Origin of the sequence: Duganella vulcania (assembly GCF_009857655.1) — a bacterium.
GTDB classification, from domain to species: Bacteria; Pseudomonadota; Gammaproteobacteria; order Burkholderiales; family Burkholderiaceae_D; genus Rugamonas; species Rugamonas vulcania.
This window is the reverse complement of record NZ_WWCX01000037.1, coordinates 1-56,667: the sequence shown is the minus strand read 5'-3', so window position 1 is coordinate 56,667 and position 56,667 is coordinate 1. Positions and strand designations below refer to the sequence as shown.

The 56,667-nt window shown below is 65.1% G+C and carries 52 protein-coding genes, 1 tRNA gene and 1 pseudogene (1 of these 54 only partly in view); 26 read left to right on the top strand and 28 right to left on the bottom strand.

What is annotated here, in order from left to right:
- The 3 genes from GTP90_RS19535 to GTP90_RS19525 form a co-directional block, all read left to right on the top strand.
- Positions 1 to 2,064, top strand: the final stretch of a protein-coding gene (locus tag GTP90_RS19535; RefSeq protein WP_217432003.1) for a YDG domain-containing protein. It extends 4,341 nt beyond the left edge of the window; only the last 2,064 of its 6,405 coding nucleotides appear in the window; the start codon falls outside the window, past its left edge; its stop codon occupies positions 2,062 to 2,064.
- Positions 2,065 to 2,090: 26 nt separating this feature from the next.
- Positions 2,091 to 3,806, top strand: a complete 1,716-nt coding sequence (locus GTP90_RS19530; RefSeq protein ID WP_161085127.1) for a ShlB/FhaC/HecB family hemolysin secretion/activation protein — start codon at positions 2,091 to 2,093, stop codon at positions 3,804 to 3,806.
- 78 nt (positions 3,807 to 3,884) lie between these two features.
- On the top strand, positions 3,885 to 4,388 hold the full coding sequence (locus tag GTP90_RS19525) for a GNAT family N-acetyltransferase (protein WP_371875088.1): 504 nt from the start codon (positions 3,885 to 3,887) through the stop codon (positions 4,386 to 4,388).
- On the opposite strand, the gene pabB is transcribed toward GTP90_RS19525, so the two are convergent.
- The 3 genes from pabB to GTP90_RS19510 are packed head-to-tail and all read right to left on the bottom strand — an operon-like array spanning position 4,385 to position 7,595.
- On the bottom strand, positions 4,385 to 6,238 hold the full coding sequence (gene pabB / locus GTP90_RS19520) for an aminodeoxychorismate synthase component I (RefSeq protein ID WP_161085126.1): 1,854 nt from the start codon (positions 6,236 to 6,238) through the stop codon (positions 4,385 to 4,387). The two genes, GTP90_RS19525 and pabB, sit on opposite strands and share 4 nt — an antisense overlap.
- Positions 6,228 to 6,821 carry a nucleoid occlusion factor SlmA gene (slmA, locus tag GTP90_RS19515; RefSeq protein WP_161085125.1) on the bottom strand — a complete coding sequence of 198 codons (594 nt, stop codon included), beginning with the start codon at positions 6,819 to 6,821 and terminating at the stop codon, positions 6,228 to 6,230. The genes pabB and slmA overlap by 11 nt, the downstream gene beginning before the upstream one ends.
- Positions 6,822 to 6,866: 45 nt before the next feature.
- Positions 6,867 to 7,595 (bottom strand): HAD-IA family hydrolase, encoded by a 729-nt coding sequence (locus GTP90_RS19510; RefSeq protein WP_371875087.1) that lies wholly within the window; start codon positions 7,593 to 7,595, stop codon positions 6,867 to 6,869.
- Positions 7,596 to 7,619: 24 nt separating this feature from the next.
- Between GTP90_RS19510 and GTP90_RS19505 the strand changes: the two genes are divergently transcribed.
- Entirely contained in the window at positions 7,620 to 8,549 is a 930-nt protein-coding gene (locus GTP90_RS19505) for a TraB/GumN family protein (protein WP_161085124.1), read from the top strand.
- A 22-nt stretch (positions 8,550 to 8,571) separates the two neighbouring features.
- Here the strand turns inward: GTP90_RS19505 and GTP90_RS19500 are convergent.
- Positions 8,572 to 8,646 (bottom strand) — tRNA-Thr (locus GTP90_RS19500).
- Positions 8,647 to 8,691: 45 nt separating this feature from the next.
- Positions 8,692 to 9,585: an acetylglutamate kinase gene (gene argB / locus GTP90_RS19495; protein ID WP_117012405.1), complete on the bottom strand. Its 894-nt coding sequence runs from the start codon at positions 9,583 to 9,585 to the stop codon at positions 8,692 to 8,694.
- Positions 9,586 to 9,730: 145 nt separating this feature from the next.
- On the opposite strand from argB, the gene GTP90_RS19490 reads away from it, so the two are divergent.
- The 5 genes from GTP90_RS19490 to GTP90_RS19470 are packed head-to-tail and all read left to right on the top strand — an operon-like array spanning position 9,731 to position 15,019.
- Entirely contained in the window at positions 9,731 to 10,306 is a 576-nt protein-coding gene (locus GTP90_RS19490) for a sigma-70 family RNA polymerase sigma factor (protein WP_117012406.1), read from the top strand.
- Positions 10,307 to 10,342: 36 nt separating this feature from the next.
- Entirely contained in the window at positions 10,343 to 10,594 is a 252-nt protein-coding gene (locus GTP90_RS19485; protein ID WP_161085123.1) for a zf-HC2 domain-containing protein, read from the top strand.
- A gap of 7 nt (positions 10,595 to 10,601) precedes the next feature.
- On the top strand, positions 10,602 to 10,808 hold the full coding sequence (locus tag GTP90_RS19480; RefSeq protein ID WP_161085122.1) for a cysteine-rich CWC family protein: 207 nt from the start codon (positions 10,602 to 10,604) through the stop codon (positions 10,806 to 10,808).
- Between the two features lie 16 nt (positions 10,809 to 10,824).
- Positions 10,825 to 13,872 (top strand): hybrid sensor histidine kinase/response regulator, encoded by a 3,048-nt coding sequence (locus GTP90_RS19475; protein WP_175048157.1) that lies wholly within the window; start codon positions 10,825 to 10,827, stop codon positions 13,870 to 13,872.
- 13 nt (positions 13,873 to 13,885) lie between these two features.
- The gene (locus GTP90_RS19470; RefSeq protein ID WP_161085121.1) at positions 13,886 to 15,019 is read left to right on the top strand and encodes a response regulator; all 1,134 of its coding nucleotides are present in this window, start codon (positions 13,886 to 13,888) and stop codon (positions 15,017 to 15,019) included.
- A gap of 3 nt (positions 15,020 to 15,022) precedes the next feature.
- On the opposite strand, the gene GTP90_RS19465 is transcribed toward GTP90_RS19470, so the two are convergent.
- From GTP90_RS19465 to GTP90_RS19450, 4 genes are all read right to left on the bottom strand, one after another.
- Positions 15,023 to 15,310, bottom strand: a complete 288-nt coding sequence (locus tag GTP90_RS19465) for a YciI family protein (RefSeq protein ID WP_161085120.1) — start codon at positions 15,308 to 15,310, stop codon at positions 15,023 to 15,025.
- A gap of 22 nt (positions 15,311 to 15,332) precedes the next feature.
- Complete coding sequence (locus tag GTP90_RS19460; protein ID WP_161085119.1) at positions 15,333 to 15,899, bottom strand: TetR/AcrR family transcriptional regulator; 567 nt, start codon at positions 15,897 to 15,899, stop codon at positions 15,333 to 15,335.
- Between the two features lie 87 nt (positions 15,900 to 15,986).
- Positions 15,987 to 17,195 (bottom strand): extracellular catalytic domain type 1 short-chain-length polyhydroxyalkanoate depolymerase, encoded by a 1,209-nt coding sequence (locus tag GTP90_RS19455; RefSeq protein ID WP_161085130.1) that lies wholly within the window; start codon positions 17,193 to 17,195, stop codon positions 15,987 to 15,989.
- A gap of 33 nt (positions 17,196 to 17,228) precedes the next feature.
- Positions 17,229 to 17,642 carry a ribbon-helix-helix domain-containing protein gene (locus tag GTP90_RS19450; protein WP_161085118.1) on the bottom strand — a complete coding sequence of 138 codons (414 nt, stop codon included), beginning with the start codon at positions 17,640 to 17,642 and terminating at the stop codon, positions 17,229 to 17,231.
- Positions 17,643 to 17,728: 86 nt separating this feature from the next.
- Between GTP90_RS19450 and GTP90_RS19445 the strand changes: the two genes are divergently transcribed.
- From GTP90_RS19445 to GTP90_RS19435, 3 genes are all read left to right on the top strand, one after another.
- Positions 17,729 to 17,959, top strand: a complete 231-nt coding sequence (locus GTP90_RS19445; protein ID WP_161085117.1) for a DUF1289 domain-containing protein — start codon at positions 17,729 to 17,731, stop codon at positions 17,957 to 17,959.
- Positions 17,956 to 18,864 (top strand): MBL fold metallo-hydrolase, encoded by a 909-nt coding sequence (locus GTP90_RS19440; RefSeq protein WP_161085116.1) that lies wholly within the window; start codon positions 17,956 to 17,958, stop codon positions 18,862 to 18,864. The genes GTP90_RS19445 and GTP90_RS19440 overlap by 4 nt, the downstream gene beginning before the upstream one ends.
- 99 nt (positions 18,865 to 18,963) lie before the next feature.
- The gene (locus GTP90_RS19435) at positions 18,964 to 19,917 is read left to right on the top strand and encodes an NAD(P)H-dependent flavin oxidoreductase (RefSeq protein WP_161085115.1); all 954 of its coding nucleotides are present in this window, start codon (positions 18,964 to 18,966) and stop codon (positions 19,915 to 19,917) included.
- Here GTP90_RS19435 and GTP90_RS19430 read toward each other — a convergent pair whose 3' ends face one another.
- The 3 genes from GTP90_RS19430 to GTP90_RS19420 form a co-directional block, all read right to left on the bottom strand.
- A complete protein-coding gene (locus GTP90_RS19430) occupies positions 19,918 to 21,390 on the bottom strand; it encodes an amidohydrolase family protein (protein WP_161085114.1) in 1,473 nt (490 codons plus the stop codon).
- A gap of 78 nt (positions 21,391 to 21,468) precedes the next feature.
- Positions 21,469 to 22,593 (bottom strand): helix-turn-helix transcriptional regulator, encoded by a 1,125-nt coding sequence (locus tag GTP90_RS19425; protein WP_371875085.1) that lies wholly within the window; start codon positions 22,591 to 22,593, stop codon positions 21,469 to 21,471.
- A 161-nt stretch (positions 22,594 to 22,754) separates the two neighbouring features.
- Positions 22,755 to 23,180, bottom strand: a complete 426-nt coding sequence (locus GTP90_RS19420) for a hypothetical protein (protein WP_161085113.1) — start codon at positions 23,178 to 23,180, stop codon at positions 22,755 to 22,757.
- Positions 23,181 to 23,279: 99 nt separating this feature from the next.
- On the opposite strand from GTP90_RS19420, the gene GTP90_RS19415 reads away from it, so the two are divergent.
- Positions 23,280 to 24,467, top strand: coding sequence for a tetratricopeptide repeat protein (locus GTP90_RS19415; protein ID WP_161085112.1), 1,188 nt, complete (start codon positions 23,280 to 23,282; stop codon positions 24,465 to 24,467).
- A gap of 3 nt (positions 24,468 to 24,470) precedes the next feature.
- Here GTP90_RS19415 and GTP90_RS19410 read toward each other — a convergent pair whose 3' ends face one another.
- The 9 genes from GTP90_RS19410 to GTP90_RS19370 all read right to left on the bottom strand — a co-directional run bounded on the left by GTP90_RS19410 (position 24,471) and on the right by GTP90_RS19370 (position 33,703).
- Complete coding sequence (locus tag GTP90_RS19410) at positions 24,471 to 25,040, bottom strand: hypoxanthine-guanine phosphoribosyltransferase (protein ID WP_117012423.1); 570 nt, start codon at positions 25,038 to 25,040, stop codon at positions 24,471 to 24,473.
- 93 nt (positions 25,041 to 25,133) lie between these two features.
- Complete coding sequence (locus GTP90_RS19405; RefSeq protein WP_161085111.1) at positions 25,134 to 26,390, bottom strand: phenylacetate--CoA ligase family protein; 1,257 nt, start codon at positions 26,388 to 26,390, stop codon at positions 25,134 to 25,136.
- Between the two features lie 6 nt (positions 26,391 to 26,396).
- Positions 26,397 to 26,744, bottom strand: coding sequence for an MmcQ/YjbR family DNA-binding protein (locus tag GTP90_RS19400; RefSeq protein ID WP_161085110.1), 348 nt, complete (start codon positions 26,742 to 26,744; stop codon positions 26,397 to 26,399).
- A gap of 20 nt (positions 26,745 to 26,764) precedes the next feature.
- Positions 26,765 to 27,604, bottom strand: a complete 840-nt coding sequence (locus GTP90_RS19395) for an ABC transporter ATP-binding protein (RefSeq protein ID WP_117012426.1) — start codon at positions 27,602 to 27,604, stop codon at positions 26,765 to 26,767.
- A complete protein-coding gene (locus GTP90_RS19390; protein ID WP_161085109.1) occupies positions 27,601 to 28,899 on the bottom strand; it encodes an ABC transporter substrate-binding protein in 1,299 nt (432 codons plus the stop codon). Before GTP90_RS19390 ends, GTP90_RS19395 begins: the two co-directional genes overlap by 4 nt.
- Before the next feature lie 32 nt (positions 28,900 to 28,931).
- On the bottom strand, positions 28,932 to 29,990 hold the full coding sequence (locus GTP90_RS19385; RefSeq protein WP_161085108.1) for a branched-chain amino acid ABC transporter permease: 1,059 nt from the start codon (positions 29,988 to 29,990) through the stop codon (positions 28,932 to 28,934).
- 19 nt (positions 29,991 to 30,009) lie between these two features.
- The gene (locus tag GTP90_RS19380; protein ID WP_371875089.1) at positions 30,010 to 30,906 is read right to left on the bottom strand and encodes a branched-chain amino acid ABC transporter permease; all 897 of its coding nucleotides are present in this window, start codon (positions 30,904 to 30,906) and stop codon (positions 30,010 to 30,012) included.
- A 2-nt stretch (positions 30,907 to 30,908) separates the two neighbouring features.
- Positions 30,909 to 31,742: an ABC transporter ATP-binding protein gene (locus GTP90_RS19375; protein ID WP_161085106.1), complete on the bottom strand. Its 834-nt coding sequence runs from the start codon at positions 31,740 to 31,742 to the stop codon at positions 30,909 to 30,911.
- A gap of 14 nt (positions 31,743 to 31,756) precedes the next feature.
- On the bottom strand, positions 31,757 to 33,703 hold the full coding sequence (locus GTP90_RS19370) for an AMP-binding protein (RefSeq protein WP_175048158.1): 1,947 nt from the start codon (positions 33,701 to 33,703) through the stop codon (positions 31,757 to 31,759).
- 139 nt (positions 33,704 to 33,842) lie between these two features.
- Between GTP90_RS19370 and GTP90_RS19365 the strand changes: the two genes are divergently transcribed.
- From GTP90_RS19365 to GTP90_RS19335, 7 genes are all read left to right on the top strand, one after another.
- Positions 33,843 to 34,532 carry a Crp/Fnr family transcriptional regulator gene (locus tag GTP90_RS19365; protein ID WP_161085104.1) on the top strand — a complete coding sequence of 230 codons (690 nt, stop codon included), beginning with the start codon at positions 33,843 to 33,845 and terminating at the stop codon, positions 34,530 to 34,532.
- A gap of 671 nt (positions 34,533 to 35,203) precedes the next feature.
- Positions 35,204 to 37,018, top strand: a complete 1,815-nt coding sequence (locus tag GTP90_RS19360) for an aminopeptidase P family protein (RefSeq protein ID WP_161085103.1) — start codon at positions 35,204 to 35,206, stop codon at positions 37,016 to 37,018.
- Complete coding sequence (locus tag GTP90_RS19355) at positions 37,015 to 37,272, top strand: hypothetical protein (protein ID WP_117012434.1); 258 nt, start codon at positions 37,015 to 37,017, stop codon at positions 37,270 to 37,272. The genes GTP90_RS19360 and GTP90_RS19355 overlap by 4 nt, the downstream gene beginning before the upstream one ends.
- A 25-nt stretch (positions 37,273 to 37,297) precedes the next feature.
- The gene (locus GTP90_RS19350) at positions 37,298 to 38,044 is read left to right on the top strand and encodes an MgtC/SapB family protein (RefSeq protein ID WP_161085102.1); all 747 of its coding nucleotides are present in this window, start codon (positions 37,298 to 37,300) and stop codon (positions 38,042 to 38,044) included.
- Positions 38,045 to 38,046: 2 nt separating this feature from the next.
- The gene (locus GTP90_RS19345; protein ID WP_161085101.1) at positions 38,047 to 38,646 is read left to right on the top strand and encodes a DUF924 family protein; all 600 of its coding nucleotides are present in this window, start codon (positions 38,047 to 38,049) and stop codon (positions 38,644 to 38,646) included.
- On the top strand, positions 38,646 to 39,470 hold the full coding sequence (locus GTP90_RS19340) for a Rossmann-like and DUF2520 domain-containing protein (RefSeq protein WP_161085100.1): 825 nt from the start codon (positions 38,646 to 38,648) through the stop codon (positions 39,468 to 39,470). The genes GTP90_RS19345 and GTP90_RS19340 overlap by 1 nt, the downstream gene beginning before the upstream one ends.
- 331 nt (positions 39,471 to 39,801) lie before the next feature.
- Entirely contained in the window at positions 39,802 to 40,068 is a 267-nt protein-coding gene (locus GTP90_RS19335; RefSeq protein ID WP_254451944.1) for a hypothetical protein, read from the top strand.
- Here GTP90_RS19335 and GTP90_RS19330 read toward each other — a convergent pair.
- The gene (locus GTP90_RS19330) at positions 40,065 to 40,658 is read right to left on the bottom strand and encodes a putative pterin-binding protein (RefSeq protein ID WP_161085099.1); all 594 of its coding nucleotides are present in this window, start codon (positions 40,656 to 40,658) and stop codon (positions 40,065 to 40,067) included. The genes GTP90_RS19335 and GTP90_RS19330 overlap by 4 nt on opposite strands.
- Before the next feature lie 43 nt (positions 40,659 to 40,701).
- On the opposite strand from GTP90_RS19330, the gene GTP90_RS19325 reads away from it, so the two are divergent.
- Positions 40,702 to 41,307 (top strand): alpha-ketoglutarate-dependent dioxygenase AlkB family protein, encoded by a 606-nt coding sequence (locus tag GTP90_RS19325; RefSeq protein ID WP_161085098.1) that lies wholly within the window; start codon positions 40,702 to 40,704, stop codon positions 41,305 to 41,307.
- 181 nt (positions 41,308 to 41,488) lie between these two features.
- On the top strand, positions 41,489 to 42,076 hold the full coding sequence (locus tag GTP90_RS19320) for an outer membrane beta-barrel protein (protein WP_161085097.1): 588 nt from the start codon (positions 41,489 to 41,491) through the stop codon (positions 42,074 to 42,076).
- Between the two features lie 52 nt (positions 42,077 to 42,128).
- Here GTP90_RS19320 and ettA read toward each other — a convergent pair whose 3' ends face one another.
- Complete coding sequence (ettA, locus tag GTP90_RS19315) at positions 42,129 to 43,796, bottom strand: energy-dependent translational throttle protein EttA (protein WP_117012441.1); 1,668 nt, start codon at positions 43,794 to 43,796, stop codon at positions 42,129 to 42,131.
- An 82-nt stretch (positions 43,797 to 43,878) separates the two neighbouring features.
- Entirely contained in the window at positions 43,879 to 44,754 is an 876-nt protein-coding gene (gene rarD, locus GTP90_RS19310) for an EamA family transporter RarD (protein WP_161085096.1), read from the bottom strand.
- A 202-nt stretch (positions 44,755 to 44,956) separates the two neighbouring features.
- Between rarD and GTP90_RS19305 the strand changes: the two genes are divergently transcribed.
- Positions 44,957 to 46,837 carry a potassium transporter Kup gene (locus GTP90_RS19305; RefSeq protein ID WP_161085095.1) on the top strand — a complete coding sequence of 627 codons (1,881 nt, stop codon included), beginning with the start codon at positions 44,957 to 44,959 and terminating at the stop codon, positions 46,835 to 46,837.
- Positions 46,838 to 46,954: 117 nt separating this feature from the next.
- Positions 46,955 to 47,821, top strand: coding sequence for an FKBP-type peptidyl-prolyl cis-trans isomerase (locus GTP90_RS19300; RefSeq protein WP_161085094.1), 867 nt, complete (start codon positions 46,955 to 46,957; stop codon positions 47,819 to 47,821).
- A 74-nt stretch (positions 47,822 to 47,895) separates the two neighbouring features.
- Here the strand turns inward: GTP90_RS19300 and GTP90_RS19295 are convergent, their stop codons facing one another.
- From GTP90_RS19295 to GTP90_RS19280, 4 genes are read right to left on the bottom strand one after another with little or no spacing between them, the layout of a single operon-like run.
- Positions 47,896 to 50,325, bottom strand: a complete 2,430-nt coding sequence (locus GTP90_RS19295) for an ABC transporter permease (RefSeq protein ID WP_161085093.1) — start codon at positions 50,323 to 50,325, stop codon at positions 47,896 to 47,898.
- Positions 50,326 to 50,337: 12 nt separating this feature from the next.
- Positions 50,338 to 52,728 carry an ABC transporter permease gene (locus tag GTP90_RS19290; protein WP_161085092.1) on the bottom strand — a complete coding sequence of 797 codons (2,391 nt, stop codon included), beginning with the start codon at positions 52,726 to 52,728 and terminating at the stop codon, positions 50,338 to 50,340.
- Positions 52,729 to 52,745: 17 nt separating this feature from the next.
- Positions 52,746 to 53,426, bottom strand: a complete 681-nt coding sequence (locus GTP90_RS19285) for an ABC transporter ATP-binding protein (RefSeq protein WP_161085091.1) — start codon at positions 53,424 to 53,426, stop codon at positions 52,746 to 52,748.
- Positions 53,427 to 53,457: 31 nt separating this feature from the next.
- Complete coding sequence (locus GTP90_RS19280; RefSeq protein WP_254451943.1) at positions 53,458 to 54,762, bottom strand: efflux RND transporter periplasmic adaptor subunit; 1,305 nt, start codon at positions 54,760 to 54,762, stop codon at positions 53,458 to 53,460.
- A 191-nt stretch (positions 54,763 to 54,953) separates the two neighbouring features.
- On the opposite strand from GTP90_RS19280, the gene GTP90_RS19275 reads away from it, so the two are divergent.
- Complete coding sequence (locus tag GTP90_RS19275; RefSeq protein ID WP_161085090.1) at positions 54,954 to 56,330, top strand: sigma-54-dependent transcriptional regulator; 1,377 nt, start codon at positions 54,954 to 54,956, stop codon at positions 56,328 to 56,330.
- Positions 56,320 to 56,667, top strand: a pseudogene (locus tag GTP90_RS19270) (ATP-binding protein); the annotation flags it as partial. The gene GTP90_RS19275 and the pseudogene GTP90_RS19270, both read left to right, overlap by 11 nt.

The window sequence follows — 56,667 nt, the reverse complement described above, 5'->3', positions numbered from 1 at the left end:
CCGCGCACGCTGAACGCCGGCGCCGCGGGCGTCGACAAGGTCTATGACGGCACCACCGCGGCGGCCCTGGCCTGGAACGACGACCGCGTGCGCGGCGACGTCCTGGCCTACAACGCCAGCGCCAGTTTCGCCGACAAGAACGCCGGCGGCGCCAAGACGGTCAGTGTGACCGGCGTGACGCTGGGCGGCGCGGACAGCGGCAACTACGTGCTCGCGCTGGGCAATGCGCCGGTGCGCGCCGCGATCACGCCGCGCGTGCTGGCCGTGACGGCCAGCGCCGCCAGCAAGGTCTACGACGGCACCACCGCCGCCAGCGCCACGCTGAGCGACGACCGTATCGGCGGCGACGTGCTGACGGTGACCGGTGGCGCGGCGGCCTTCGCCGACAAGAACGCGGGCGCCGCCAAGGCCGTCAGCGTGAGCGGTGTGACGCTGTCCGGCGCCGACGCCGGCAACTACCGGCTGGCGTCGGCCACCGCCAACGGCAGCGGGACGATCACGCAGCGCGACCTGACCTTTACCGCCAGCGGTTACGACAAGGTGTACGACGGCGGCACCAACGCGACGCTCACGTTCACCGACAACCGCCTCGCCGGTGACAGCCTTGGTTTCGTGTCGTCGGCTGCGTTCAGCGACAAGAACGTCGGCACGGGCAAGACGATCACCGTGTCCGGCCTGTCGCTGAGCGGCGCGGATGCAGCCAACTACCGGCTGACCACCACCTCCGGCAGCGCCTCCGCGTCGATCACGCCGCGTGCGCTGGCCGTCAGCGCCAGCGCGGCCGACAAGGTGTACGACGGCACCACCGCCGCCAGTATTCAGTTCAAGGATGACCGCGTGGCGGGCGATGAGCTGTCGCTGGCCGGCAGCGCCAGTTTCGCCAGCAAGAACGCCGGCGTGCAGCAGGTGCGGCTGGACGGCGTGACGGTGGCGGGTGCCGATGCCGCCAACTACACGATATCCGTGGCTGGCGCGGGCAGCGCGACGATCGCGCAGCGCGCGTTGAGCGCCAGCGTGACGGCGTCCGACAAGGTCTACGACGGCGGCACCACGGCCAGCGTGGCCCTGAGCGTGAACGCGCTGGCCGGCGATGCGGTGCGCATCAGCGGCAGCGGCGCGTTCGCCGACAAGAATGCCGGCGCGGGCAAGAACATCGTCCTGAGCGGCGTCGCCTTGTCCGGCGCCGACGCCGGCAACTACAAACTGGACGCGGCCAGCCTCAAGGCCAGCGCCGCGATCACGCCGCGCGCGCTGGTCGCCACCGTGAGCGCGGCCGACAAGGTCTACGACGGCACGGTGGCCGCGCAGTTCTCGGTCGCCGACAACCGCATCGCCGGCGATGTGCTGGACGTGTTGGGCGGCAGCGCGGCCTTCGCCGACAAGAACGCCGGCGCCGGCAAGACGGTGACGGTCAGCGGCCTGTCGCTGGGCGGCGCCGATGCCCGCAACTACACGCTGGCCTCGTCCAGTGCCACGACCGCCGCCGCCATCGCGCGCAAGGACCTGACCATCACCGCCAACAGCCTGACGCGCACCGCCGGCTTCGCCAATCCGGCCCTGGGCTACACGGTCGGCGGGCTGGTGGCCGGCGACGCGGTCGGCGCGGTCACGGCCAGCACCAGCGCCACGGTGCAGTCGCCGGTCGGCGTTTATCCAATCACCCTGGCCGGCGCCGATCTGCCGAACTACAAGGTCAGTTACGTTGACGGCGTGCTGACGGTGACCAGTCCGCGCGTGCCGTTGACGGACACCATTGGCGCCATCGTGCGGCCGACGATAACGGTCATGCCGGTCGCTCCGGGCGTCAGTAGCTTCGCCGTGCCGACCGCGCCGGACTTGCCGCAGCAGCGCCTGGCGGACGTCCGCGCTGCCACCGGTCCGGCCGCCGGCAGCGGTGCTGGCGCCGCGCCGCGCATTGCCGCCGTGGCCAACCTGAACGTCAACGACGGCACCGGGGCGAATGCCACCTTCGCCGTGCCGTCCGGCCCCGCCATCGGCACGGCGATCCTGCCAGGCGGTACGCAGGTGGCGTCGCGCGACGGCGGCCTGCGGACCCCGGAATAACAATGCAAACGAAACCAAGGAACCACGTGCATCACAATCACACCGCGGGCGCATTGGCGCTGGCGATACTGCTCACCCCCGCGCTGGTGCTGGCGCAAACCACGCCGGCGCCGGACGCTGGCCGCCTGCTGGAAACCAACCGTCCGCCGGCACTGATCCTGACGCCCAGGACCGGCGGCCCCGTGCTCCCGGACAGCAAGGCCCGCAAGGGCGTTCAACTGAGCGGCGCGCAGCGCGTGATGGTGCGCCGCTTCGTGTTCGACGGCGCCGGCGCGGTCCCGGAAGCGACGCTGCAGGAGCTGCTCAAGCCCTATACGGGCCGGGAGCTGACCTTCGATGAACTAAGTGCCGCCGCCAACGCCGTCACCAGCTGCTACCGCGAGCGCGGCTACCTGCTGGCCACCGCCATGCTGCAGCCGCAGGAGCTGGGCCAGGGCGAGGTGCGCATCACCGTGCTGGAAGGTCGGGTCGGCGAGATCAAGCTGCTGCCCGATGCCACCGTGCGCCTGAAGCCGGAGCAGGCGCGCCGCTATTTCGACGTGCTGACGCCGGTGGGCCAGCCGCTGCGCGACAGCGCGCTGGAACGCGCGCTGCTGCTGACGGACGATTTCCCCGGCCTGACCGCGCGCGCCGAACTGGCGCCCGGTGCGCGCGTGGGCGAAACCGAACTCGATATCGCGCTGAGCGAAACGCCGCTTGTCAGTGGAACCGTCGGTGTGGACAACTCATCCAACCGCTACACCGGCCGCGTGCGCGCGCAGGGCGGTATCAACTTCAACGATATCGGCGGCGCGGGCGGCCAGGCCTCGCTGCTCGGTTCAACCACCGGCGCGGATTTCCAGTATTTGCGCGCCGGTTACGTGATGCCGGTGGGCGACCACGGCACCCGCGTCGGCGCCGCCTACTCGGCGCTGCGCTACCAGCTCGGCGCGGAGTTCGCGTCGCTGAACGGCTTCGGTGGCGCCAAGGTGGCGCAGCTGCTGGTGACGCATCCGCTGCTGCGCACTGGCGACACCAACATCCAGCTGCGCGCCGGCTACGACAACAAGCGCTACACCAATGACGCCAACGGCGTGCGCACCAGCGACAAGCGGGTCGACACGCTGGCGCTGGGGATAGGCTACACCAGCCAATACCGCTGGCTGGGCGGCTACACCAGCGCCTCGCTCGATGTCACGCCGGGCAAGGTCGACCTGTCGGCCAATCCGGCCTCGCTGGCGGCCGATGCCGCCGGCACCCAGGGCCATTTCGTGCGCGCCAACTACCAGGCCAGCCAATACCAGCGGCTGCGCGACGGCGTGATGGTATCGGCCAGCGTCAGCGGACAGCTGGCCACGGCCAACCTCGAATCGGGCGAGAAGATGTCGCTCGGTGGGCCGGGACGCGTGCGCGCCTATCCGGCCGGGGAGGCCAGCGGCGACGAGGGTTATGTGATGACGCTCGAGGGCCACTACGAGCTGCCTGCGCTGAAGTCCGACATCGCGGCCTTCTTCGACTACGGCCACATCACGCTGAACCACAAGGTGTACGAGGGCGCGCTGGCGGCCGGTGGGCCGGGCAACAGCTACAGCCTCAAAGGCGTGGGGCTGGGCTGGAGCTGGCGTCCGCTGGAGCGCACCGTGGTGCAGATCCAGGTGGCGGCCAAGGTGGGCAGCAATCCGGCCCGCAACAGCAAGGGCGCCGACGCCGACGGCAGCTCCTCGCGCATCCGCGCCTGGTTCAACGTCTCGACCTACTTCTGAGATCCGGCAAGCGGTGCGCCGCTTGTCACGCGGGCCAGATTTGGCTACCCTGAATCTCCCACTGAAAAGGAGACGGCCGTGCCCTATGTAGATGGTTTTGTGATTCCGGTTCGACCTGCGATGCTGGAACTCCGGCCCAGCCAGCCCGCCGACGAGGCCTTCCTGCGCGGCCTATACGCCTCCACCCGCGCCAACGAAATCAGCTTGTTCGGCTGGCACTCCAGCCAGGCCGAGATCTTCCTGCGCATGCAGTTCGACGCGCAGGACCGCCATTACCGCGCGGCCTATCCTGAGGGGCACTTCGATATTGTCGTACTGGATGGCGTGGCGATCGGGCGCTTCTACGTCGCGCGGCTGCCTGCCATGGCTCACGTGATCGACATCTCGCTGCTGCCGGAGTGGCGGGGGCAGGGCCATGGCACGCAACTGCTGCGCGGCCTGCAGCAGGACGCCGCGCGCGACGGCGCCGGCATCAGCATGCAGGTGGAGGGCAGCAATCCGGCGCAGCGCTTGTATGAGCGCCTCGGATTCCGCGTGACCGGGGACTCCGGGCTGTACAAGATGCTGGAGTGGCGTGCCTAGTTAGCCAGCACGGCGCGCATGGCGCCGCGTAGCGCGTTGCACACCACGATCTCGTCGGCCGCCGCCAGCATCGCGCGCGTGATGACGGCTTCGCTGGCCTGCCACTGCGGATCGTCCAGCATCACGCCGCGCATTACGCCCGGGAGCAGGCCGCAGCTCAAGGCGGGCGTCAGCCAGCGGCCGGCCACGTGTACGAAGACGTTGGTGCGGCCACCTTCGGTCAGTTCGCCGCGCTCGTTGAAGAACAGCGTATCGAACGCGCCTTGCGCCTCGGCGTCGCGCCAGGCGGCGTCGTAGCGGCTGCGGACACTGGTTTTGTGGCGCAGGAACAGGTCGCCCGATTCGGTGGTGTCCGGCGCCAGCAGCACGCGCACCGGCTCCGTCAACGCCGACAGCGGCGCATGCTGCACCGAGAACGCGCCCGCCGCGCTCAAGGCCAGGCGCAGGCGATAGTCGATGCCCGCGTCCAGCATGGCGCAGGCGGTGTCCAGGTAGGCGTTGGCCGCCGCCTCGTCCCAGGCGTAGCCGAAGCAGGCCGCGGATGCCGCCAGCCGCTTCAGGTGGCGTGCTCGATGGCGCACACCGTCCGCCCGCGTGGCGCGCATGGTTTCGAAAATCTCGAATTCGTTTTTCAGGCCGGTGAGGAAGCGCGCCTTGAGCTGGCACTCGGCGTATTCATCCTGCGCGTCGCTGTCGAAGACGATGCCGGCGCCCACGCCCATTTCGCCGTGGCGGATGCCGTTCGGGCTGTCCGCCGGCTGCAGCATCAGGGTGCGGATCGGCACCGACATGCAGAAGTCGCCCACCTTGCCGTCGCTGGATGGATCGAACCAGCCGATGGCGCCGGTGTAGATGCCGCGCGGGTCCGGCTCCAGCTCGCGGATGATTTCCATGGTGCGCCGCTTGGGCGCGCCGGTGATCGAGCCGCACGGGTACAGCGCGTTGAAGATGTCGGCCAGCGTGGCGTCGCCGCGCAGTTTGGCGGTGATGGTGGAGGTCATCTGCAGCACGCTGCTGTAGCGATGGACCTCGAACAGCGCCGGCACTTCGACGCTGCCGGTCTGCGCGACGCGGGCGATGTCGTTGCGCAGCAGGTCGACGATCATCAGGTTCTCGGCGCGGTTTTTCGGATCGGCGGCCAGCGTGGTGGCGCGCAGGATGTTCTCGGCGGCCTGCGACGGCGGCGCGGCGGGCGCCGTGCCTTTCATCGGCCGCGCGGTCAGCACGCCGTCCTCGTGGCGCACGAACAGTTCCGGCGACAGCGACAGGATGGCGCCGCCGTCCTCCATCCCCACCAGCGCGCCGTAGGGCACCGGCTGGCGTCCGCGCAGGCGGGCGTACAGCGCGTGGACGCTGCCAAACGCGTCAAAACGCAGCCTGTACGTGTAATTGACCTGGTAGGTGTCGCCGGCCTCGATGTAGTCGTGAATGCGCGCCAGCGCCCCGCTAAAGGCTTCCTGGCCGATGTTGGGACGGATGTTGGCGATGCCGGACGGGCGGTCGATCGGGAAGGAGCGCGCCGCCAGCCAGTCGCCCACCTCGGCCGGCGACAGCGGCGTGCATTGCGAGAACAGCAGGATCTGCGCCAGCGGCGGCTGTCCGGCTTCGGGGGCTGGCGCATGTCCGCCCAGTTGCAGCAATTCGGCGCCCAGTTCGTAGCTGCATACGGTGACGGCGTATTCGCCGCGCGCCAGCCCCGCCTGCATCTGCTCCAGCACTTGCGGCCACTGGCCGATGCCGTCGCAGCGCAGCGTGGCCGTGTGGCCTGTGTACAGGCGCGAACGCGCTCCCGGCGCTTGCGTGCCTTCCGGGCTGGCGTCGTCCAGCAGTGCGAATACTTCAGCGTTCATCTTCGACATACGGAAGCAGCAGGGCGATTTGCAAAGCCGCATCCTGCGCAGGGTTGTTCTTGAATCCACTCTTGGCGTAACGGTGCCAGCGGCCGATGACGAAACTCACCAGCATGCAGGCGCGCGCCTGCACGTCCGCCTCGTGCGCCTGGCCTTCGGTCACGGCCAGCCGCAAGGCCTGCTTGAGCGCCAGCTCCACGCGGTCGTGGAACTGGTTCATGCGCAGTTGCAGGCGCTCGTCCTCGTTCACCAGCGCGTCGCCGGTCAGCACCCGCGTCATGCCCGGATTCTGGCTGGCGAAGTTGAGCAGCATGCCGACGATGTCGCGCGCCTGCGCCAGGCCGTCGCCCTGGCGTTCGGCGATGCGGTTGATCAGGCCGAACACCGAGGACTCGATGAACTCGATCAGCCCTTCGAACATCTGCGCCTTGCTGGCGAAGTGCCGGTACAGCGCGGCCTCGGAGAACTCCAGCTTGCGCGCCAGCGCGGCGGTGGTGATCTTCTCGCCCTTGGGTTGTTCCAGCATCTCCGCCAGCGCCTGCAGGATCTGCATGCGGCGCTGGCCCGGCGGTGTGCTTGCCATGTGATCTCGCGGATAAGTGAATGGGTATGTCTTTTTGACCTGGCTTCAGCGCAGATGGTGCAACCGCGCCGGCAAATTCCTGACAGATTTTACTTTGACATCGACATAAGCGGGGCGAATTAACCTTTTTTGCGGATGCGCCAGGCCGACCGCGTCGCCCACCTTCAGGTATTGCGTGACCCAGGCGGTGCGCATGCCCAGCGCGTGGGCGCTGCGCAGGTTGGCCAGCGTGTCCTCGACCAGCACGCAGCGGCCGGGCGTGAGCCCGTGGCGCCGCATCAGTTTGCGCAGCAGCAGCTTGGATGGCTTGGGCCGCATCTGCCGGTGCACCGTCATCGACTCGACCGAGATGTGATGGTTGAAGTGGCGCTGCAATCCCAGGTGGCGCAGCACCTGCGTCGAGTAGCGGTGCGGCGCGTTGGTCAGCAGGATCTTGCGGCCGGGCAGGCGGCGCAGCAGCTGGCGCAGGCCACGCTCGGCGCGGATCATGTCGGTGAGCCGTTCGAAGCGGTGGGTCACGTCGAGAAAGTGTGAGGCCTGCACGCCATGGTGCTTCACCAGTCCCAGCATGGTGGCGCCGTAGCGCTGCCAGTACAGCGTGCGCGCGGCGTTGACGGCGTCCTCGCCGGCGGGGGTGACGCCGTCGCCCAGCACATTGGCGATGTAGACGTTCATGTTGGCCATGAGCGCCGGGAAGATCGCGTGCGAGGCGTTGTGCAGCGTGTTATCCAGATCGAATAGCCACACCGGGGATTTGCGGGTAATAATGTTCACTTCAATCAGCCATCCAAGGAAGCCATGCGGGAAGCCATACAGCGCCAGATTATAGTGATGTTCTGGACTTTGTTCTCATTGACCTGCCTTGTGCCGATGCAGGCATGGGCCGCCGACAAGCCGCAGGCGCCCAACCACGGCGCCTTGTTCAAGGTGCAGCAGGGCGGGCACACGCTGTACCTGTTCGGCACCATCCACGTCGGCGCGCCCGATTTCTATCCGCTGGAGCCGCGCATTGCGGCGGCGCTGAAGAAGGCGCCGGTGCTGGCGCTGGAGATCGACCCGCTGGGCGACCAGCAGAACCTGATGCGCGCCGTGCAGCGCCACGGCATGCTGTCCAAGGGCGGCCCGGCCGGACCGGAGCTGTCGGCCGACTGGCGCCAGCGGCTGGACCGCCTGCTCAAGCAGTACAACATCGAGCCGGAAACGGTGGCGGCGATGAAGCCCTGGCTGCTGGCCAGCCTGCTGACGGTGAGCGAGTTCTCGGCCCAGGGCTACGATGCGGCGCTGGCGGTGGACAGCCATTTGTCGAAGCAGGCGCACCAGCGCGGCCAGAAGGTGGTCGAGCTGGAGTCGGCCGAGAGCCAGATGGCGCTGTTCGACCAGATGAGCGCCGAGGAGCAGCTGGTCTTCCTGCAGGAGGCCATCGCCGGCATCGAGGACAAGGAGCAGGCCAACCAGGCGCGCGAAATCGCCGATGCATGGCGCAAGGCCGATGTGGTGGCGCTGGACGCGCTGGCGCTCAAGGCGGAGATGGACGACACCTACTCCGGCCGCTTCGTGCAGAAGGTGCTGCTGGACAGCCGCAATCCCACGCTGGCCGACGGCATGGTCAAGCTGATGGCGCGCGCGGACAACTGCGTGGCGGCGATCGGCGTGCTGCACCTGATCGGCAAGGGAAGCGTACCGGAACTGCTGCGCAAACGCGGGCTGTCGGTGGAACGGATTTACTGAGCGGGGGAGGGTACTACAGGAATGGTGCCCTTGACGTGGATTGAACACGTGGCCTCTCCCTTACCAAGGGAGTGCTCTACCACTGAGCTACAAGGGCATACAAATGTGGCGGTTTCACCGATTCGGCGAGACCGCCGTTTTTTCAGTGAGACCGGATCATAGTGCCAAAAGCCTGTTCGGTCAACACCTCGAGCAATAAACTGTGTTCAATTCGCCCGTCGATGATGTGAACCGTGTTGACGCCGGACTTGGCGGCGTCCAAAGCTGATGAAATTTTAGGCAGCATGCCGCCCGAAATCGTCCCGTCGGCGAACATCTCGTCGATCTCGCGCGCCGACAAATCGGTCACCAGGTTGCCCTGCTTGTCCTGCACGCCGGCGATATTGGTCATCATGATCAGCTTTTCAGCCTTCAGGATCTCGGCGATCTTGCCGGCGACGACGTCGGCGTTGATGTTGTACGCCTGGCCGTCCTGGCCGAAGCCGATCGGCGAAATGATGGGGATGAAGGCGTCGTCCTGCAGCGCCTTGACCACGGCCGGGTTGATCGCGTCGATCTCGCCGACGAAGCCGATGTCGAGGAACTGGCCCGGATTGTCCTTGTCCGGCATGGCCATCTTCTTGGCGCGAATCAGGCCGCCGTCCTTGCCGGTCAGGCCCACGGCCTGGCCGCCGTAGTGATTAATCAGCATCACGATGTCCTGCTGGACTTCGCCGCCCAGCACCCACTCCACCACTTCCATGGTCTCTTCGTCGGTGATGCGCATGCCCTGCACGAAGGTGCCCTGCTTGCCGATTTTTTTCAGCGCGTTGTCGATCTGCGGACCGCCGCCGTGCACCACGACCGGGTTCATGCCCACCAGTTTGAGCAAAATGACATCGCGGGCGAAGCCGTGTTTCAGGCGCTCGTCGGTCATCGCATTGCCACCGTATTTGATGACGATGGTCTTGCCGTGGAAATTACGGATGTAGGGCAGGGCCTCAGCCAGGATCTGCGCCTTGATCTGCGGCGCCACCGCGGTCAAGTCGTCATTCATGCCTAAGTTAAGGTTAGTCAGTTGGGTCATGGCGAGTCCGGTTAGAAAATTCTGTGCAATTTTACAGCCTCAAGCTGCAATCAACCATGCATTATAGGGCTATCCGGTTGTATTTTCCCGGATCATCCGATACGCTGGCCGTCATATGAGCCCTACCGATACCCTTCACCGCCAGCTGGAAGTCATGCGCCCCCTGCTTGTTCGATTTGCACAATTGCAAATACGGAACCAGGCACTGGCCGAGGACGCGGTCCAGGACGCGCTGATCGCCGTGCTGGAAAAGCCCGACCGCTTCAACGGACAGTCCTCGCTGCGCACCTACGTGACCGGGATCCTGAAGTTCAAGATCATCGACTGCCTGCGCGCCAGTTCGCGCGAACGCCAGATCGACACCGCCGAGGACCAGTCCGAGGACGACGCCATCGACGCCCTGTTCAAGCCGGACGGCCACACCGTCGAACAGCCGATGGCCTGGGGCGATCCGGATGCGACGCTGGAGCAGAAGGACTTCTTCAAGGTGCTGGAGATTTGCCTGGAAAAGCTGCCCGCCAAGACCGCCCGCATTTTCATGATGCGCGAGTGGCTGGAGCTGGAAACCGACGAAATTTGTAAGGAACTGGCGATTACAACGTCTAATGCATGGGTGCTCCTGTATCGTGCGCGCATGCGTTTGCGCGAGTGCCTGGACTTGAACTGGTTTGGCAACCGCCAGGCCACCTGACCGCGCCACTTACTGCTTCACCTACTGTCTGCGACCATGGAACCACATAAAACCGGCTTGAAGCCGACCTGCCGCGAAGTGCACCGGCTGGTGTCGGAAGGGATGGACCGCGATTTGTCCTTCGTCGAGCGCACCCGCATGCGGCTGCACTTGATGGTGTGCGACGCCTGCACCCGGTTCAACGGCCAGATGTCGCTGCTGCGCACCGCCATGCGGCGCTTCCCGCTCGACGTGCCGGAGGATGGCGTCCCGCCTCTGGACGACGACCCCGAACACCACCGGCCATAGGCGCGCCATGAGCACCTGCTCGCGCTGCGGCGCCCAATTCAGCTGCGCCATGGTCGATGCCGATCCGTCGGCGCCGGCGCAGCCCTGCTGGTGCACTTATCTTCCGGCCTCGCTGCCGGTGCCGTCCGCGCCGGGGGCCAGCTGCTGGTGCCCGGATTGTCTGAAAAAGCACATCCTGGACCAATGCGCCGACCATCCCAAGCCGGCCGGCTAGCCTGAAGGAAGCATGCATGCGCCGTTTTAGCGACATGGGTATCCGCGCGCGCATCAGCAGCGGCTATATCATCCTGATCCTGCTGATGATCGGCGTGATCCTGGTCGGCGTGAGCCGCATCTACGCCATCCGCGCCGAGAGCGACCATATCCTGCACCAGGACTGGGCCGCGAGCGCCGCCATCAATGCCATCGACACGCAGTCGCGCGAGGCGGCCACCCGCATCGTCACGCTGATCATCCAGAAGGACCAGAAGCACCGCGTCGAGAGCTACAGCCGCATCGACCGCATCAAGCTCGAAATCGACGCCCAGCTGGAGCTGCTGGCCAAACTGGACACCGCGCCGGAAGCGCGGGCGCAGATCGAGAAGGTCAAGCAGGCGCGCGCCGCCTACTACGACAGCTTCATCGCCGTGGCCGACATGGTGGAGGCCGAGGACCGCGACCAGGCCGAGGAAAGGATGAACGCGGCCGCGCTGCCGGCGCTGGACCACCTGCTGGAGCAGATCAAGCTGCTGGACCATCTTCAGCAAAGCCAGGTGATGGCCAGCGCCGATCGCGCGCGCGCCGACATCAATTTTTCGCTGTTGCTGATTTCGCTGATGGGTGGCGCGGCGGTCCTGGTGGGGATAGGCTTCGGGATGTCGGTGCGTTCGATCACGCGGCCGCTGGAGGCGGCGATCGGCATCGCCAAGCGGGTCGGGCAGGGCGACCTCAGTTCGGTGATCGAGGTGACTTCGCAGGACGAGACGGGTGAACTGCTGCACGCGCTCAAGCTGATGACGGCCAGCCTGGCGGCCGAACAGCAGCTGCGCCACGCGGTGATGGTGGCCGAGGATGCGACCAAGATGAAGTCCGACTTCCTGGCCAATATGTCGCACGAGATCCGCACGCCGATGAACGGCATCATCGGCATGACGCACCTGGCGCTGCAGACCGACCTCACGCCCAAGCAGCGCAACTACCTGGAGAAGGTGGAAGGCGCGGCCAAGAACCTGCTGGGCATCATCAACGACATCCTGGACTTCTCGAAGATCGAGGCCGGCAAGCTGGCCTTCGAAGAGGTCGATTTCTACGTCGAGGATGTGATGGCGAACATCGCCGACCTGTCCGTGATGCGGGCGCAGGACAAGGGCCTGGAGCTGCTGTTCGATGTCGGACCGGACGTGCCGCAGGCGCTGGTGGGCGATCCGCTGCGCTTCGGCCAGGTGATGATCAACCTGACCAACAACGCCATCAAGTTCACGCAGCAGGGCGAGATCGTGGTGACCATCCACGTGCAGGAACACCTGCCCGACCAGCGCGTGCGCCTGCGCGTGGACGTGCGCGACACCGGCCCCGGATTGACGCCGGACCAGCAGGCGCGCCTGTTCCAGGCTTTCACGCAGGCCGACACCTCCACCACGCGCCATCACGGCGGCACGGGCCTGGGCCTGACCATCAGCAAGCGCCTGGTGGAGCTGATGGACGGCGAGATCGGGCTGGAAAGCCAGCCTGGCGTCGGCAGCACCTTCCACTTCACGGCGGTATTCGGCGTGGCCGCCGTCGAGGCGCCGCAGCCGCTGCCGGACATCTCGGGCCTGCGCGTGCTGGTGGTGGACGACAACGCCAGCGCCCGCGAAATCTTCATGGGCATGCTGTCGTCCATGCAGTTCGCCGCCGCCAGCGCAGACGGCGGCCCGCGCGCCCTCGACCTGGCCGCGCAGGCGCGCGGCGAGGGCCGGCCGTTCAATGTGGTGCTGCTGGACTGGCAAATGCCCGGCATGAACGGCCTGGAGACGCTGCAGGCGCTGCGCGCGCAGGCGGAGGAAGCGGGCGCGGAGCCGCCGGCCTTCATCATGGTCACCGCCTACAACCGCGATGTGCTGATGGAAGAAGCGCGCGGCATCGCCATCGACGCCATGCTGAACAAGCCGGTCAGCTCCTCGACGCTGCTCGATTCGATATCCACCGTGTTCGGCAAGGACTTGAGCCGCTGCCGCAGCACGCGCCGCCGCGCCGACTACATGGCGGCCGAGGAGGCCATGCGCGGCGCCTACCTGCTGCTGGTGGAGGACAACGAGGTCAATCAGGAAGTCGCGCAGCAGATCCTCAGCGACGCCGGCATCCGCGTCGACATCGCCGTCAACGGGGCGATGGCGCTGGCGAAGATCGCCGTAGCCGACTACGACGGGGTGCTGATGGACTGCCAGATGCCGGTGATGGACGGTTACGACGCCACCCGCAAGCTGCGCGAGGATCCGCGCAACGCCGACCTGCCGGTGATCGCCATGACCGCCAACGCCATGGTCGGCGACAAGGAGAAGTGCCTGGCCGCCGGCATGAACGACTTCATCGCCAAGCCGATCGACGTGGCGCAGCTGTTCACGACGCTGGCACGCTGGGTCACGGTGAAGAATCCGCTGGCGCTTGAAACGGCGGCCGAAACGCCTGCCGGTGCGGGCCGCGACGAGGTGCTGCCGGTGGTCGCGGGCCTGCGCATGGAAGCCGCGCTGCAGCGTGTGGGCGGTAATGTTAAGCTGATGCGCAAACTGCTGTCGCGCTTTGTCGAAACCCAGTTCGACGCCATGCAGCGCATCGCCACCGCCATCGAAAACAACGATCTGGCCGGCGCCACGCGCGAGGCGCATACTGTGAAGGGCCTGGCCGGCAATATCGGTGCGGGCGGCATGGCCGATGCGGCCGGCAAGGTGGAGCAGATGCTGGCGATGGGCGCGACCAAGGGCCGCGACGAAGCCATCGCCGACATGGCGAACGAATTGAACGACCTGGTGGGGCGCATCGCGATGGCGATGGACGACAAGCCGGCCGCCGTGGAACCGGCGCCGGCGCCGCAGGCGGTGGACAAGGACGAACTGGCGGCGGTGGCGCACGAGATGGCGCGCCTGCTGGCGCAGGATGACGGCGCCGCCGTCAAGCTGCTGGACCGCCTGTGCGGCGCGCTGACCGCGGCAGGCCAGGCCGAACATGCGCGCCAGCTGCGGCGCATGCTGGGACAGTACGATTTTGAAGGCGCGCTGGATGAACTGAAGGCCGCCGCCGATGCACTGAGTATCGCTTTGTGAAGAGAGAGCGCCGATGAACGCCAAACCAACTATCCTCGTGGTCGACGACATCCCGGACAACATCGATCTGCTGTGCGCCGTGCTGGAAGACGACTACCGCACCAAGATCGCCGTCAACGGCGAGCGCGCCCTGAAGATCGCCAACGGCGAATCCAAGCCGGACCTGATCCTGCTGGATGTGATGATGCCGGGGATGAGCGGCTACGACGTGTGCAAGGCGCTCAAGGCCAATCCCGCCACGCGCGACATTCCGATCATCTTCGTCACCGCCATGAGCGAGACGGTGGACGAGCAGCTTGGCCTGAGCCTGGGCGCGGCGGACTACATCACCAAGCCGATTTCCGCGCCCATCGTCCAGGCGCGCATCAAGACCCAGCTGTCGATGAAGCGGGTGCACGACTTCCTGCGCGACCAGAACAACTTCCTCGAAACCGAAATCGAAAAGCGCACGCGCGAGATCGTCGCGCTGCAGGACGTGACCATTCACACCATGGCTTCGCTGGCCGAAACGCGCGACAGCGAAACCGGCAACCACATCCGCCGCACCGCGCATTACGTGAAGACGCTGGCGGAAAAGCTGCGCACCAATCCACGCTTCAGCGCCTTCCTGACCGATAAGAACATCGAACTGCTGTTCAAGTCCGCGCCGCTGCACGACATCGGCAAGGTCGGCATCCCGGACCGCATCCTGCTCAAGCCCGGCCGCTTTGAGGGCAACGAGTTCGAGATCATGAAAACCCATACCACGCTGGGCCGTGATGCGATCCGCCAGGCCGAGCGCGAGCTGGGGCTGGAGGTGGATTTCCTCAAGTTCGCCAAGGAGATCGCCTACGGCCACCAGGAGAAGTGGGACGGCAGCGGCTATCCCGAAGGCCTGAGCGGCGACGACATCCCGATCTCCGCGCGATTGATGGCGGTGGCCGACGTCTACGACGCGTTGATCAGCCGCCGCGTCTACAAGGCCGGCATGTCGCACGAGGCGGCGGTGGCCATCATCGCCGAGGGACGCGGCAAGCACTTCGATCCCGACATGGTCGACGCCTTCATGGAGCTGCAGCAGGACTTCATCGACATCGCCAAGCGCTACGCGGACTCCGATCACGACATGGAAAAGAACCGCGAGAAGATCGAGCGCTTTACCGGTTGACCGTCAGGCCGCCAGCAAGGCCAGGCCCTCGGCGGCGTGGTTGGGGTCGACGTCGATGATCTCGGCCTTGACGATGTCGTGGACCACGAACGGATCCTGGTCGATGCGCGCTTGCAGCGCCTCGGGCGATGGCCCGGCGGCCAGGATGGCGCCGCCCAATCCGGGCCGGATGCTGCCGGCCAGCAGGAAGACGCCGTCGGCTATTCCTTTTTGCAGCCATTCACGGTGGCCCGCCATGTGGGCCGGCGCTTGGCTTTTGTTGGCAGAGAAGCGAAGCAGGACGATGTACATTGGTTTCTCCTTTGGCTAAGTTCTAAGTGTCGAGTGACATGAGCCGGGTCTTCAGGCGTCCCACTTCGCGCTTCACATAAGCGCGCTCGCCGAAAGCGTTCGACAAGGTCGCGACGCCCTGGCTGAACGCCAGCACCTGCAGCGCGAGATCGTCCGCGTTGGCCGCGTTGGCCGCGTGGCCGAGTTCCGTGAACTGCTCCCGCAGCCAATCGCGGAAGACGCTGAAGATGCCCACGGCTTGCGCGCGCGAAGGATGGTCCAGCTTTGCGAGCTCGCTGGTCATGGTGCCGACCGGGCAGCCGTAATGCTCGATGTCGGCCCGGTTGGCCACCACGATTTCGACGAAGCGGAACACGCGCTCCAGCGGCGTTGCCGCGCCCTCGGTCCAGCGGGCCAGCATGGCGCGCGTATCCGCCAGGCGTGCCTGGAGAACCGCTTCCAGGATCTCGTCCTTGGTCTTGAAGTGATAGTAGAAATTGCCGCGAGAGATACCCACGGCTTCGGCGATGGAGGCGAACGACGTCCGTTCATACCCTTGTTGGTAGAACAGCCGGTTCGCGGCCTCCACGATCTGTTCGCGCGTCCCCATTCCTGCCCACGTCTCCCGTTGGTTAAGTTGCCGGGAAATTTTAGGACAATTGTCCCAATGTGCGCAAGACGGGTGTTGTAAAAAAGCTCAGCTGACGGTGCGGAAGAAGCGCAGCATCTCGCGGCTGGCGTCCGGGCCTTTGGCGTCGGTGTAGGTGCCGCTGGCGTTGCCGCCGAACCAGGCGTGGCCTGCGCCGTGCACCACCCAGTGTTCGCCCAGCGGCGTGCCGTCCGCCTTGGTGTGCGTGGTCTGCGTGTAGCGGTGGCCGTTCGGTACGCTGCCCGACTGCACCGACGGCTTGCCCCGGTGGCTGTGCAGGCGCTGCTCGATCACCTGTTCGCCGTTGCGCGGATGGACGGTGGTGTCGCTGTCGCCGTGGAAGACGATGATGGGTTGCGCGCCGTTGCCGGCCTTGTGCGGCGAGTTGACGCCGCGCTTCATGGCCGACAGCGCCGACGGCAGGTCCTGCGCCGAGGCGAACGGCAGCCCCGAATGCACGCCCACCGCCGCGAACAGCTCCGGATACAGCGTGCCGACGATCACCGCCATCGCGCCGCCCGCCGACAGGCCGGCCACGTAGACCTGGCGCTCGTTGACCGGATACTCGTCGATGATCTGCCGCGCGATGCCGGCGATGATGGACGGTTCGCCCTGGCCGTGCTGCTGGTCGATGGCGTTGAACCAGTTCCAGCAGCGCTGCTGGTTGGCGTTGGGCGTTTGCTCCGGGTAGACCACGAAGCATTCCTTTTCCTCGGCCAGCGCATTCATTTGCGTGCCGGCGGCGAAATCGTCCGGGTTCTGGGTGCAGCCATGCAGCATCACCAGCAGCGGCATGGCCTGGCCGTGATAGCTGGCCGGGATGTACAGCTTGTAGTTGCGGGTGCCGGCGTGGTTGGTGTAGCTGCCCTTGATGAACTGCGCGCCCTCCGGCAGCGGCGCCGCCGGCGTTGGCTGCATGAAGGCGCTGGCGTCCATGGCACGGTTGAGGTTTGCCTGCAGGTCGATCTGGATGCCCATGCGGTTCAACATGTCCTGCGCATACTCGGCGGGATGCGTGGCCGGATTCGGCGTGGCCGTTTCGGTCGACGTCCGCGCCGTGGCTTCGGGCGCAGCCTTGGGTGCCGCTTCGGGCGCCGCATCCGCCGCGGAGCGGGCCGGTGGCGGATTAATGTCGCGCATCGGCGGCTGCGCCGGCGCGGCCGGCTGCATGGACGGATGTCCGCGCAGGCTGTCCATCGCCTGCTGAACGGTGGCCGACGCGCTTCGATTCATCAGCTTTTGCGCTGCCTCGCGCATGTGTGAAAACAGTGGTAGTTTCATGATGATCCTTTAATGGATGCGTTGGGCCAGCGCGCTTTTGAGCATGGCGCTGGCGTGCAGCGATCCCAATACGAAAATTGAGTCGATCGTCGCCAGCGCCAGTTCGACCGAAACGTCGCTGGCGATGCTGGCCAAGCCTAGGACCTGGATCTGCAGCCGCTCGCCGGCCGCCTGGATGGCTTCCAGGTCGGCGCGCGAATAGTGCTGCATCCCGAGTACCAGGCTTTTGCGCGCCACCGTCTGTTTGACGACGTCGGCGTGCTGGTTCAACTGATTGCGGATCGCCGTGCGTATCAAATCGGTGCGGTTGGAGTAAAACCCCTCCTGCACCAGCAGATCGATTTGTCCCAGGTCGATGGGACCGAGGTTGATCGTGATCTTTTCCGATTCGGCGGTCTTCAGTTTTAATTCTTGCTTTGCCATGAGTCTCCATCCGGTTACCATCTATATGGATGGTAGTATAGGCCTGAAAATCACCAAGTCAAGCGTGTTCGCGTCATAATGGCGGCATGAGTACACCTGCCAACCTGATCCCTCCCGGCGCGCCGGAACTGGCCGTACCGGTGCCATCGCCCTGCGTCAGCCTGTGCAAAATGGACGCCGACCGCCTATATTGCATGGGCTGCATGCGTACGATTCCGGAAATCGTCGCCTGGTCCACGGCGGACGACGACTACAAGCGCGGCGTCTGGGCGGAAATCCGCCGCCGTGAACAATTGATCAACTTCGACGACGAATGAACGCGCTGCCCGATACCATTCAGGTTTTTGAACGGGGTTGGCTGTCGTCCAACAACGTCATGCTGCTGGGCCGCGACGATACGGCCATCATCGACACCGGCTACATGACCCACGCGCCGCAAACGCTGGAACTGGTGCGCCACGCGCTGCGCGGACGGCACCTGGACCAGATCATCAACACCCATCTGCACTCCGACCATTGCGGCGGCAACGCCACCTTGCAGGCGCACTTCGGCAGCCGCACCTCGATCCCGGTCGCGGAAGCGGACAAGGTGCGGCACTGGGACGTGGAGGCGCTCAGCTTCAAGGCCACCGGCCAGCGCTGCGAGCGATTCACCTTCGACGCCACCATCGCCCCCGGCGACGTGCTGACATTGGCGGACATGGAATGGCAGGCGCTGGGCGCGCCCGGCCACGATCCGCATTCGCTGATCTTCTACTGCCCACAGGAGCGGGTGCTGATCTCGGCGGACGCGCTGTGGGAAAACGGCTTCGGCATCATCTTCCCGGAGCTGGACGGCCAGTCCGGCTTTGCCGAGGAACGCGCCACGCTGGACCTGATCGAAGGGCTGGACGTGCGGCTGGTGATCCCCGGCCACGGCAAGCCCTTCAACGACGTGGCCGGCGCGCTGGCGCGGGCCCGTTCGCGGGTGGATTACCTGGAAGCCGACCCGCTGCGCAACGCGCAGAACGCGCTGAAGGTGCTGCTGAAGTTCCTGCTGCTGGAGCGCCAGAGCATTCCGCTGGCGGAGGTGCCGCAGCTGCTGCTGGCGATGCCGGTGTTCGCCAAGGCCAACAGCAACTTCCTGAAGCAGACGCCGGAACAGGTCGCCACATGGGCCGCCGGGCAGCTGGTACGCGCCGGTGCGGCCCACGTCGAGGGTGAGCACTTACTTAATGTGTAGACGCCGGGCAAGTGTAGAGGAAGTCGCCTAGTTTCGGCACGGTCGTACTATTTTCGATCTATAATCGATTTTCCTCAACTTACCGACAGCGAGTGCGCCATGGCCCTGCCAGCAGTCTTGCAAAACCTTTCCCTTCCCGTCATTGCATCGCCGATGTTCATCGCCAGCGGCCCGGCCCTGGTCGCGGCGCAGTGCAAGGCCGGCATCGTCGGCTCCTTCCCGGCGCTGAACGCGCGTCCCGCGGAAATGCTGGACGTGTGGCTGACCGATTTGCAAAAAGAGCTGGCCGACTTCCAGGCCGCCAATCCGGACAAGCGCGTCGGCCCGATCGCCGTCAACCAGATCGTGCACCAGTCGAACGACCGCCTGGCGCATGACGTGGAAGTCTGCGTCAAGCACCAGATCCCGATCATCATCTCGTCGCTGCGCGCGCCGCCGAAGGAGATGCTGGATGCGATCCACAGCTACGGCGGCATCGTCTTGCACGACGTGATTTCGATCCGCCACGCCGAGAAGGCGCTGGAGGCGGGCGTCGATGGCCTGATCCTGGTGGCCAGCGGCGCCGGCGGCCATGCCGGCACCTTGTCGCCGTTCGCGCTGGTGGGCGAAATCCGCAAATTCTTCAAGGGCCCGATCGCGCTGTCCGGCTCCATCGCTACTGGCGACGCGATCCTGGCGGCGCAGGCGATGGGCGCGGACTTCGCGTACATCGGCTCGCGCTGGCTGGCGACGCAGGAATCGAACGTCAGCGACGATTACCGCAATGCGATCGTGGAATCCACTGCGGCGGATATCGTGTACTCGAACCTGTTCACCGGCGTGCATGGCAACTACCTGAAGAAATCCATCGTCGCCGCCGGCCTGGATCCGGATGCGCTGCCGCAGGCCGACAAGAGCTCGATGAACTTCGGCTCCAGCAGCGCCAAGGCCTGGCGCGACATCTGGGGCGCGGGCCAGGGCGTGGGCCTGATGGACGACGTGCCGACCACCGCCGAGATGGTGGCGCGCCTGAAGCAGGAATACGACGCGGCCCGCGCGCGCCTGGCGCTGTAATTACGGCTTGACCGACAGGCTGCCGCGCGCAGCCTGTTTGCCGCGCACCCAGACGGTGTCGATGTTGTCGTAGGCGCGGATATCGTCCAGTGGCGACATCTTCATCAGCACCAGGTTGGCGACCTTGCCCGCTTCGATGGTACCGACCTGCGCGTCGATCTTGAAGGTGCGGGCGTTGTTGATGGTGGCCGCCTTGAACAGCTGCGCCAGCGACAGCCCGGCGTTGTGCAGGTCCTGCATCTCCAGGTAGCCGTTCAGGCCGGGGATGTTGCCGTAGGTTGGCGAGGATGGCGTGTCGGTGCCGAACACGAAGTTGGCGTCCTTGCCTGCCAGGTAGGCCACCACTTGCCCCTGGCGGCGCAGCGGCGCCTCCATGCCTTTTAAGACCGCGGCGTCGGTTTCGTCTTCCGCGATCTCCTGCCGGAACCACTGGCCTTCCGGCGTCTTGAGCCAGGCCAGCATCGCCGGCGGCAGCAGCTTGGCCAGCGCCGGGTTGTTCAGATAGGCCGGTTCGAAGTAGGCGTTCAGGCCATGCAGCACCTGCATCGTCGCCTGGTAGCCGATCCTGCGCTCGGCGATCGTGTCCAGCAGCCGCTTGATTTCGGCCGGCAGCTCCTTCTCCTTGTCCAACTCTCCCCAGTGCCACATGCCGTGCGCCAGCACATCGACGCCGCCGTTGACGGCAAAAGTCTGCGCCTCGAACGAATTGCCGTGGGTGACCAGCACCAGGCCGTCCTTGCTGGCGGCCGCGCGCACGTCCGCGTACACGGCGGGGCTCATCACCGGCAGGTTGTGCATGGTGCCGAAGCCGTGTTCGAAGTGGGTCTTGACGCAGATGGCGCCGTCGGCCTTGGCCCGCGACACGCCTTTGGCCGGGGTGTAGTCCTCCGGCTTGAATTTGGCCGGGATCTTGTCGGCCTGCGCCGGGTCGTAGATAAAGTTGGAGAACATCTCGAAGCGCGTCTCCGGCGGCGCGTAGGACGAGGGGTAGCCGTTGGCGAACACCAGCGGCGCGCCGCAGTCATAGACGTCCGGGTGCAGCGGCGTGGCCTTCACGCGGTCGATGAACTCGCGGTTGCCGGCGGCCAGGTCGATTACCGTCGTGTAGCCGTAGTAGAGGAAGGAGCGCGGCATCTGCGCGAAGTATTCGGCGGCCATGGTCTTTTTCTGGTCGGCCTGCTCGAAGCTCATGCCGGGGACGGAGTACAGGTGGACGTGCGAGTCGATCAGGCCGGGCGTGAGGTACTGGCCCTTGCCGTCGATGCGGCGCGCGCCGGCCGGCGCCTTTTTGCCGGCGCCGCGCTCGACGCGGACGATGCGTTCATCTTCGATCAGGACGCTGCCGGTTTCGATGCGGTCCAGCTTTTCCGGCGACACCAGCTTGACGTTGGTGATCCAGGTCTGCGGCCCGGCCTCGCAGCCCTGGGCGCAGAGGACGAGGGAAAGGCTGGCAAGAATGCGGGTGGTTTTCATGCATGGCTCCGGGTTGTGAGGAGCCCAGTGTGCCGCCACAGGCTGTGGTTTGCGTCCCAAATGATGATCTGGCACCTGCTACGCGGGCGTTCTGGCCTGGTCGCGGAACTCGCCCGGCGTCATGCCGGTCTGTTTCTTAAATACGCGGTTCATCGCGCTTTTGCTGTTAAATCCGGCCAGTATCGACAGGTCAAGGATGCTGGCGCTGGCCTGTTCGGGGTCGTGCAGGGCCAGTTTCAGCGCGTCCACGCGGTGGCGGTTCAGGTAATCGGCGAAATTGCCGCCGCAGTTTTCGTTGATCAGCTGGGACAGTTCGTGCGGCGTCATCGCCACCTGTGCGGCCAGGTCTTCCAGCTTCAATTCGCCGTTGCGGTAGGGCTGGTCCTGTGCCATGCAGTCGGTCAGGCGGGCGAGGAAGGTATCGCGGTCGCTGGCGGACAGCTGCTTGCTGGCGTAGCGCTGCTTGGCCGGCGCCGGCGGCGGCAGCGCGCGTGGACGGTAGCCTAGCGGCAGCCGCATCGCCGTGATGGCGGTCGCGAACACGAACACCATCAGCGAGATGCCGTCCATCGCGTCGCCGGACAGCGGCGTCTCCACGTCCAGCACCTCCATCGCCAGGGCGATGATGCTCAGCACCGCGCTGACCAGCCATGCGTGCATCAGGCGCCGCAGGTCGCGCACCAGGTCCGATTCGGCCGGCACGCGGCGGACCAGCAGGAAGGTGGCGCGGATGTAGGCCAGCAGGATCGCCAGCTTGGACAGCCCCGCCACGGTCATGTACCACGGCCACCCGTCCCAGTGGTGCAGCCATGCCAGCTTCTGCTCGGCCGAGCGCAGGTAGAAGGGCATCATCGCCAGCGTGGCGGCGGCGAACGGCGCGAAGTGCAGCAGCGCGCGGCGGCCCAGCGGCTGGTCCGACAGCATCGCGCGCAGGTAGAGATATTGAAGCGGCCCGACGGCCAGGCCGAGCGTGACGATGGCCAGCGCGCTGTGCGGATACTGCTGATACAGGTGATTGAGGCCCAGCCAGTTATGGCCGATGATGGCCGCGAACACCAGCAGCAGCGCGGACAGCAGCTGGTTAGCGGTACGCATCTCCGGCTGGCGCACGCTGAGCAGCGACGCCGCCATGAGGAAGGCCTGGCCTATCGCCAGCAGGAACAGCCACGAAAGTACCAGATTGAACATTCCGTCGATGCTCACATTTTCCAAGGAATAGTGAAACATCATAAAGCCGCCTTGGAATTTTGACCACTGGTACTATTATGTTAAATATATTTAACATAAATAAGACGGACCATGAACCTGGCCCAGATCGGTGACGAAATCCATAGCAAGCGCATCCAGGTGGGCCTGATGGCAGGTCAGTCGGCGTCCTGTAGCTCTATCCGTTGAATCCATTCCTTGATCGTCGAGATGCGATCCTTTAACTGCGGCACCTTGGCACTGCCGCAAAGATTATTCCGTTTGCCATACAGGCAAAAGTTTAATTCCCGCGTGCGGTCGGCGTGTGGGGACTGCATATCGTCGATTAATGACATGTGTCCCTTGGCGTTCTTCCCGTGGATAGACTGTACTTTTAGCCCGGGAGCCGGATTTTCAAATCCGGTCGGCGCCGATTTTGGCAGGCAACTGAGGTTCAGCCGGAGGGATGCCGGCGACGCGCCTTCGAATTTTATGACGCACGCGGGACTGTCCGGGTCGAAGTTGGGGATGGTCAGTTCATGCGATTGAACTGGCTCCGCCTGCAGGCCACCACAGACCCCGCAGCCTATCAGCAGCACCACCAAACAGGCTTTTCTCATTGCTGACCATTTCCCTGACAGAGTTCTACGAGAACGAAAGCAATTATACTAATTCCAATCTTATCAATTGGTGAACTCTGTTCGATGAAAAAAATCCGCGTTTTGACGATGGTGCTGGCGCTGGCCAACGCCCATGCTGATGCCACCGTGCTGCCCAACGACGCTGCCAAGCCGCTGGTGCAGGAAGGGGAGGTGCTGACTGCACAAGGCAACTTCCAGGAGGCGCTGAACAAATTTTCGGCGGCGGCCAAGGCCGATCCGGCCGCATCGATGCCGCTGTCGCATATCGCACATGTGCTGATGGTGGCGTCGTTGAATGCCGATGGCGCCAACGCTGCCAAATTGCGGCAGCAGTCGGAGGGCGCCGCGCATCAGGCCCTCAAGCTGGATTCCGCCGACCCGTTGGCGCAGGAAGTACTGCGCCGGCTGGAGGACGGAAAAAGCGCGCCCTTGCATGAGACATCGGTGGACGTGTTGAAAGTGGTGCAGGAAGGCGAAGTGCTGTACCACGGGCGCAAGCTCGATGAGGCACGCGTCAAATACGAGCAGGCCGCGAAGATGGACCCGCGGTATTCGTCGGTGCTGGTCTTCATCGGCGATACGTACTACGTGCAGGAGAACATGCCGGAAGCGGAGGCCTGGTTCCGCAAGGCGGCCGAGTTGGAGCCGTTGAACGGCCAGGCGTGGCGCTTCCTGTCCGATGCGCTGGCCAAGCAGGGCAAGCGTCCCGCTGCCGAAGCCGCGCTGTTGAGCGGTATCGCCGCGCAGCCCAGCCAGCGCCCCACCTGGGACAAACTGGCCTCCCTGCGCAGCGCACAAGGTTATCCGCTGACGGCCCTGCAGATGAAGCGCAAGGCCAGCGCCGTCATGGACCCGGCGACCGGCAAGTTCACCATCAATCTGGACCCGGCGCTCAGGGAGCCGGAGCAAAAGAGCTCCGACAGCGGGGTATGGCTGATGCTCGCCGCCACCGAGTCCGGTCTGCGCGGCAAGAACCGCGCAGACAAGGTGGCCGACAAGCCATTCGCCATCGAGCTGGCGTCGTGGGAGGGTGCGATGAAGGTGGCGGACGAACTGGCCGCCAACGGCGGTGGCGAAGTCACTGATCCCAACTTGAAGACCATGCACATGCTGGCCAAGGCCGGCCAACTGGAGACCGCGCTGATGCTGTTGCAGTACAAGGAGTCCTGGCGCCCCGAGTTCGAGGCGTGGAAGCGCGAACACCCGGACGGCATCCGCAAGTTCGTCGACGCATACGGCCTGCGGCCGTAAGGCTTAGTTCTCGGTCTGGATGGCCCACAGGCCTGGCAGGTTGCGCCAGTAGCCGTAGGCATCCATGCCGAAGCCCACCACGAAGCGGTTCGGAATGGTGATGCCGACGATGTCCGCCTTGACCGGCTTGGCCTTGCCGATCGCCTTGTCGGCGAAAACGGCCAGCACCACTTCGGCCGCACCCATGTCCAGCAGGCGCTGTTTGACGTGGGCCAGCGTTTCGCCTTCGTCCAGGATGTCGTCCAGCACGATGACCACGCGGCCGGCCACGTTCGAACGCGGCACCACTTTCCACACCACTTGTCCGCCCTGGTCGTCGTCGCCGTAGCGGCTCACGTGGATGTAGTCGAATTCGAGCGGGAAGGTCAGCTGCGGCAGCAGGTTGCCGGTGAAGACCACCGCGCCGCCCATCACGCCCAGCACCAGCGGGAAGGCGTCGCTGTCCGGCTGGTTGAAACGGGTATTGAGGGTCTCGGCCATCGCGGTGACGGCGTGGTCGACGTCTGCCTTGGTGAACAGCTCTTCCGCGTTTTCCAGCAGGGCGCGGGCGCGGTTGTGGTGGAAGTCTTGCATGGTCTTCTTCGGCTTCTAAAAACGGGTGGTAAGTTCGCTATTATCCGCCATATCCCGCCACACCGCATGCCGTTGGTTTTCCGCCACAACCGGCTACTTGTAATCGCGGATGTCGTCGATCACCTTGCCGTCGTTGGGCAGGCTGCCGATGGCGGCAAACCGCACCTCGCCCCGCAGTTTGGTCAGGTCGCGTATCGATTCGGTGATGGCGACGGCGCTGCTGGCGCTGGACGGATCGGCCACTTCGCAATGCAGCGTCATCACGTCGTGCGCCATCTGGCCCGACACCACCAGCCGCGCCTTGACGATCTCGGGATGGCGGCGGGTGACGTCGTGCACCTGCGACGGATGCACGAACATGGCGCGCACCTTGGTGGTCTGGTCGGCGCGGCCCATCCAGCCCTTGATGCGGGTGTTGGTGCGGCCGCAGGGAGAAGGTGGAACGCCGGCCAGCACCGCGGACAGGTCGCCGGTGGCGAAGCGTATCAGCGGATAGTCTGGATTGAAGAGGGTGACCACCACTTCGCCGATTTCGCCGTCCGGCACCGGATCGCCGGTGCCGGGGCGGACGATTTCCAGTATCAGGTCCTCATCAAGCACCATGCCGGGATCGCGCGTGCCGCCGCTCTGGGTTTCATACGCGATGCTGCCGATATCGGCCGACGCGTAGCATTGCAGCACATGCGGCACGCCATGCTCGACGAACCAGCCGCGCAGCGATTCGGGCAGCGCCTCGGCGGACACCAAGGCCTGCCTGATGCTGCTGATGTCCGCGCCCAGCTCCTGCGCCTTTTCGATGATGATCTTGAGGAAGGACGGCGTGCCGATGTAGGTATCCGGCCGCAAGTGACTGATGGCCTGCACCTGCATCTCGGTCTGGCCGGCGCCGGCCGGTATCACGGCGCAGCCGATACGCGCGGCGCCGCCTTCGACCATGAATGCCGCCGGCGTGAAGTGATACGAGAAGCAGTTCTGCAGCAGGCCGCCGGCGCGCACGCCGGCCGCGTACATCGGCCTTGCGAAACGCCACCAATCCTGACCCCGTCCCTCGGGATCGAAGATCGGTCCCGGCGACATGAACACCCGCGACAGCTGGCCCACCGGCGTGGTATTGAGGCCGCCGAACGGCGCCTGCTGTTTCTGCAATCCGTGCAGGTCGGACTTGCGCGTCACCGGCAGCGTGGCCAGCGCGGCGCGGCTGTTGATGCCGGCCGCGTTCACATCGTGCAGGATGCGCGACCAGCCGGCGGCCGCCTTGGCGCGCGCCACCAGCTGCGGCAGGCGCGACATCAGCTCGCGCTCGCGTTGTTCGGGCGAGCGCGTTTCCAGACTGTCGAGAGTATCGGCCATGGTTGTTTATCCTTGTATCTCGCGTTGCAGCTTCTTGGTCAGTTTGCCGAACACCAGTTCATAGGAACGCGTCAGCAGCTCTTTGGCTTCGGCGTCGCTGAGGGTTTTCAAATCTTCGACGCGCACCCACTTCGCGCGCGCCAGGTAGGGCGCGGGGATGATGCCCGGGCGGTCGGTCAGTTCCAGGAAGCGCTCGTCGTCCACCTTGAAGCTGATGGCCTTGGCCTTGTCATCCAGCTCGGTGACGGCGAACATTTTCGTCCCGACGGAGAACACGAGGTCCGCGCCCCACTTGGTATCCTCGGCCGCGCCGGGGAAGGTGCGGCACAGGGCCTTGGCCTGCTTGATGTTCATGCGTTGTTGTCCTCTGTTCCTCAGGCCAGCCAGCGTTTGCGGCGGCGGTAGAATTTCATGTCGCGGAAGCTCTTGCGGCCGGCGCCGGAAACGCCCAGGTAGAACTCCTTCACGTCTTCATTGCTGGCCAGTTCGGAGGCCGCGCCTTCCATCACCACGCGGCCGTTTTCCAGGATGTAGCCGAAGTCCGCGTAGCGCAGCGCGATGCTGGTGTTCTGCTCGGCCAGCAGGAAGGAGACGTTCTCCTTGCTGTTCAAGTCCTTGACGATGCCGAAGATCTCGTCGACGATCTGCGGCGCGATGCCCATCGACGGCTCGTCCAGCAGGATCATCGACGGCTTGGCCATCAGCGCGCGGCCGATGGCGCACATCTGCTGCTCGCCGCCGGACGTGTAGCCGGCCTGGCTGGCGCGCCGCTCACGCAATCGCGGGAAGTAGTGGTAGACCTTCTCCAGCGACTCCTTCAGCTCCCCCCGCGATGCGCTGCGGGTGTAGGCGCCGGTGAGCAGGTTCTCTTCGATGGTCAGGTGGCCGAAGCAGTGGCGCCCCTCCATCACCTGCGACAGGCCGCGCCGCACCAGCTCATTGGGCGTGAGCTGGTCGATGCGCTCGCCCTTGAACTGGACTTCGCCCTTGGTGACGTCGCCCCGTTCGCCGCGCAGCAGTGTGGAGATGGTCTTGAGCGTGGTGGACTTGCCGGCGCCGTTGGCGCCCAGCAGGGCCACGATCTTCCCCTGCGGGACCTGCAGGGACACGCCCTTGAGCACCAGGATCACGTGGTCGTAGATCACTTCCACGTTGTTCACGGACAGGTAGGGCGCGGCCGCCGGAGCGGCCGCTGTGCTGGCGGCGGCGATCATTTTGCGCAGGCCGGCGTGATTTTTTTCTCGGCCGCGTAGGCTGCGGAGCTTTCCTCCAGCAGCTTGCGGGTCAGCGCCTTGTCGCCGACGATCCAGTTCGGCGTGATGGCGTTCCACTTCTTGCCGTCCCATTGCTGGACCTTGACCGCGCCCGAGCCCTCATGGTCTTCGCAGCTGGTCTTCACCGGCGGCAGCATGCCCAGGGCGCCGATGGCTTTCTGGCGCGCCTCGTCCACGTTCAGGTGCTCCAGTCCCCAGCGCATTTGCTCGCCGGTGACCGGCTTGCCCTTGCCGAATTTTTCCTGCGCGGTGCGCATCGCCTCCACCCACAGGATGGCCGCGCTGACGCCGCGCATGTGATACACGGAGCCGATGCGCGTACGGTCGGCCAGGTTGCCCTTGCCGGCGTCGTAGAGTTTTTTGTGGATCTCTTCCATCACCGGGTAGTTGCCCGGCGTATTGAAGGTCATCGCGCTGTAGCCTTTGGCGGCATCGCCGGCCGGCACGGTGTCTTCTTCAGAGCCAGCCCACCACACGCCCAGCAGCTTCTCGCGCGGTATGCCGTTGCGCTGCGCGGTCTTGATGGCGACCGCGTTCATCGAGCCCCAACCCCACAGGATCACGTGGTCGGGATTAGCCTGGCGGATCTGCAGCCACTGCGATTGCTGCTCGGTGCCCGGCGGCGTGACGGGAATCTTGACCAGTTCGAAGCCGTGCTGCTTGGACAAGGCCTCCAGCACCGGCAAGGGTTCCTTGCCGAACGCCGAATCGTGGTACAGATAGGCGATCTTCTTGCCTTTCAATTTGGCCATGCCGCCGTCCTTGTCGCCGAGGTATTTGACCATCGCGGCGGCCTGGTTCCAGTAGCTGGTAATCAGCGGGAACACGTAGGGGAAGACCTTGCCGTTGGCGGCGTCCGAGCGGCCGTAGCCGATCATCGTCATCGGGATTTTATCGATGGCCAGGCGATCCAGCACGCCGTAGGCGACGCCGGTGGACAGCGGCTCGACCAGCGTGGCCCCGCCGTTCTTGGTCTTCAGGCGCTCGTAGCATTCGACGCCGCGCGAAGGGTTGTATTCGGTCTCGCACTCTTCCCACGAGATCTTCACGCCGTTCACGCCACCCGCCAGGTTGACCAGGTTGAAGTAGTCGATGATGCCGCCGTAGAAGCCGGAACCGCCCGCCGCATAAGGGCCTACGCGGTACGAGGGCAGGGCGACGTATTGGTCCTGGGCCCATGCGGGAATGGATGCAGCCAGCGTGAGTCCAAGTACCAGGGATGCGATGCGTTTCATTGTCTTCTCCTCCAGGTTATTGTTGTTTGCGTTCAGTGCGGGAATGGCCACAGACGCAGTTTCTCTTTACCGATTTGCCATAAACGCGCCAGACCGTGGGGTTCCACGATCAGGAAAAATACGATCAATGCGCCGAACACCATCAGCTCCAGGTTGGAGGCGACGCTGGTCGGCAGCGCCAGGCCGTGCGCGAAGATGTTCAGGAACACCGGCAGCAGCACGATGAAGGCCGCGCCGAGGAAGGAGCCGAGCACCGACCCAACGCCGCCGATGATCACCATGAACAGGATGCGGAACGAGAGGTCCAGGTTGTAGGCTTCCGGCTCGACCGTGCCGAGGTAGGCGTATGCATACAGCGCGCCGGCCACGCCGCAGTAGAAGGAGCTGACGGCGAAGGCCAGCAGCTTGGTGCGCATCAGGCGGAAGCCGATCACTTCGGCCGCCACGTCCATGTCGCGCACCGCCATCCACGAGCGGCCCACATTGGAGCGGATCATGTTCTTGGCCAGCAGCGCCATCACCGCCACCACGCCCAGCACCAGCAGGTACTTGCGGTCCGGCGTGTCGAACTGGAAGCCGAGGATGACGATCTTCTGCGCGGTGATCACGCCGGATGTGCTGTAGTTGGTCAGGTAGGGGATCTTGGTGAGGCACCACACCACGAAGAACTGCGTGGCCAGTGTGGACGCGGCCAGGTAGAAGCCGCGTATCCGCAGCGACGGCAGGCCGAAGGCGATGCCGACCATCGCCGCGCTCAAGCCGCCCAGCACGAAGGCCAGCAGCACCGGCAGGCCTGGCAGGCGCGCCAGGAAGTTGTACGAGGCGAAGGCACCGACCGCCATGAAGGCGGCGGTGCCCAGCGACAGCTGGCCGGCGTAGCCGGTGAGAATGTTCAGTCCCAGCGCGGCCAGCGAGAATATCAGGAAGGGGATCAGGATCGCCGACAAGGTGTACGGCGATGCGAACAGCGGCACCACCACGATCGCCACCGCCAGCAACGCGAACAGCGCGATGCGGTCCTGGAGGATGGGGAAGATCTGGCTGTCGGCCTGATAGCTGGTTTTGAATTGTCCTGCTTCGCGGTAGAGCATAGGTTGTACCTTTAGCCTCTCAGATTCTGCGGATGATTTTTTCGCCGAACAGGCCTTCCGGCCGCACCAGCAGGAACAACAGCGCCAGCACATACGGGAACCAGCCTTCGATGCCGCCGCCGACCAGCGGGCCGATATACACCTCGGCCATCTTCTCGGAGGCGCCGATAATCAGGCCACCGACAATCGCGCCTGGCATCGACGTGAAGCCGCCGAGGATCAGCACCGGCAGCGCCTTCAGCGCCACGAAGGTCAGCGCGAACTGCACGCCGTTGCGGGCGCCCCAGAGCAGGCCCGCCACCAGCGCGACCAGCCCGGCCACCGCCCACAGCACCGCCCAGATGCGCTGCAGCGGAATGCCGACGGCCAGCGCGGCCTGGTGGTCGTCCGCCACCGCGCGCAGGGCGCGGCCCACCTTGGTCTTGGAGAACAACAGGGCCAGCGCCGTCACCAACAAGCCGCAGACGGCGGCCGCCATGATGTCGAACTGCGAGACCATGATGTTATATTTGGTCATCAGGTATTCGGACGGCACGTCCTCGATCGGCAGTTCCAGCTTGTGCACTTGCGAGCCCCAAACCAGCTGCGCCAGGCCTTCGATGAAAAACGCCAGGCCGATGGTCGCCATGAACAGCGTGATCTCCGGCTGGTTCACCAAGGGCCGCAGCACCACGCGCTCGATTGCCATGCCGAGCAGGATCATCACCACGATGGTGAGCGGTATCGCCACCCACAGCGACACGCCGAACTTGTCGACGATGCCGACGCAGGTGAGCGCGGCGAAGAACACCATCGCGCCCTGGGCGAAATTGAAAACGCCGGAGGCCTTGTAGATCAGCACAAAGCCGATCGCCACCAGCGCGTACATCACGCCGGACAGCAGGCCGCCGATCAGCACCTCAAAGAAAAAGTTCACGTTCATTCGCAGGCCTTTCCGAGGTAGGCGTTGATCACGTCCTGGTTGCAACGGATATCGTCGGGCGTGCCGTCGCCGATTTTCTTGCCGTAGTCGAGCACCACCACGCGGTCCGAGATGTCCATCACCACGCCCATGTCATGCTCGATCAGCACGATGGTGGTGCCGAATTGGTCGTTCACGTCGAGGATGAAGCGGCACATGTCCTGCTTCTCTTCCACGTTCATGCCGGCCATCGGTTCGTCCAGCAGCAGGATCTCCGGTTCGGCGGCCAGCGCGCGGCCCAGCTCCACGCGCTTCTGCAGGCCGTAGGGCAGGCGGCCCACCGGCGTCTTGCGGATCGCCTGGATCTCCAGGAAGTCGATGATCTCCTCGGCCTTGACGCGGTGGGCGATCTCCTCGCGCCGCGCCGGGCCCCAGTACAGCGCCTGCATCAGGAAGTTGGACTTCATCTTCAGGTTACGGCCGGTCATGATGTTATCGAGGACCGTCATGCCCTTGAACAGCGCGATGTTCTGGAAGGTGCGGGCGATGCCGGATTTGGCGGCCGCGTGGCAATCCATGTTCTTGCGGTGCTCGCCGCGGTAGATGATCTCCCCCAGCTGCGGGCGGTACACGCCGTTGATCACGTTGAGCATCGAGCTTTTGCCGGCGCCGTTCGGGCCGATGATGGCGCGGATCTCGTGCTGCTTCACGTCGAAGGAGATGTCGGTCAGCGCCTTCACGCCGCCGAACGACAGCGAGATGTTCTTCAGGTCGAGGATCACCGGGCCGATCTTGCGGCGGCCGGGATCGGCGTCCGCTCCGAAGTGGGTGTCTGGTTCGTTCATTTGCATGGTGGCTTCCTCTGTCATGCCGCTGCCTGGATGGCAGGGAAGGTCTTGCAGGACTCGATCACGAGGTCCGCCGCCACCAGCCCTGTGCGGCCGTCCTCGAACTTGACCTGTGTTTCGATGTACTGCGATTGCTTGCCGCTGTAGAGCGCGTCGATCAGCACCGCGTACTTCTCGGCGATGAACTTGCGGCGCACCTTGCGCGTGCGGGTCAGCTCATCGTCGTCCGGGTCGAGCTCCTTGTGCAGCACCAGGTAGCGGTGGATCTGCGTGTCGCTCATCATCGGCTCGGCCGCCAGGTCGGCGTTGACCTGCTCGATGCAGTCGCGCACCAGGCCATACACCTGTGGGTGCGCGGCCAGGTCGGTGTAGCCGGAATAGGCGATGCTGCGGCGTTCGGCCCAGTTGCCCACGGCTTCCATGTCGATATTGATGAAGGCGCAGACTTCGTCGCGCTTGTCGCCGAACACCACCGCCTCTTTGATGAAGGGGAAGAACTTGAGTTTGTTCTCCACGTAGTTGGGCGCGAAGATGGCGCCGTTGTTCATCTTGCCGACATCCGCCGCGCGGTCGATGATCTTCAGATGGCCTTCGTGGTCGAACAGGCCGGCGTCACCGGTGTGGAAGTAGCCTTCGGCGTCGATCGCTTCGCTGGTGGCGTCGGGGCGCTTGTAATAACAGTCCATCAATGTTGGTGACCTGACCAGCACCTCGCCGTTGTCGGCCAGCTTGACCTCGACGCCGGGCGCCGGCAGGCCGACGCTGTCGAACTTGATCTGGCCGTCCGGCTGGAGGCAGATGTAGGCGCAGGTTTCGGTGGAGCCGTAGAACTGCTTCAAATTGACGCCGATGGAGCGGTAGAAGCGGAACAGGTCCGGCCCGATCGCGGCGCCGGCCGTGTAGGCGACCCGCACGCGTGACATTCCGAGCACATTCTTCAACGGGCCGTAGACCAGAACCTGACCTAGCGCATAAGCCAGGCGGTCCCACAGCGGCACCGGCTTGCCGTCCAAAATGGCCGCGCCGCTGCGGCGGGCCACCGCCATGAAGTGATGGAACATGCGGCGCTTGATGGCGCCGGCGTCCTCCATCCGTATCATCACGGTGGTGAGCATGTTCTCGAACACGCGCGGCGGGGCGAAGTAATAAGTAGGGCCGATTTCGCGCATGTCGGTCATGACGGTGTCGCCGGATTCGGGGCAGTTGACGGTGAAGCCGGCCGTCATCGCCTGCGCGAAGGAGAACAGGCAGTCGCCCACCCAGGCCATCGGCAGGTAGGACAGGATGTCTTCTTCGTCGGTGAGGTGCTCGAAACCGACGCCGCCGGTGCCGGCCGCGATCAGCGCGGAGTGGGTCTGGCACACGCCTTTGGGCTTGCCGGTGGTGCCGGAGGTGTACAGGATGACGGCGTTGTCGCTGCCCTTGCCGGCTTTGATGGCGTTGTCGAACATGCCGGGATTGGCCTTGTCCCAGGCGCGGCCGATCTCCTGCAGACGGGCGAAGGACAGCAGCCCTTGCTGGCGATAGTGGCGCATGCCGCGTTCGTCGTCGTAGGCGACGTGTTCGATGTGCGGGTAGAGGCTTTGCAATTCCATCAACTTGTCGACCTGTTCCTGGTCTTCGACGATGGCGTAGCGGATCTCGGCGTTTTCCAGAACATAGGCCATGTCGGCGGCCGGGGCGTCCTGGTACAGCGGCACGGGCACGCCGCCCAGGCACTGCGCGGCCAGCATGGACCAGTAGAGGCGGGGGCGGTTGTCGCCGATGATGGCCAGGTTCATGCCGCGCTGGAAGCCGATGGCGGCCAGGCCGCAGGCCAGCGCCCGCACTTCGTCGTTGACTTGGGCCCAGGTCCAGCTTTGCCAGATGCCCAGGTATTTTTCCCTGAAAGCGGGTTTCCCTGGGCGGAGCTGGCCATGAGCCAGCAGCCAGCGCGGGAACGTCTCGTTCTGTGTATGCACCAGTGTCTCCTGTTGCTATTTGCTCGTACTTGTTAAACTTCTGATACGGCAGCCTTTTTATGTGATGATATTAGCTCGCCGCCGACAGTCAGGTTGTCTTTTCGGCGACATTTGACTGAACTTTCCATGGTGCGTTGCAATAATGCCTAATCAACATCAAATTACCCTCAAGGAAGCGTTGCGCACGGCGATCTGGGCCCAGGGCCTGACGCCGGAGCAAATGGCGCGCGTGGAGGCCGAGACCTTTGAAACCTTTGTCCCGAAGGGCGGTTATGTTTGCCGCAAGGGAGAAATGGTGGAGCATTGGCTGGGTATTATCGAGGGCATGGTGAAGATGACCAATTTCTCGGCGGCGGGTAAAAGCGTGTCATTTACCGGTGTACCGCCTGGTGGGTGGTTCAGCGAAGGTTCGCTTTTAAAAAGAGAACATCTTAAATACGATGCGATGGCTTTGCGCGACAGCCGTATTGCGCGCATGCCGCTTTCTACTTTTCATTGGCTGTTGGAAAACAGTTTGCCATTTACGCGGTTTTTATTAATGCAGCTGAATGAGCGCCTGGGGCAGTTTATCGGCATGGTGGAAAATGACCGCTTATTAAATCCCGATACTCGCGTGGCGCGTTGTTTGGTTTCAATGTTTAATTCCCATCTTTATCCGGGATTGGAAAAGCTGGTGCAAATATCGCAGGAGGAATTAGGCCTGCTGTCGGGCGCATCGCGCCAGCGTGCCAATCAGGCGTTACAGCTGCTGGAGAAACAAGGCTTATTAAGTCTTGATTACGGCGGCATCCGCATTCTCGATCTCGAAGGCCTGCGCCGCTACGAGGCCTGAGTCCCACTCCTTGGAATGATGAAGTCCCGATCAGGGACGTTTTGCCCTCAAAATATGCTAAATTTTAGCGTGTTTGAGCCAAATTCCAGCGCGGGAATGGCGGATTTGCGCCATGCGCACGAATCGAGCGGCTGCTAAATGCCGCGTCATCGTCGCTGACCAGGAAAGTGAGGGGGAGTATCGGGAGCGCGCGTTATGCGAATAAAGCGGCGATTAAATCGTTATGCGGCGTTACGCTGTTTTGCTAACCAGCGGTCGTGCATTTGAACTTCCCAGTGCGGGATCAGGCATTGAAGTGGTCACTCTTCCACGGCCGTTTAACATGCGGCTTAACGTTGGCGGCGCGACACCCAGTTTCCGCGGCATATTGCCGATCGCTGATTTTCTGTAGTCGCAGAAAAATACTTCCGTGAGCAATTCGCCGGGGGAGTAGAGAATTATGCGCGTCCATTAATGATTATTTCTCTAATCTGGCCAAGGCCATATTCCAGCGTGATTGCAAAATTCGAAGACCGTCGTGATCCTTTGTGCTGGAGCGAGACAATCATGGTCACGACGGTTGAGCAATTAACGCATTCCAGATCAAGTTGCAAACCTGCCCCTCGGGCAATCGGAGTATCATAGCGACAAGCTATGCCGCATCGGCGGCGCACCGGAAATCGACTTATCCCATGCATACTCCAGATACTTCCCCCGTCGTCGAGCGCCTTGCGCTGTTGCGCGCGGCGATGCGCCGCCAGAATATCGACGCGCTGATCGTGCCGTCGGCCGATCCTCATTTGTCCGAATATTTGCCAATGCGCTGGCAGGGCCGCGAATGGCTGTCGGGATTTACCGGCTCGGTTGGTACTTTTATTGTCACGCCGGAATTCGCCGGCGTCTGGACCGATGCCCGTTACTGGACCCAGGCCGAGCAGCAGCTGGCCGGCACCGGCATCGCGCTGATGAAACTGACCTCCGGCGCCAGCGTTCAATATGTTGACTGGGTGGCAATAACCCTGCAATCCGGCCAGACGGCGGCGGTCGATGGCGCGGTGCTCGGCCTGTCCATCGCCCGCCTGCTGGAACAGGCGCTGAAAGCGAAAAACGTCACCCTGCGCACCGATCTGGACCTGCTGGACGAGGTCTGGACCGGCCGCCCAACGCTGCCCGAAGCGCCGGTCTACGAACACCTGCCGCCGTTCGCATCGCAGACCCGCGCCGAAAAGCTTGTCAATTTGCGCACGACGATGCGGCAGCTGGGCGCCCAGCACCACCTGATTTCGACGCTGGACGATATCGCCTACCTGTTCAACCTGCGCGGCGCCGACGTCAATTTCAACCCGATCTTCCTGTCCCACGCGCTGGTCGGGCCGGACCGCGCCACGTTGTTTGTCGCCGGCGGCAAGGTCTCGCCCGCGCTGCGCGCCACGCTGGCGGAGGACGGCGTCGACGTCGCGCCATACGAATCGGCCGCCGCCACGCTGGCCGCGCTGCCCGCCGACAGCACGCTGCTGGTTGACCCGCGCCGCATCACTTATGGCACCCGCCAGTGGGTGCCGGCCACGGTCCGCGTGATCGAGGCGATCAACCCGACCACCTTCGCCAAATCCAGAAAGAGCGAGGCCGATGCCGCCCACGTGCGCGCCGCCATGGAGCAGGACGGCGCCGCCCTGTGCGAATTCTTCACCTGGCTGGATCAAACGCTGGCCGATCCGCAGCGTCCACCGCTGACCGAGCTGGCCATCGACCGCGAGATCACGGCGGCCCGCGCGCGCCGACCCGGTTTCGTCAGCCCGAGCTTTGCCACCATCGCCGGCTTCCGCTCCAACGGCGCGATCATGCATTACCGCGCCACCGAAGCCCAGCATTCCGTCATCGAAGGCGACGGCCTGCTGCTGATCGACTCCGGCGGCCAGTATTTGGGCGGCACCACCGACATCACCCGCGTGGTCGGCGTCGGGGCCATCACGGGCGAGCACAAACGCGATTTCACGCTGGTGCTCAAGGGCGTGATCGCGCTTTCGTCGGCGCGCTTCCCGCGCGGGACCAAATCGCCGATGCTCGACGCCATCGCCCGTGCGCCGCTGTGGGCCGAAGGGTTGGACTTCGGCCACGGCACCGGCCACGGTGTCGGCTACTTCCTCAACGTGCACGAAGGCCCGCAGTCGATTTCGCAATCGGCGATGCCGGAGCCGCACACCGCCATGGAGCCAGGCATGATCACATCGATAGAACCGGGGCTGTACCGTCCCGGCCAGTGGGGCATCCGGATTGAAAACCTGGTGCTTAACCGTCCTGCGGGACAGACCGAATTCGGCGAGTTCCTCGAATTCGAAACGCTGACCCTGTGCCCGATCGACACCCGCTGCATCGAGCCCTCGCTGCTGCGCGACGACGAGAAACGTTGGCTGAACGACTATCACGCCACGGTGCGCAAGCGTTTGCGCCCACTGCTGTCCGGCGACGCGCTGGCCTGGCTCGAAACCCGCACGGAGGCGCTATGAGCGGCCGCGCAACCAGGGCCACGACGGCCGTCGACCGCCTCAAGGTCCGCAGTGGGAACGCCAAGTATTCGATGTCGCGCACCGGCAGCGGCCATTTCTTCCTGACAGAAGGCCCCGGCCAGCCACCGCTGTGCGCCCCGCTGGAGCTGGACGACTTTGTCGCCTTCGTCAACGGCATATCGCCCGCCGCGCCCAAGCGCGTCAGCAAGCTCGATGTCGCGTTTGAAAAGCAGCTCGTTAAAAAGGCGCCTTGAGCGCCATCGCTGAAAGAGACCACGCATGCCATCGATCGAGTCCCTGTTTGCCTACTGGTCTGCCCACGAAATCGCCACCAACGGCGTTATTTTGCTCAACCTGGTCGGAGCGCTGCTGCTAGGCCTGATGGTCGGCTATGAGCGCTCGTACCACGGCCGCGCGGCCGGCATGCGCACCTATGGGCTGGTATGCATGGCGTCCGCCGCGCTGACGGTGATCGGCGGCTATCCCGCCGAATGGTTCGGCGGCCATGCCGGCCACACCATCCTCGCCTCCGACCCGACCCGCATCGTGCAGGGCATCGTCACCGGCATCGGCTTCCTCGGCGCCGGTGTCATCATGCGTGAAGGCTTTAATATCAGCGGCTTGACGACGGCGGCCTCGATCTGGGCTTCGTCGGTGATCGGCGTGATGGTCGGCATCGGCTTCTATCTTGGCGCCATGGGCTTGGCGGTGCTGAGCGCGGGCGCGATGATCCTGCTGACCAGGGTCGAGGCCTGGCTGCCCTCGCGGCACGCGATAGCGATCACCATGCGCTTCAAGGCCGGCTATCTGCCGCAGGAGCCTGCGTTGCGCGCCATGGCCCTGCAACGCGGCTACGAAATCGCCGGCGGTTCGCTGATGATAGGCAGCGACGGCGGCATGCAGGAATGGCGCTTCGTCGCCATCGCGCTGAGCAAGCGTAGCGGCGCGCCGATGTCGGTGCTGTCGGCCGAACTGGCGCAATTCGACGGCATCCACAGCTTCCAACTGTCGCACGCACGTAACTGAGCATGAACATGAACGCACAAGCCAAGGCGGTATTCGATTTCTGGTTCCAGCCCTCGGAAGGCCAGGCCGCCGATGCGCCGCGCCGCGAGTGGTTCCAGAAGGACGACGATTTCGACCGCGAGATCGGCAGCCGTTTCGGCGCCCTGATCGAGCAGGCACTGGCCGGCGGCCTGCGGCACTGGGACGAGGAAGGCCCGCGTTCGGCGCTGGCGCGCATCCTGGTGCTGGACCAGTTCTGCCGCAACGTCCATCGCGGCACGCCGCTGGCCTTCGCCGGCGATCCGCTGGCATTGCAAGCCGCACAGGCCATGGTCGATGCGCGACAGGACGAAACGCTGGCACCTTTGCAGCGGGGCTTTATTTACCTGCCGTTCGAGCACGCGGAGGATATCGTGATGCAGGAGCGGGCCGTGGCCCTCTTTGAGCGCATGCTCGACGCCGACCCGGCCGCGCCAGGCGTCGCCGGCATGCTCGATTTCGCGCGGCGCCATCGCGAGGTGATCAAGCGCTTCGGCCGCTTCCCGCATCGTAACGCCATCCTGGGCCGCGCATCGACGCCGGAAGAGCAGGCATATTTGCAGCAGCCGGGGTCCGGTTTCTGATGGCTGCCCTGAACCTGATCGGCGCCGGCCATGTCGGCCGCGTGCTGGGGCGCCTGCTGGCGGCGCAGGGCGGCTTCAATGTGCAGCAGGTGTTGACGCGGTCCGCGGCGTCGGCGCAGGCGGCGGTCGACTTCATCGGCAGCGGCGCGGCAGTGGAGCGTTACGATCAACTGCGGCCGGCCGACCTGCATGTGCTGGCGGTCGGCGACGACCAGATCGCGAGCGCCTGCGCGGCGCTCGCGCAGGCGGTGCCGCTGAAGGGCAGCGTCGTATTCCATTGCAGCGGCGCGCTGGCGTCCGGCCAATTGCAGGCGGCGCGCGACGCGGGAGCGCTGGTCGCCAGCGTCCATCCGATCCGCAGCTTTGCCGATCCGGCGGTGGTGGCTGCCCAATTTTCAGGCACCTTCTGCGGCATCGAAGGCGACGCCGCCGCGCTGGCCATGCTCACACCGGCCCTGCTGGCGATAGGCGCGCAGCCCGTGCCGATCGACGCTTCGGCCAAGACCGTGTACCACGCCGCCGCCGTCTTCGCCAGCAACTACCTGGTGACGGTGCTGGACGCCGCCCTGCGCGCCTACATGGCGGCCGGCATCCCGGAACCGGTCGCGCGCCAGATGGCGCAGCCGCTGGCCGCCGAATCGATGGCCAATGTATTCCGCCTCGGCGCCGCCGCCGCGCTCAGCGGCCCGATCGCGCGCGGCGACATGGCAACTGTGGAACGTCAACAACGGGCGGTCGATCAATGGGACGCGCCGACAGGCGATCTCTACCGTGCGTTGGTGGCGCCCACCGCCGATCTGGCGCGCAGAAAGCGGCAGAAATAGCCCGCCGGGGCCATAACGCCTCTTATCTCCTTGCAAATTACTGCTTAACAACTATATTTTAAGTAGGTGTATGTCCGACCAGGCGCCGAGCGTTGCAGTTTTATTGGTACGAATTCACAAATAAGTGGCGGGACTAGTCGACAAACCTCGGAATTAGCAATAAGCTTGTTTCTTAGAATGTTTTCTTGAAGAATCTAGCACTGAGCCGGCGCACCAATAGGATAGGGGTAAGAACATGTTATTTCTGAAGAGTACGACCGTCACGAAAGCGCCAGGGATTTACGACGTGGATATCGCCGCTAAACCACCCGGCAAAACCTTTGGTGTGTTCATGGCCACCGATCCAGACAATCCGCCGGCCGAAGTGCTGGCCGCGCTGGCTGCGATGGGCTTCAAGAACACCTACAGCGGCGGCTACACCCACAAGGACCGCGGCAAGGTGCTGGACCTGCACTTCCAGAAAGACGGCACCGACTTGTTCCAGGGCTGGAAAGCCGAGGAGATGGAAGCCAACATGGCCGCCATCACCGCGCTGTTCAGCGGCATCGGCATCACCATCACGCCACGCGTGATGACTTTAGCCGAAGCCTACGCTTAAACCTGCACTTCGATGTGATACAAGGCCCACGGGCAGGAACCGAACCGCTCCGCGAGCGGTTTGGCCGCCATCTCGGGGACCTTGTCGGCATCGTAGACCGCCCATAGCGGCCCCAGTCCGCCCAGCGCCATCGGCGCGCCATCCAGATGGGTGGCGACGATGTAGCGCTGCGCGCGCGCCTGCGCAACCGTGACCACGGCGGCATACCCATCCACCGCACGCAACACCAGCTTGCCGGCGTCGCCCAGCGACGCGCCGGCCGCATGCATCACGTCCAGCAGCAGCGGGCCGCGCAGCGTGTGGACCTTGCCGTCGTATTCCAGCGTCGGCTGAATGGTAATGGCCGGCAGCGCGGCCAGCGCCGCGAAGTCGAAGGCGTGCGCCTTGTCGAAGCTGAGCTTTTGCTTGAACATCATCTGGTCCCGCACCGGATCGAAGCGGCCCCGATTGACCTTGCCGACCGCGCCGGTGACGGTCAGCAGCGCCGGGCCGGTATTGTTCGCGGCGGCGGATGCAGCTTGCGATGCTGGCAGGGCGGCGGCGGCCATGCCGGCGAGCGCGGCGCGGCCAAGGAACTGGCGTTTTTTCATAGGGAATACTCCGGGTTGGCGTAGTGCCGGTATCATACCGCGCATGGACTTATTTGCCGACGACAGCGCCTTGACGCCCATCCCGATCGAGGATGGCGAACTGTGGTTCCAGCAGCGGCTGGCGCTGGACCTGGCGCCGGCCGAGGTCATGCAGCGCCTGCTCGACGAGACCGACTGGCGCGCGGAACAGATCCAAGTCTGGGGCAAGCTGCACATGCAGCCGCGCCTGAGCGCCTGGCATGGCGACGCCCGCTACCGATATTCCGGCAAGGTGTTCCATCCGCTGCCGTTCACGCCGCTGCAACTGCACATCAAACAGGCAGTCGAGCAGGCCACCGGCCGCCGGTTCAACAGCCTGCTGTTGAACTACTACCGCGACGAGCGCGACCGCATGGGCTTTCATGCCGACAACGAGCCCGCGCTGGGCCCGAATCCCGCCATCGCCTCGGTCAGCTTTGGCGACCCGCGCACCTTCATCCTCAAACACCGGACCCTGCCGAAGACCGTCAAGCTGGCGCTGGGCGACGGCTGCCTGCTGCTGATGGCCGGCAGCCTGCAGCATCACTGGCTGCACGGCATCAACAGCGAACGCGGCCCGCGCGGACCGCGCATCAACCTCACTTTTCGCAACATCCTGCGCGAACCTTAAGCTGATCTTAAGTTTGGAAAAAGCTGTTTTAAGCCATCCATAATTTGGCTTACATCCTGTCACACTTCTTACTAAATCGGTGCGGACAGGGATTGGCATGAGTGCTATCTTGGTTCCATCGCAATTCACAGAACTGCGATCCCAAGCAAGTCCAACACTCACTGCTGAAAGATCCAAGACCATGAAAAAAATTCTGTTCGCATTAGTTGCTTCCGCTGCCGCCCTGGCCGGCACCTCCGCTTACGCCGCCGATGACGCGGGCACCGCCTACATCGGCGCCGGCGTCGTGGGCAGCCACTACAAATTCGACGTACCCAACGCCACCAGCACCTCCGACCGCAGCGGCGACAAGGCCACCGGCAAAATCTTCGGCGGCTACAACTTCGACAAGACCTGGGCGATTGAAGGCGGCTACACCGACTTCGGCAAGAAAGGTTACGACTACACGATAGGCGGCGCACCAGGCCACGTGCAGACCAAGGCCAGCTCGCTGTACGTCGCCGGCAAGGGCACGTACACCGTGAACGACCAGGTCGCCGTGTTCGGCAAGCTGGGTGTGGCGCGCAATCACAATGACGTGACCACCACCGGCATCGCCTCCGTCAGTGGCGACAACAACAAGACCGCGCTGTACGCCTCGGTCGGCGCCGAGTACGCGATCAACAAGAACGTGAAGGTCTCGCTGGAGTATGAAAACTACGGCAAGAACAACATCGATCTGGGCCGCAAAAACAGCGCCATCACCGCCGGCGTGCGCTACAACTTCTAAGTTCAGCTAGCCGCAATAAAAAAAAGGCCACCTTTCGAGGTGGCCTTTAGTTTTATACGGTCAGTGGCTTGTAGCGGATGCGTTTCGGCTTCGCGCCTTCCTCGCCCAGGCGTTTCTTCTTGTCGGCTTCGTATTCCTGATAGTTACCGTCGAAGAAGGTGACCTGCGAGTTGCCTTCGAACGCCAGGATGTGGGTGGCGATACGGTCCAGGAACCAGCGATCGTGCGAGATCACCAGCACGGAACCGGCGAACTCCAGCAGCGCATCTTCCAGCGCGCGCAGGGTTTCCACGTCCAGATCGTTCGACGGTTCATCCAGCAGCAGCACGTTGCCGCCCTTGAGCAGGGTCTTGGCCAGGTGCAGGCGGCCGCGCTCACCACCGGACAGGTTGCCGACCACTTTCTGCTGGTCCGAACCCTTGAAGTTGAAACGGCCCAGGTAGGCGCGCGACGGCATGTCGAAACGGCCGACGCTGAGCATGTCGGCGCCGCCGGACACGTCCTCGAACACGGTCTTGCTGTCGCTGAGCGTATCGCGGCTCTGGTCCACCAGCGAGATGCGGGCGGTCTGGCCGATCACCACTTCGCCGCTGTCCGGCTTGTCGAGGCCGGCGATCATCTTGAACAGGGTCGACTTACCGGCGCCGTTCGGACCGATGATGCCGACGATGGCGCCCGGCGGAATGGTGAACGACACGTTGTCGATCAGCAGGCGGTCGCCAAACGCTTTCGACACGTTCTTGAATTCGATCACTTCGTTGCCCAGGCGCTCGGCCACAGGGATGAAGATCTCCTGGGTCTCGTTGCGCTTCTGGTATTCGTACTCGCTCAGCTCGTTGAAGCGGGCCAGGCGGGCCTTGGACTTGGCCTGGCGTGCCTTCGGATTCTGGCGCGACCACTCCAGTTCCTTGGCCAGCGCCTTCTGGCGCGCCGATTCGGTGGCTTCTTCCTGCTTCAGGCGGTTGGCCTTCTGGTCCAGCCACGACGAGTAGTTGCCCTTCCATGGAATGCCATGGCCGCGGTCCAGTTCCAGGATCCACTCGGCGGCGTTGTCGAGGAAGTAGCGATCGTGGGTAATGCCGACCACGGTGCCAGGGAAGCGCAGCAGGAATTGTTCAAGCCATTCGACGGACTCGGCGTCCAGGTGGTTGGTCGGTTCGTCGAGCAGTAGCATGTCCGGCTTGGACAGCAGCAGCTTGCACAGCGCCACGCGGCGCTTCTCACCGCCGGACAGCACGCCGATCTTGGCGTCCCAGGGCGGCAGGCGCAGCGCGTCGGCCGCCATTTCCAGTTGCAGGTTCAGGTTGCCGCCGTCGGAGGTCGAGATGATCGCTTCCAGACGCGCCTGCTCGGTGGCCAGCGCGTCGAAGTCGGCGTCTTCCTCGGCGTAGGCGGCGTACACGGCCTCCAGCTTGGCTTGCGCCTCGAACACTTCGCCCAGGCCCGATTCCACTTCCTGGCGCACGGTTTTTTCGGGATCCAGCTGTGGTTCCTGCGGCAGGTAGCCGATGTTCAGGCCCGGCATCGGCACGGCTTCGCCCTGGATGTCGGTGTCGATGCCTGCCATAATTTTCAGCAAGGTCGACTTACCGGAGCCGTTCAGGCCCAGCACGCCGATCTTTGCGCCGGGGAAGAAGGACAGCGAAATATCTTTCAGAATCTGGCGCTTGGGCGGGACGATTTTGCCCACGCGGTTCATGGTATAGACGTAATTTGCCATTGAGAATCTCAGTCAGAATTTTTTAATTGCATGGAAATGCAAGGAAGGACGACAGGATACGATAAATCCCGCCGCCCGCCCACTATTTAGCGCGCCGGGAGGCCCACAGCCCCTCGGCCACGTACAGCGCCAGCGCGGCCCAGATGATGATGAAACCGATCAGCCGCGCCTGCGGGAAGGTCTCGTGGAACACCCACACGCCCAGCAGCGCCTGCATGCTGGGCGACAGGTATTGCAGCAGGCCCAGCACCGACATCGGAATCTTGCGCGCGCCGGCCGCGAACATCACCAGCGGAATCGCGGTGATCGGCCCGGCAGCCGCCAGCAGCCAGCGGGTGCTGTCGTACGGCGTGCTGAGGAAGGTGTTCTGGCCGTGCGCGGTCAGCCACAACACATAGGCCAGCGCCAGCGGGAACAGCAGCATGGTCTCCAGCGACAGGCCCTCCAGCGCGGCCAGCGCGGCGGTCTTGCGCAGCAGGCCGTAGCCGCCGAAGGTCAGGCCCAGGATCAGGGCGATCCACGGCAGCTGGCCGGCCGACCAGGTCAGCCACAGCACGCCGCTGGCCGCCACGCCGATGGCGATCCACTGGCCGCGGCGCAGTTTTTCCTTCAGCACCAGCAAGCCCAGCAGCACATTGATCAGCGGATTGATGAAATAGCCCAGGCTGGCGTCGATGACATGGCCGTTGTTGACCGACCAGATGTAGACGAACCAGTTGGCCGTCAGCAGCACCGCCGAGGCCACGAAGCTGGCCAGCACGCGCGGCTTGCGCCATACCTGCGGCAGCCACTTCCATTGCTGGCGCGCGGTCAGCACCAGGCCCAGGAACAACAGCGACCACAGCATGCGGTGCGCCAGGATTTCCATCGCCGGCACCTCGCCGATGGCGTGGAAGTACAGCGGGAACAAGCCCCAGCAAAAGAACGCGAATGTGGCGTAAACAATACCAATATTCATGGGAAGGACGGCGGGACGAAGGCAAGGTCTGCCATTATCGCCGATCTGGCGCACCGTCGCTGTGCGGCCTCGCGCTTCGGCCCGCAGCAGCGTACACTGGCGATATTGAATTTTTGGAACGTCCTTCCATGCGAAAATCTCCTTGCCTTTTGCAAATACTTATCCTATTGTGCAATGCACCAAAACAACAACAGGTGCAATCTTGACCGAGCAACATAAGAAAAGCAGCCTCGTCGCCCTGACGCTGGCCGCGGTAGGCATCGTCTACGGCGACATCGGTACCAGTCCCCTCTACACCCTCAAAACCATCTTCGATCCCGAGCACGGCCTGGCGCTGAACGAGTTCAACCTCCAGGGCATCATCTCGCTGATTTTCTGGGGCCTGACGATGATCGTCTCGCTCAAATACGTCACGCTGGTGCTGCGCGCCGACAACCGCGGCGAGGGCGGCATCATGGCGCTGATGGCGCTGGTGCTCAATTCGGTCAGCAAGGCGGCGCCGCGCTGGCACTATCCGCTGATGCTGCTGGGCGTGTTCGGCGCCACCATGTTCTACGGCGACAGCGTCATCACGCCGGCCATCTCGGTGCTGAGCGCGATGGAGGGCCTGGAAGTGGCCGCGCCGGGGCTGGAACAGTACATCGTGCCGCTGACGATCATCGTGCTGGTCACGCTGTACGCGATGCAGCGCCACGGCACGGCCGGCATCGGCCGCCTGTTCGGCCCGGTGATGATGGTGTGGTTCGCCGCGCTGGCGGTCATGGGCCTGATCAACATCATCGCCGCGCCGCAGGTCCTGTGGGCGCTCAATCCGCTGAACGCCTTCCGCTTCATGATCCAGAACCGCATGATCGCCTTCGTCGCGCTGGGCGCCGTGGTGCTGGCCTTCACCGGCGCCGAGGCGCTGTACGCGGACATGGGCCACTTCGGAAAGAAGCCGATCCGCGCCGCCTGGTTCCTGGTGGTGTTCCCCGCGCTGGCGCTGAACTACCTGGGCCAGGGCGCGCTGCTGATGGTCCATCCGGAAGCCATCTCCAATCCCTTCTTCCAGCAGCTGGGCGCGTGGAGCGTCTACCCGCTGGTGGTGTTGTCGACCATGGCGACGGTGATCGCCTCGCAGGCCACCATCTCCGGCACCTTCTCGATGACCAAGCAGGCCATCGCCCTGGGACTTCTGCCGCGCATGCGCGTGGTGCACACGTCCGAACGTGAAATCGGCCAGATCTACATCCCGGCCGTCAACTGGCTGCAGCTGGCGGTGGTGCTGCTGGCGGTGATCGGCTTCGGCTCGTCGGACAAGCTGGCCGGCGCCTACGGCATCGCGGTGACGGCGACCATGCTGTGCACCACCTTCCTGACCTTCTTCGTCACCCGCTACCGCTGGCACATGCCGCTGGCCGTGTGCCTGGCCGCCACTGGCTTCTTCATCATCATGGACATCATGCTGTTCTCGGCCAGCACGCTCAAGCTGTTCCACGGCGGCTGGTTCCCGCTGCTGCTTGGCGCCGTGCTGTTCACCGTCATGCTGACCTGGAAGCGCGGCCGCGAGCTGGTGTTCCAGAACCTGCAGAAGCACGCGATCCCGCTGGAGGACTTCCTGTCCTCGCTGTTCGTGGCGCCGCCGACGCGGGTGTATGGCACCGCCATCTTCCTGCGCGGCGAGAGCGACGGCGTGCCGCACGCGCTGCTGCACAACCTGTCGCACAACAAGGTGCTGCATGAACGCGTGGTGTTCTTCACCGTGCACGTGGTGGAAGAGCCATACGTGCCGGAGGCAGAGCAGGTCAAGGTGACGGACCTGGGCCACCAGTGCTACCAGGTGAACGTCCACTACGGCTTCAAGGACGAACCGGACATCCCGAAAGCGCTGGCGCTGTGTGACTGCCTCGGCCTGCCGTTCGAGATGATGGAGACTTCGTTCTTCATCGCCCGCCAGACGGTCATCTCGACCCCCGGCGCCGGCATGTCGACCTGGCGCGAGCACCTGTTCGTGGCGATGTCGCGCAACGCCCGCGGCGCCGCCGACTACTACCAGATCCCCACCAACCGCGTGATCGAACTTGGCACGCAAGTGGAAATTTAAGCACACTCGCGGCGCTAAATAATGTAACCGAATGTAGCGCCCGGAGCGGAAGCGGCATGGTCTGCTAAACTTCTGCTCCGAAAGTGGGACCAATACGAACACACATCTAAGGTAATCATGAAATCGATGTTTCAATATATTGCTGCCGTTGCCTGCGTAGCGGCCTTGACCGCCTGCGGCGGCGGCGCGAAAACCCCGACGGCCGTGGTGGTGCCGCAGCCGGCGTTCCAACTGACCGATACCGTGGTCGGCACCGGCACCCAGGCGGCGGCGGGCGACCTGGTGGTGATCAACTTCACCGGCTACCTGTACGACTCGACCAAGCCCAATTTCAAGGGCGACAAAGTGGAAAGCTCGGTCGATACCGGCAAGCCAGCCACGCCGTTCACGGTGGGTGTCGGCAGCGTGGTGACCGGCTGGGACCAATCCATCCTCGGCGTGGCGCCCGTCGCCGCGATGAAAGTCGGCGGCAAGCGCACCGCGATCCTGCCGGCCAGCCTGGTGTACGGCGCCGCCACGCGCGACGTGCCGAACCCCAACCCGTACGGCTACGTGGCGATCAAGGCCAACTCGCCGCTCGTCTACGATTTTGAGCTGGTCAATGTCGTCAAGGGCACCGTGCCGGTGGTCGTGCCTCCGCCGACGACGCTGCAAAAAATCGACAATGTTGTCGGCACCGGCGCCGTGGCCGCCAGCGGCAATTCGGTCACTGTGCGTTATACCGGCTGGCTATATGACGGTACCCGCACTGACCTGAAGGGTCCACAGTTCGACAGCAATGTGGCCAAGGCCAATCCGGATAAATTCGTCCTTGGCAGCGGCGACTCGATTCCAGGTTTCAGCAATGGCATCATCGGCATGGCGGTTGGCGGCAAGCGCACCATTACGATCCCGCCGGATCAGGCATACGGCGCGGCCGGCAATGGCAGCATTCCTGGCAACGCCACATTGATCTTCGAGGTTACGCTGGTCACGGTCAACTAAGACTGATCGTTTCAGATAAACGGCCGGTTCCTGTGCGACAGGGGCCGGCCGTTTTTTTTTGCGCTGCCAGCCGCTTAGTCGCGCAGCGCCTGCGCCGGTGCGATGCGCATCGCGGCCACGGTGTGGCGGATGGTGGCCATCGCCACGACCAGCAGCGCGAACGCCAGCGCCGCCGCCGGCGCCCAGCCGCCCAGCGCCGAACGCTCCGAGTAGTCGGACAGATAGCGCTCGATGGCCAGCCACGCCAGCGGCAGGCCCACCGCCGCGGCGGCGGCCGTCAGGAGGAGGAATTCGCGGCTGACCAGCACCGCGATCGCATCGCGCCCGGCGCCGTGCAGCTTGCGCAGCACGATCTCGCGCGCGCGCCGCTGCACGCTGTGCGCCGCCAGCACGTAGATGCCGAAGGCGGCCAGCGCGAACAGCACCGCCGTGGCGCAGGCCAGCAGCCTGGCCAGGCGCACATCGTCGGCGTAGGCTTGCGCGTAGTAGCTGCCGGCCGCGCGTATCACCGGTTCGCTGTCGGGGAAGTAGCGGCTCCAGGCGGTGGCGATGTCCCGCTCCAGCAACTCGCGGTTGCGCGGGTCCGATGCGGCGCGCATGCGCACCGTCAGCAGCTGGTTGTCGCGGGTGATTTGGTACAGGGTAGGGCGCACCGGATCGCGCAGCGTCTCCCAGCGCGGATCGGGCGCCACGCCGACGATGCGGAACTGCGTTCCGCCGATGCGTTGGCCCAGCGCCTGCTGCGCGGACGGCCAGCCCAGCGCAAGCACCGCCGCCTGGTTGATCACGACGTTTTGCTCGCCGTCGTCGGCGGCGCCGTCGATGCGCGGATCGAACATGCGTCCGGCCAGCGCCTTCAGGCCGTAAACGTTGAAGAAATCCGGCCCGACAAAATGTATCGACAGTGGCGTGCTGCTGCCGTCCACACGCTGGAACGTGCCGCTGCCGTGCGTGCCTGTCATGTCGTTGCGACCCGGGACGTCGCGGCTGTCGGCCACGCCCGCCACGCCGGGCAACTTCGCGATGGCGTCGCGCAGCGAGCGGGCGGCGGGGCTGTCGCGCAGGTTGTCCTTCATTTCCACCACCAGCAGCGGCGCGGGATCGAAGCCCGGCGGCGCCGCGGAGGCGAACTGCGTCTGCCACAGGATCGCCAGCGCCACGCTGCCCATGCACATGGCGACGCTGAACTGCACCGTCGTCAGCACGCGGCGCAGCCACGCGCCGCCGGCGGTTTCGCCGCTGCGGTGCGCCAGCGCGGCGCCCATGTCGACGCCGCGCGCCAGCCAGCCCGGATACACGCCAGCCGCGGCGCCGACCATGGCGCCGAACAGCAGGCACGCGCCGACCACCATCGGCGTGAACAAGCTGTCCAGGGGGCGCTCCAGCAGGTCCGAGGCCAGCGGCTGCAGCAGCCACGCCACCAGCACGCCCAGCGCGGCGGCGCCGACGGACAACAGCATCGATTCGGCCATGAACTGTGTCAGCAGCTGATGCGTGGTGGCGCCCAGCACGCGGCGCATGGCGATCTCGCGCTGGCGGCGCAAGGTGCGCACCGTGGCCAGGTTGACGTAGTTGACCACCGCGAGCAGCAGTATCAGCAGGCCGGTGGCGCCGAGCGCCAGCACCACGCGCATGTCGCCGCGCGGGCCAGTGCCCATGGTGTTGGCGACGCTGCGGTCGAAGTAGGCGTCGGCCAGCGGACCGAGGGCGATATCGACCATCTTGCGCCCGGCCAGCGCCGCCTTCATTTCCGGCGTCGCCAGGTTGTCCCACGGCGCGCGGTCGATCGTGTCCTGCAGCACCCGCTGCAAGGCTTGTGGCGTGGTGCCTGGACCGGTCTTGACGTAGATGCGGCCACCGATGCTCATCCAGCTGGACATCGCCTCCTGCCGCTCCTTCTCCGGCCACAGCGCGCTGTCCACGCCGACCAGCGCCTTGAATTGCAGCGTGCTGTTGGATGGCCGGTCCGCCAGAATGGCGCGCACCTGCAGCGCCTGGCGATTGATTTCGATGGTGCGGCCCAGCGCCTGCGTGGTGCCGAACAGGCGCAGCGCGGTTTGCCGGGGCACGGCCAGGCCGTCGGGCCGGGTCAGCGCGGCGTGCAGGTCGCCTTCCAGCGCGGACAGGCCGCTGATGGACTGGAAGGCCGGATCGACCGCCGTCACGTCCAGTTCCTGCGCGCGTCCCTGCAGCTGCAGCGTGGCCTGGCGCGGCCACCAGGCGCTGACCTCCAGCGGCAGGCCGCTGCGCAGCGCCACCTCGCGCAGCGCGAACGGCGTGTACTCCATCCACTGCGGTTGCGGGATGAAGTTCAGCCGGTGCTTGATGACGAACACCCGCTCACGCTGCGGCACGTCGCTGTCGTAGCTGAAGGAGTAGGCCACAAAGCCCAGCAGCAGGAAGCAGACGGCGAAGCCGGTCGCCAGCCCGAGTATCTCCACTGCCGATTGGAGTGGATGGCGCAGCAGCAGGCGCCAGCCGATGCGGAAGTCGCTTGGTTTCATCTTGTTCTCCGGTCAGTCGCGCAGTGCCAGCGCTGGGGACATGCGCAGGGCGGTCGCGGTGTGTCGGGTGGTGGCCAGCAGCGCCACCAGCAGCGCCATCGCCAGCGCGGCGGCCAGCGTCCAGGCGCCGATGGGCGCGTGCTCCGTGTACTCGGCCAGGTAGCGCTGGATCGCCACCGCCGCCAGCGGCAGGCCGATCAACGCACCGGCGCCCACCAGCGCCGAGAACTCGCGCCCCATCATCAGCGCGATGTCGACGCGGCCGGCGCCGTGCAGCTTGCGCATCACGATTTCGCGCCGGCTGCGCTGCACGCTGTAGGCGGACAGCACGTAGATGCCGAAAGCCGCCAGCGCAATCGCTATCAGGCTGGTGAAGGCCAGTATCCGTATCAGGCGCCTTTCAGTGCCGTAGCGTTCTTCAAGCACCGCCTGCTGCGTTTTCATTTCCATGATGGCGTTGGGGAAGTGGCGGCGCCATACCGGTTCGATCGCGGCGTACGCGGTCTCCAGGCTGTCGCCGGTGCGTACCATCACCACGCCGCCGGGACGAACGAAATACACGACCGCCTTCGACGGCTGGTGCAGTCCCTGGAAGCGCACGTCCGGCGCCACGCCGACGATTTCCATCCCGCCCGGCACCACCTGGCCGACCGCATCCTGCGGCGACGCATAACCCAGCGCCAGCGCGGCGGCGGTGTTGACCACCACGCGCGGCACCTTGCTGTACTCGACATCCTGCGCCGCGTTGTACACGCGTCCTTGCACGGCTTTCAGGCGGACCAGCTCAAACCAGTTGGCGCTGACGTTTTTGCCCTCCAGCGGGATCTCGCGGCCGTCCCGCGTTGTCACCGTGTTGGACAGCTTCATGCCGTCGCGGCCCACCGCTTCCGAAATGGAGGCCACGCCTTCAACGCGCGGCAGCCGGGCAACCTGCTCCATGAAGGAGACAGCGGCTTGCTTGTCCTCCCCGTAGGACGGCAGGTTCAGCACCAGCAGGCGGGCCGGATCGAAGCCGGGCGAAGCGTGGCTGGCAAAGTACGTCTGCCAGCCGACCGCCAGCGCCGTCGCGGACAGCGCCATCGCACTGGAAAACTGCAGCACCGTCAGCACGCGCCGCACCCACAGGCCGGCGGCGGTTTCGCTGTTGCCGCGTCCCGCGAGCGCAGGCCCCGGCAGCGCATGCTGCGCCAGCCAGGCGGGATAAGCGCCGGCGCACATGCCGATGAACAGCCCGAACGCCAGCGCGACCAGGCAGCGCAAGGGCGTGAACATGCCGGCCAGTGGACGGTTCATCAGATCGGAGAACGTTGGCAGCAGCAGCCACGCCAGCACCAGGCCGGCGGCGGCGGCCAGCACGGAGGTGAGCGCGGCCTCGCTGAGGAACTGGCGCACCAGCCGTGCCGCGCTGGCGCCCAGCAGCTTGCGTATGCCGATCTCGCGCTGGCGGCGCAAGGTGCGCACCGTCGCCAGGTTGACGTAGTTGATCGCCGCCAGCAGCAGGATCAGGAAGCCCCCGGCCGCCATGCCGAATACGCTGCCGCGCCGGCCATACTGCTCGCCCGCGCGGCTGTTGGCCAGGCCCTCGTCGAAGTAGGCATCACGCAGCGGCAGCAGGCTGATATCGGCCACATTGCGGCCGTTCAGGCCTTTGCCCAATGAGCCGCTTTTCACCCGCTGGTTGATCGGCGACTTCTCGCTGGCTTCCTGCAGCAGCGCCGTCAACGCCTGCATCGACGCGCCGGGCTTGAGCTTGATGTAGACCGTGCCGCGCCCCCATTTGCTGATCGCGGTCTCGCGCTCCGGCCATGCGCTGCTGGCGGTGCCGACCAATGCCTCGTACTGCTGGCTGCTGTTGGCCGGGGGATCGGGCATCAGCGCCCGCACCTGCAGTACCGTGCCGTCGATCGTGACGGTCTGCCCGATCGCCGGGTTGGCGCCGAACAGCTTTTGCGCGCCGGTTCGCGTCAACGCCAGGCCGTCCGGTTGCGTCAACGCCGCGTTCAAGTCGCCCTGCAAGGCGGCGATGCCGAACATGGTGCGAAAAGCGGGATCGACCACTTGCAGGTCCAGCGTACGCAGCGCGTTGCCGGCGCGTAGTGGCGATTCCAGCACGCTGGTGACGCTGGCCTCGGACACCAGGCCGCTGGCGATGGCGACGTCGCGCAAGGGCAGAAAGGCGCGGGTCTGCCATTCCGGACGCGGGAAGACGTTGATGCGCTGCTTGACCACGACCACGCGGTCGTTGTCGGGTATCGCGCCGTTGAAGTTGAGGCAGAATTCGACAAAGCCGAACAGCAGGAAGCAGGCGGCAAAGCCGATGGAGAGGCCGCCGATCACCACGGCGGAGTAGGCCGGCTGCTGCAACAGCAGCCGCCAGCCTATGCGAAAATCGCGCAGGTTCATTAATGTGATCCTGACGCTTATGCGGCTTGCAGTACGTCGACCATGATGCGGCCGTCCAGCAGGTTCAATGTGCGCGAAGCCTGCGCGGCATGATCCGGCGAGTGCGTGACCATGACCACCGTCGTGCCTTCGGCGTTAATCTCGCGCAGCAGGCGCATGACTTCATCGCCGTGCGCCGTGTCCAGGTTACCGGTCGGTTCATCGGCCAGCAGGACGGCGGGGCCGGCCACCAGCGCGCGCGCAATCGCCACGCGCTGCTGCTGGCCGCCCGACAGCTGCGATGGCCGGTGCGAGGCGCGATGGCCGACACCCAGCTTGGCGAGCATCGCCGTCACGCGCTCGCGCCGTTCGCGCGCCGGCGTGCCGTTGTATTCCAGCGCCAGTTCGACGTTCTCGAACACCGTCAATTCCTCGATCAGGTTGAAGCTCTGGAAGATGAAGCCGATGCGGCCGCGCCGCAGCTGGTTCAGTTTCGATTCGCTCCAGCCGGCGACGTTCTGGCCTTCGAACCAGTACTCGCCGTGGTTCGGCACGTCCAGCAGTCCCAGTATGCCCAGCATGGTCGACTTGCCGCAGCCGGAGGGCCCGGTGATGGCGACGTATTCGCCCGCTTCGATTTCCAGGTCGATGCGGTCCAGCGCGGTGGTCTGGATTTCTCCTGCCTGATGAATTTTGCTGACGCCGACAAGTTTGATCATGGGGTTTGCCTCTGTTGGTAGTTATGGGAATTTACTGCGTTATTTGAAGCCGTGGTGAATTTCCGTAGGCCGCGTAGCTGGACAGGATCACCTTGTCGCCGGCAGCCAGGCCTTCGAGTACTTCCAGCTGGCTGTTGTTACGGCGTCCGACACGCACCGCGCGGCGCTGCGCCGTGTGTCCGCCCGCGTCCAGCACGTAGACCCAGGCGCCGCCGCTGTCGGTGATGAAGGCGCCGTTCGGCAGCAGCAGCGCCTTGGCCGGCTCGCCCAGCGTGATGCGCGCGTCCAGGCTCTGGCCGGGATTGAGCACCGGCGGCTGGCCGCCGGTGAACACCAGTTCCACCATGAAGCGGCCTTCCTTGATCTGCGGGTAGATGGTGCGGATGTCGACCGCGAAGCTGCGCTCATCCTGCTTGACGCTGCCGTGCCGGCCCACCGCCATGCGGTTCAGGTAGTACTCGTCCACGCTGGCGGAGAGCTTGAAGCGCGCCGGATCGTCGATGCGGCCGATGTTCTTGCCGGTGCTGATCGATTCGCCCACCTGCAGGCGGAAGTTGGTCAGCCGGCCTTCGACCGGCGCCCGCACTGCCAGCGCGTCGACGGTGGCGGAGACCAGTTTCAGGCCGGAGTTCAGCCCTTCGATGGCCGTTTCCAGCTGCGTTGCGGCGCTGCGGCGCACGCTTTCCTCGGTGCTGGAGGCGCGTTCCTCCTGCGCCAGCAGGCGGCGTTGCTGCTGCAGCTTGTCCGCTGATTCCTCCAGCGCGACGGCGGAGATGTAGCCCTGCGCCGCCAGCCGCACATTGCGCTCGTGCTGCTTGCGGACCTGCTCCAGCGCGAACTGGAGATCCTCGCGCCGGCGTTGATGGTCGCTGGCGCTGGCCTCCTGCGCCACGCGCAGGTTGGACAGGTTGAAGATGCTGACCGCGTGTTCCGACTGGCGCGCCAGCAGTTCCAGGTTGCGCTGCGGGTTGGAGATGCGGAACAGCAGCTGGCCTTTTTTCACCAGCGTGCCGTCGATGGCGAAGACTTCCTCCACGCGGCCCGATTCGACCGAGTCGAGTATCACGGAATTGAGCGGCTCCGCATTGGCGCGCACCACGATTTCGTCGACGAAGATGCCGCGTTCCGCCTGGCCGATACGCAGGTCGGCGCCATCCACCTGCAGGCCGCGCGGCATCCAGGCCCACAGGCCGTAGCCGGCCGCCGCGACGGCCAGCGTGGCCGCCAGGCCGATGGCGATGGCCTTGCCGCGTTTGCGCGGCACGACGACATCCATCGCCGCGCCGCTGGATGGCAGGTGGGTTGGAGTGGGACCGATATTTTTTTTGATGTGCATGCCGGCCATACAGCAAGCGCTGTGCCAAGCCGCAAAACCCTGTGTTGACGGCCTGCCTGGCCGGCGCCGGGCGTTCGGTGTCCGCTTATGAACAGCGGCAGGTGTTCGGAACTGAACACTCGCCGCGTGTGTGCGCTGCGCGTGGCCGCAGGCCATGTCCACAGCCGGTGAGCGGCTGCTAGAATGCCTGCATGTCCGCTTACGTTTTGATACTCGATGATGACGCCGATGTCGCCACTGCGGCGCAGTTGCTGCTGCGGCGGCGCTATGGCAAGGTCGCCACGCTGTGCGATCCGGCGGGCCTGCCCGCCTTGCTGGCGCAGGGCGTGCCGGACGTGGTGCTGCTGGACCTGAACTTCACACCCGGCTCCATCGACGGCGCCGAAGGGCTGGCGCTGCTGGACCTGCTGCGCTCCCAGGCGCAGCCGCCGGCGGTGATCGCGATGACCGCCTACGCCGACGTGCCGCTGGCGGTGGAAGCGTTGAAGCGCGGCGCCGGCGATTTCATCACCAAGCCGTGGGACAACGCGCGGCTGGTGGCCGCCATCGACCAGGCACTGGCCCGCCGCGCCGCCATGCGTGGCCCGGCCACGGCGGCGCCCGACCTGATGGGCGAATCCACGGCGATGCGCGAACTGAAGGCCTTGATCGCCAGCGTGGCGCCGACCGAGGCCAACGTGATGGTGCTGGGCGAGAACGGCGTCGGCAAGGAGCTGGTGGCGCGCGCCATCCATGCGTTGTCGCGCCGCGCGGCTGGCACACTGCTGGCGGTGGACATGGGGGCGCTGCCGGAATCGACGTTCGAGAGCGAGTTGTTCGGCCATCGCAAAGGATCGTTCACGGATGCGAAGGCCGACAGGGCGGGGCGCTTCCAGGCCGCGCGCGGCGGTTCGCTGTTTCTGGACGAGATCGGCAACATGCCGCTGGCGGCGCAGGCCAAGCTGCTGACCGCGCTGGAGCGGCGCGAGGTGACGCCGATCGGCGCCGACAAGCCGGAAGCCATCGACGTGCGCATCGTCAGCGCGACCAACCTCGATGAGGCGCGGCTTTTCGATCCCGCCGTGTTCCGGCCGGACTTGCTGTTCCGGCTGAACACCATCGTGATCCGCGTGCCGCCGCTGCGCGAACGGCGCGAGGATATTCCGCTGCTGCTGACGCATTACCTGAACCTTTACGCCCTGCAGTACGAACGGCCCGCGCGCAACGTGAGCGCGGCCGCGATGGACGGCTTGCTGCGCCACGACTGGCCGGGCAATGTGCGCGCGCTGCGCCATGCCTGCGAGCGTGCCGTGATCCTGGGCCAGGGCGCCGAATTTGCCCTGAGCGATTTCGGGCTCGGCGCCGGCATGGCGGCGATGGACGGCGGCGCGGATTTCATCGTCTCGCCGGGCGTTGTTGCCGCTCCCGCGCGCGGCTCCGGCAGTGGCGAGATGACGCTCGATGCGCTGGAGCGCGAAGCCATCGCCTCGGCGCTGGCCCAGTTCAACGGCAACATCAGCCACGCCGCCAAGTCGCTGGGCGTCAGCCGCGCCGCGCTGTACCGCAAGCTGGGCAAGCATGGCATCTGAACGCGCCCTCAAGCTGGGCGCCGTGGCCAGCGTCGCCGCCTTGATGGCGCTGGCCGCCGTTGCCGACATCATGTCCGCCACGCCCGAGCCGCGCCGCGTCGTGCTGTGCGGCCTGGCCGCGCTGGTGCCGGCCATCGCGCTGTGGCAATGCCTGCGCCGCCTGGCTCCCCGCCCCCCGCGCATGGAAGCGCAGGACAGCACCATGCTGCACGGCGCCGCATCCGCGGGCCGCGAACTGGCCGACACCCTCCACGCGCTGGAAGCCCGCCTCGAACACGCGCCCATCGCCCTGTTCAGCATCCAGAACGCGGCCGGCGCCGGCGCGGTGGCACCGCTC

Coding starts and splice junctions, on each gene's coding strand:
- pabB (WP_161085126.1), bottom strand. CDS start 6,238: ATGAACGCTGAAGTATTCGCACTGCTGGACGACGCCAGCCCGGAAGGC.
- slmA (WP_161085125.1), bottom strand. CDS start 6,821: ATGGCAAGCACACCGCCGGGCCAGCGCCGCATGCAGATCCTGCAGGCG.
- GTP90_RS19505 (WP_161085124.1), top strand. CDS start 7,620: ATGCGGGAAGCCATACAGCGCCAGATTATAGTGATGTTCTGGACTTTG.
- argB (WP_117012405.1), bottom strand. CDS start 9,585: ATGAATGACGACTTGACCGCGGTGGCGCCGCAGATCAAGGCGCAGATC.
- GTP90_RS19490 (WP_117012406.1), top strand. CDS start 9,731: ATGAGCCCTACCGATACCCTTCACCGCCAGCTGGAAGTCATGCGCCCC.
- GTP90_RS19485 (WP_161085123.1), top strand. CDS start 10,343: ATGGAACCACATAAAACCGGCTTGAAGCCGACCTGCCGCGAAGTGCAC.
- GTP90_RS19480 (WP_161085122.1), top strand. CDS start 10,602: ATGAGCACCTGCTCGCGCTGCGGCGCCCAATTCAGCTGCGCCATGGTC.
- GTP90_RS19475 (WP_175048157.1), top strand. CDS start 10,825: ATGCGCCGTTTTAGCGACATGGGTATCCGCGCGCGCATCAGCAGCGGC.
- GTP90_RS19470 (WP_161085121.1), top strand. CDS start 13,886: ATGAACGCCAAACCAACTATCCTCGTGGTCGACGACATCCCGGACAAC.
- GTP90_RS19465 (WP_161085120.1), bottom strand. CDS start 15,310: ATGTACATCGTCCTGCTTCGCTTCTCTGCCAACAAAAGCCAAGCGCCG.
- GTP90_RS19460 (WP_161085119.1), bottom strand. CDS start 15,899: ATGGGGACGCGCGAACAGATCGTGGAGGCCGCGAACCGGCTGTTCTAC.
- GTP90_RS19455 (WP_161085130.1), bottom strand. CDS start 17,195: ATGCGCGAGGCAGCGCAAAAGCTGATGAATCGAAGCGCGTCGGCCACC.
- GTP90_RS19450 (WP_161085118.1), bottom strand. CDS start 17,642: ATGGCAAAGCAAGAATTAAAACTGAAGACCGCCGAATCGGAAAAGATC.
- GTP90_RS19445 (WP_161085117.1), top strand. CDS start 17,729: ATGAGTACACCTGCCAACCTGATCCCTCCCGGCGCGCCGGAACTGGCC.
- GTP90_RS19440 (WP_161085116.1), top strand. CDS start 17,956: ATGAACGCGCTGCCCGATACCATTCAGGTTTTTGAACGGGGTTGGCTG.
- GTP90_RS19435 (WP_161085115.1), top strand. CDS start 18,964: ATGGCCCTGCCAGCAGTCTTGCAAAACCTTTCCCTTCCCGTCATTGCA.
- GTP90_RS19430 (WP_161085114.1), bottom strand. CDS start 21,390: ATGAAAACCACCCGCATTCTTGCCAGCCTTTCCCTCGTCCTCTGCGCC.
- GTP90_RS19415 (WP_161085112.1), top strand. CDS start 23,280: ATGAAAAAAATCCGCGTTTTGACGATGGTGCTGGCGCTGGCCAACGCC.
- GTP90_RS19410 (WP_117012423.1), bottom strand. CDS start 25,040: ATGCAAGACTTCCACCACAACCGCGCCCGCGCCCTGCTGGAAAACGCG.
- GTP90_RS19405 (WP_161085111.1), bottom strand. CDS start 26,390: ATGGCCGATACTCTCGACAGTCTGGAAACGCGCTCGCCCGAACAACGC.
- GTP90_RS19400 (WP_161085110.1), bottom strand. CDS start 26,744: ATGAACATCAAGCAGGCCAAGGCCCTGTGCCGCACCTTCCCCGGCGCG.
- GTP90_RS19395 (WP_117012426.1), bottom strand. CDS start 27,604: ATGATCGCCGCCGCCAGCACAGCGGCCGCTCCGGCGGCCGCGCCCTAC.
- GTP90_RS19390 (WP_161085109.1), bottom strand. CDS start 28,899: ATGAAACGCATCGCATCCCTGGTACTTGGACTCACGCTGGCTGCATCC.
- GTP90_RS19385 (WP_161085108.1), bottom strand. CDS start 29,990: ATGCTCTACCGCGAAGCAGGACAATTCAAAACCAGCTATCAGGCCGAC.
- GTP90_RS19375 (WP_161085106.1), bottom strand. CDS start 31,742: ATGCAAATGAACGAACCAGACACCCACTTCGGAGCGGACGCCGATCCC.
- GTP90_RS19365 (WP_161085104.1), top strand. CDS start 33,843: ATGCCTAATCAACATCAAATTACCCTCAAGGAAGCGTTGCGCACGGCG.
- GTP90_RS19360 (WP_161085103.1), top strand. CDS start 35,204: ATGCATACTCCAGATACTTCCCCCGTCGTCGAGCGCCTTGCGCTGTTG.
- GTP90_RS19355 (WP_117012434.1), top strand. CDS start 37,015: ATGAGCGGCCGCGCAACCAGGGCCACGACGGCCGTCGACCGCCTCAAG.
- GTP90_RS19350 (WP_161085102.1), top strand. CDS start 37,298: ATGCCATCGATCGAGTCCCTGTTTGCCTACTGGTCTGCCCACGAAATC.
- GTP90_RS19345 (WP_161085101.1), top strand. CDS start 38,047: ATGAACATGAACGCACAAGCCAAGGCGGTATTCGATTTCTGGTTCCAG.
- GTP90_RS19340 (WP_161085100.1), top strand. CDS start 38,646: ATGGCTGCCCTGAACCTGATCGGCGCCGGCCATGTCGGCCGCGTGCTG.
- GTP90_RS19335 (WP_254451944.1), top strand. CDS start 39,802: ATGGCCACCGATCCAGACAATCCGCCGGCCGAAGTGCTGGCCGCGCTG.
- GTP90_RS19330 (WP_161085099.1), bottom strand. CDS start 40,658: ATGAAAAAACGCCAGTTCCTTGGCCGCGCCGCGCTCGCCGGCATGGCC.
- GTP90_RS19325 (WP_161085098.1), top strand. CDS start 40,702: ATGGACTTATTTGCCGACGACAGCGCCTTGACGCCCATCCCGATCGAG.
- GTP90_RS19320 (WP_161085097.1), top strand. CDS start 41,489: ATGAAAAAAATTCTGTTCGCATTAGTTGCTTCCGCTGCCGCCCTGGCC.
- ettA (WP_117012441.1), bottom strand. CDS start 43,796: ATGGCAAATTACGTCTATACCATGAACCGCGTGGGCAAAATCGTCCCG.
- rarD (WP_161085096.1), bottom strand. CDS start 44,754: ATGAATATTGGTATTGTTTACGCCACATTCGCGTTCTTTTGCTGGGGC.
- GTP90_RS19300 (WP_161085094.1), top strand. CDS start 46,955: ATGAAATCGATGTTTCAATATATTGCTGCCGTTGCCTGCGTAGCGGCC.
- GTP90_RS19295 (WP_161085093.1), bottom strand. CDS start 50,325: ATGAAACCAAGCGACTTCCGCATCGGCTGGCGCCTGCTGCTGCGCCAT.
- GTP90_RS19290 (WP_161085092.1), bottom strand. CDS start 52,728: ATGAACCTGCGCGATTTTCGCATAGGCTGGCGGCTGCTGTTGCAGCAG.
- GTP90_RS19285 (WP_161085091.1), bottom strand. CDS start 53,426: ATGATCAAACTTGTCGGCGTCAGCAAAATTCATCAGGCAGGAGAAATC.
- GTP90_RS19280 (WP_254451943.1), bottom strand. CDS start 54,762: ATGCACATCAAAAAAAATATCGGTCCCACTCCAACCCACCTGCCATCC.
- GTP90_RS19275 (WP_161085090.1), top strand. CDS start 54,954: ATGTCCGCTTACGTTTTGATACTCGATGATGACGCCGATGTCGCCACT.